The 55,964-nt window shown below is 74.1% G+C and carries 50 protein-coding genes (1 of these 50 only partly in view); 25 read left to right on the top strand and 25 right to left on the bottom strand.

Annotated features, from left to right (window positions below):
* Window positions 1-103, top strand: partial view of an ATP-binding SpoIIE family protein phosphatase gene (locus ACZ3IL_RS10640; protein WP_467388690.1) — the 3' portion only. It extends 2,018 nt beyond the left edge of the window; 103 of the gene's 2,121 nt are visible here — the last part of the coding sequence; its start codon lies beyond the left edge, outside the window; the stop codon is at window positions 101-103.
* A gap of 52 nt (window positions 104-155) precedes the next feature.
* Here ACZ3IL_RS10640 and ACZ3IL_RS10635 read toward each other — a convergent pair whose 3' ends face one another.
* The 3 genes from ACZ3IL_RS10635 to ACZ3IL_RS10625 form a co-directional block, all read right to left on the bottom strand.
* Window positions 156-1,286 (bottom strand): AI-2E family transporter, encoded by a 1,131-nt coding sequence (locus ACZ3IL_RS10635; RefSeq protein WP_467388688.1) that lies wholly within the window; start codon window positions 1,284-1,286, stop codon window positions 156-158.
* A gap of 238 nt (window positions 1,287-1,524) precedes the next feature.
* The gene (locus tag ACZ3IL_RS10630) at window positions 1,525-2,487 is read right to left on the bottom strand and encodes a pirin family protein (RefSeq protein WP_467388686.1); all 963 of its coding nucleotides are present in this window, start codon (window positions 2,485-2,487) and stop codon (window positions 1,525-1,527) included.
* Between the two features lie 199 nt (window positions 2,488-2,686).
* Window positions 2,687-3,172, bottom strand: coding sequence for an SseB family protein (locus tag ACZ3IL_RS10625; protein WP_388694965.1), 486 nt, complete (start codon window positions 3,170-3,172; stop codon window positions 2,687-2,689).
* Window positions 3,173-3,422: 250 nt separating this feature from the next.
* Between ACZ3IL_RS10625 and ACZ3IL_RS10620 the strand changes: the two genes are divergently transcribed.
* The 3 genes from ACZ3IL_RS10620 to ACZ3IL_RS10610 all read left to right on the top strand — a co-directional run bounded on the left by ACZ3IL_RS10620 (window position 3,423) and on the right by ACZ3IL_RS10610 (window position 7,140).
* A complete protein-coding gene (locus tag ACZ3IL_RS10620; RefSeq protein ID WP_467388683.1) occupies window positions 3,423-5,252 on the top strand; it encodes an acyl-CoA dehydrogenase in 1,830 nt (609 codons plus the stop codon).
* 165 nt (window positions 5,253-5,417) lie between these two features.
* On the top strand, window positions 5,418-6,725 hold the full coding sequence (locus ACZ3IL_RS10615; RefSeq protein ID WP_467388681.1) for a M18 family aminopeptidase: 1,308 nt from the start codon (window positions 5,418-5,420) through the stop codon (window positions 6,723-6,725).
* 70 nt (window positions 6,726-6,795) lie between these two features.
* Complete coding sequence (locus ACZ3IL_RS10610) at window positions 6,796-7,140, top strand: hypothetical protein (RefSeq protein ID WP_467388679.1); 345 nt, start codon at window positions 6,796-6,798, stop codon at window positions 7,138-7,140.
* Between the two features lie 15 nt (window positions 7,141-7,155).
* Here ACZ3IL_RS10610 and ACZ3IL_RS10605 read toward each other — a convergent pair whose 3' ends face one another.
* Entirely contained in the window at window positions 7,156-8,955 is a 1,800-nt protein-coding gene (locus tag ACZ3IL_RS10605; RefSeq protein WP_467388677.1) for an NHL domain-containing thioredoxin family protein, read from the bottom strand.
* Window positions 8,956-9,099: 144 nt separating this feature from the next.
* Between ACZ3IL_RS10605 and ACZ3IL_RS10600 the strand changes: the two genes are divergently transcribed.
* From ACZ3IL_RS10600 to ACZ3IL_RS10590, 3 genes are read left to right on the top strand one after another with little or no spacing between them, the layout of a single operon-like run.
* Window positions 9,100-10,563, top strand: coding sequence for a hypothetical protein (locus ACZ3IL_RS10600; protein ID WP_467388675.1), 1,464 nt, complete (start codon window positions 9,100-9,102; stop codon window positions 10,561-10,563).
* Window positions 10,560-11,312, top strand: a complete 753-nt coding sequence (locus ACZ3IL_RS10595) for a bestrophin-like domain (protein WP_467388673.1) — start codon at window positions 10,560-10,562, stop codon at window positions 11,310-11,312. The genes ACZ3IL_RS10600 and ACZ3IL_RS10595 overlap by 4 nt, the downstream gene beginning before the upstream one ends.
* A 41-nt stretch (window positions 11,313-11,353) precedes the next feature.
* Window positions 11,354-11,845 (top strand): LURP-one-related/scramblase family protein, encoded by a 492-nt coding sequence (locus ACZ3IL_RS10590; RefSeq protein WP_467388671.1) that lies wholly within the window; start codon window positions 11,354-11,356, stop codon window positions 11,843-11,845.
* A gap of 7 nt (window positions 11,846-11,852) precedes the next feature.
* On the opposite strand, the gene ACZ3IL_RS10585 is transcribed toward ACZ3IL_RS10590, so the two are convergent.
* Window positions 11,853-13,232: a trans-sulfuration enzyme family protein gene (locus tag ACZ3IL_RS10585; protein ID WP_467388670.1), complete on the bottom strand. Its 1,380-nt coding sequence runs from the start codon at window positions 13,230-13,232 to the stop codon at window positions 11,853-11,855.
* 63 nt (window positions 13,233-13,295) lie between these two features.
* Between ACZ3IL_RS10585 and ACZ3IL_RS10580 the strand changes: the two genes are divergently transcribed.
* Together ACZ3IL_RS10580 and ACZ3IL_RS10575 are read left to right on the top strand one after the other, a co-directional pair.
* On the top strand, window positions 13,296-14,870 hold the full coding sequence (locus ACZ3IL_RS10580; protein ID WP_467388668.1) for an aminotransferase-like domain-containing protein: 1,575 nt from the start codon (window positions 13,296-13,298) through the stop codon (window positions 14,868-14,870).
* A gap of 59 nt (window positions 14,871-14,929) precedes the next feature.
* Window positions 14,930-15,526, top strand: a complete 597-nt coding sequence (locus tag ACZ3IL_RS10575) for a hypothetical protein (RefSeq protein ID WP_467388666.1) — start codon at window positions 14,930-14,932, stop codon at window positions 15,524-15,526.
* A 92-nt stretch (window positions 15,527-15,618) separates the two neighbouring features.
* On the opposite strand, the gene ACZ3IL_RS10570 is transcribed toward ACZ3IL_RS10575, so the two are convergent.
* Entirely contained in the window at window positions 15,619-16,416 is a 798-nt protein-coding gene (locus tag ACZ3IL_RS10570) for a carbon-nitrogen family hydrolase (RefSeq protein WP_467388665.1), read from the bottom strand.
* Between the two features lie 156 nt (window positions 16,417-16,572).
* Here ACZ3IL_RS10570 and ACZ3IL_RS10565 point away from each other — a divergent pair, with 156 nt between their 5' ends.
* Window positions 16,573-17,400, top strand: coding sequence for a maleylpyruvate isomerase family mycothiol-dependent enzyme (locus tag ACZ3IL_RS10565; protein WP_467388663.1), 828 nt, complete (start codon window positions 16,573-16,575; stop codon window positions 17,398-17,400).
* A gap of 75 nt (window positions 17,401-17,475) precedes the next feature.
* Here ACZ3IL_RS10565 and ACZ3IL_RS10560 read toward each other — a convergent pair whose 3' ends face one another.
* From ACZ3IL_RS10560 to pdhA (ACZ3IL_RS10540), 5 genes are all read right to left on the bottom strand, one after another.
* Entirely contained in the window at window positions 17,476-18,831 is a 1,356-nt protein-coding gene (locus tag ACZ3IL_RS10560) for an MFS transporter (RefSeq protein WP_467388661.1), read from the bottom strand.
* Entirely contained in the window at window positions 18,828-19,469 is a 642-nt protein-coding gene (locus tag ACZ3IL_RS10555; protein ID WP_467388659.1) for a GntR family transcriptional regulator, read from the bottom strand. The genes ACZ3IL_RS10560 and ACZ3IL_RS10555 overlap by 4 nt, the downstream gene beginning before the upstream one ends.
* A gap of 177 nt (window positions 19,470-19,646) precedes the next feature.
* Window positions 19,647-21,041 carry a dihydrolipoamide acetyltransferase family protein gene (locus ACZ3IL_RS10550; RefSeq protein ID WP_467389286.1) on the bottom strand — a complete coding sequence of 465 codons (1,395 nt, stop codon included), beginning with the start codon at window positions 21,039-21,041 and terminating at the stop codon, window positions 19,647-19,649.
* Window positions 21,042-21,072: 31 nt separating this feature from the next.
* The gene (locus tag ACZ3IL_RS10545) at window positions 21,073-22,053 is read right to left on the bottom strand and encodes an alpha-ketoacid dehydrogenase subunit beta (protein WP_467388657.1); all 981 of its coding nucleotides are present in this window, start codon (window positions 22,051-22,053) and stop codon (window positions 21,073-21,075) included.
* A gap of 2 nt (window positions 22,054-22,055) precedes the next feature.
* Window positions 22,056-23,249, bottom strand: coding sequence for a pyruvate dehydrogenase (acetyl-transferring) E1 component subunit alpha (gene pdhA / locus ACZ3IL_RS10540; protein WP_467388655.1), 1,194 nt, complete (start codon window positions 23,247-23,249; stop codon window positions 22,056-22,058).
* A 341-nt stretch (window positions 23,250-23,590) separates the two neighbouring features.
* Between pdhA (ACZ3IL_RS10540) and ACZ3IL_RS10535 the strand changes: the two genes are divergently transcribed.
* Both ACZ3IL_RS10535 and ACZ3IL_RS10530 read left to right on the top strand, forming a co-directional pair.
* Window positions 23,591-24,250: a response regulator gene (locus ACZ3IL_RS10535; RefSeq protein WP_467388653.1), complete on the top strand. Its 660-nt coding sequence runs from the start codon at window positions 23,591-23,593 to the stop codon at window positions 24,248-24,250.
* A 195-nt stretch (window positions 24,251-24,445) separates the two neighbouring features.
* The gene (locus tag ACZ3IL_RS10530) at window positions 24,446-25,642 is read left to right on the top strand and encodes a phosphotransferase (RefSeq protein WP_467388651.1); all 1,197 of its coding nucleotides are present in this window, start codon (window positions 24,446-24,448) and stop codon (window positions 25,640-25,642) included.
* 139 nt (window positions 25,643-25,781) lie between these two features.
* Here ACZ3IL_RS10530 and ACZ3IL_RS10525 read toward each other — a convergent pair whose 3' ends face one another.
* On the bottom strand, window positions 25,782-27,401 hold the full coding sequence (locus ACZ3IL_RS10525; RefSeq protein WP_467388649.1) for a protein kinase domain-containing protein: 1,620 nt from the start codon (window positions 27,399-27,401) through the stop codon (window positions 25,782-25,784).
* A gap of 262 nt (window positions 27,402-27,663) precedes the next feature.
* On the opposite strand from ACZ3IL_RS10525, the gene ACZ3IL_RS10520 reads away from it, so the two are divergent.
* The 6 genes from ACZ3IL_RS10520 to ACZ3IL_RS10495 all read left to right on the top strand — a co-directional run bounded on the left by ACZ3IL_RS10520 (window position 27,664) and on the right by ACZ3IL_RS10495 (window position 35,377).
* Window positions 27,664-29,286 carry a protein kinase domain-containing protein gene (locus ACZ3IL_RS10520; protein ID WP_467388647.1) on the top strand — a complete coding sequence of 541 codons (1,623 nt, stop codon included), beginning with the start codon at window positions 27,664-27,666 and terminating at the stop codon, window positions 29,284-29,286.
* 180 nt (window positions 29,287-29,466) lie between these two features.
* Complete coding sequence (locus ACZ3IL_RS10515; protein WP_467388646.1) at window positions 29,467-30,189, top strand: hypothetical protein; 723 nt, start codon at window positions 29,467-29,469, stop codon at window positions 30,187-30,189.
* A gap of 95 nt (window positions 30,190-30,284) precedes the next feature.
* On the top strand, window positions 30,285-30,983 hold the full coding sequence (locus ACZ3IL_RS10510; protein ID WP_467388644.1) for a PadR family transcriptional regulator: 699 nt from the start codon (window positions 30,285-30,287) through the stop codon (window positions 30,981-30,983).
* 158 nt (window positions 30,984-31,141) lie between these two features.
* A complete protein-coding gene (locus tag ACZ3IL_RS10505; RefSeq protein WP_467388642.1) occupies window positions 31,142-31,876 on the top strand; it encodes an ABC transporter ATP-binding protein in 735 nt (244 codons plus the stop codon).
* Window positions 31,873-34,734: an FtsX-like permease family protein gene (locus ACZ3IL_RS10500; RefSeq protein WP_467388640.1), complete on the top strand. Its 2,862-nt coding sequence runs from the start codon at window positions 31,873-31,875 to the stop codon at window positions 34,732-34,734. Before ACZ3IL_RS10505 ends, ACZ3IL_RS10500 begins: the two co-directional genes overlap by 4 nt.
* Window positions 34,735-34,831: 97 nt before the next feature.
* Complete coding sequence (locus ACZ3IL_RS10495) at window positions 34,832-35,377, top strand: bacterial proteasome activator family protein (protein WP_467388638.1); 546 nt, start codon at window positions 34,832-34,834, stop codon at window positions 35,375-35,377.
* 70 nt (window positions 35,378-35,447) lie between these two features.
* Here ACZ3IL_RS10495 and ACZ3IL_RS10490 read toward each other — a convergent pair whose 3' ends face one another.
* The 7 genes from ACZ3IL_RS10490 to pdhA (ACZ3IL_RS10460) form a co-directional block, all read right to left on the bottom strand.
* Entirely contained in the window at window positions 35,448-36,434 is a 987-nt protein-coding gene (locus ACZ3IL_RS10490; RefSeq protein WP_467388636.1) for an NAD(P)H-quinone oxidoreductase, read from the bottom strand.
* An 86-nt stretch (window positions 36,435-36,520) separates the two neighbouring features.
* Window positions 36,521-37,582 carry a potassium channel family protein gene (locus ACZ3IL_RS10485; RefSeq protein ID WP_467389284.1) on the bottom strand — a complete coding sequence of 354 codons (1,062 nt, stop codon included), beginning with the start codon at window positions 37,580-37,582 and terminating at the stop codon, window positions 36,521-36,523.
* Between the two features lie 20 nt (window positions 37,583-37,602).
* A complete protein-coding gene (locus ACZ3IL_RS10480; RefSeq protein ID WP_467388634.1) occupies window positions 37,603-39,156 on the bottom strand; it encodes a molybdopterin molybdotransferase MoeA in 1,554 nt (517 codons plus the stop codon).
* Window positions 39,153-40,004 (bottom strand): NTP transferase domain-containing protein, encoded by an 852-nt coding sequence (locus ACZ3IL_RS10475; protein WP_467388632.1) that lies wholly within the window; start codon window positions 40,002-40,004, stop codon window positions 39,153-39,155. The genes ACZ3IL_RS10480 and ACZ3IL_RS10475 overlap by 4 nt, the downstream gene beginning before the upstream one ends.
* A gap of 225 nt (window positions 40,005-40,229) precedes the next feature.
* Entirely contained in the window at window positions 40,230-41,639 is a 1,410-nt protein-coding gene (locus ACZ3IL_RS10470; protein WP_467388630.1) for a dihydrolipoamide acetyltransferase family protein, read from the bottom strand.
* Entirely contained in the window at window positions 41,639-42,685 is a 1,047-nt protein-coding gene (locus ACZ3IL_RS10465) for an alpha-ketoacid dehydrogenase subunit beta (RefSeq protein WP_467388628.1), read from the bottom strand. Before ACZ3IL_RS10465 ends, ACZ3IL_RS10470 begins: the two co-directional genes overlap by 1 nt.
* On the bottom strand, window positions 42,685-43,842 hold the full coding sequence (gene pdhA, locus ACZ3IL_RS10460; RefSeq protein ID WP_467389282.1) for a pyruvate dehydrogenase (acetyl-transferring) E1 component subunit alpha: 1,158 nt from the start codon (window positions 43,840-43,842) through the stop codon (window positions 42,685-42,687). The genes ACZ3IL_RS10465 and pdhA (ACZ3IL_RS10460) overlap by 1 nt, the downstream gene beginning before the upstream one ends.
* A 177-nt stretch (window positions 43,843-44,019) precedes the next feature.
* Here pdhA (ACZ3IL_RS10460) and ACZ3IL_RS10455 point away from each other — a divergent pair, with 177 nt between their 5' ends.
* Entirely contained in the window at window positions 44,020-44,583 is a 564-nt protein-coding gene (locus ACZ3IL_RS10455) for an Lrp/AsnC family transcriptional regulator (protein ID WP_467388626.1), read from the top strand.
* Window positions 44,584-44,825: 242 nt separating this feature from the next.
* Here the strand turns inward: ACZ3IL_RS10455 and ACZ3IL_RS10450 are convergent, their stop codons facing one another.
* Together ACZ3IL_RS10450 and ACZ3IL_RS10445 are read right to left on the bottom strand one after the other, a co-directional pair.
* Window positions 44,826-45,428, bottom strand: a complete 603-nt coding sequence (locus tag ACZ3IL_RS10450; RefSeq protein ID WP_467388624.1) for a TetR/AcrR family transcriptional regulator — start codon at window positions 45,426-45,428, stop codon at window positions 44,826-44,828.
* The gene (locus ACZ3IL_RS10445) at window positions 45,428-47,050 is read right to left on the bottom strand and encodes a 3-hydroxyacyl-CoA dehydrogenase (RefSeq protein WP_467388622.1); all 1,623 of its coding nucleotides are present in this window, start codon (window positions 47,048-47,050) and stop codon (window positions 45,428-45,430) included. Before ACZ3IL_RS10445 ends, ACZ3IL_RS10450 begins: the two co-directional genes overlap by 1 nt.
* Window positions 47,051-47,174: 124 nt before the next feature.
* Between ACZ3IL_RS10445 and paaN the strand changes: the two genes are divergently transcribed.
* Window positions 47,175-48,872, top strand: a complete 1,698-nt coding sequence (gene paaN / locus ACZ3IL_RS10440) for a phenylacetic acid degradation protein PaaN (RefSeq protein WP_467388621.1) — start codon at window positions 47,175-47,177, stop codon at window positions 48,870-48,872.
* Window positions 48,873-48,909: 37 nt separating this feature from the next.
* Here the strand turns inward: paaN and ACZ3IL_RS10435 are convergent, their stop codons facing one another.
* Genes ACZ3IL_RS10435 through ACZ3IL_RS10425 form a run of 3 tightly spaced genes read right to left on the bottom strand, consistent with a single transcriptional unit; the run spans window position 48,910 to window position 51,712 of the window.
* Complete coding sequence (locus tag ACZ3IL_RS10435) at window positions 48,910-49,611, bottom strand: TrmH family RNA methyltransferase (protein WP_467388619.1); 702 nt, start codon at window positions 49,609-49,611, stop codon at window positions 48,910-48,912.
* On the bottom strand, window positions 49,608-50,879 hold the full coding sequence (locus ACZ3IL_RS10430) for an HTTM domain-containing protein (RefSeq protein WP_467388617.1): 1,272 nt from the start codon (window positions 50,877-50,879) through the stop codon (window positions 49,608-49,610). Before ACZ3IL_RS10430 ends, ACZ3IL_RS10435 begins: the two co-directional genes overlap by 4 nt.
* Entirely contained in the window at window positions 50,876-51,712 is an 837-nt protein-coding gene (locus tag ACZ3IL_RS10425) for a DUF5819 family protein (protein ID WP_467388615.1), read from the bottom strand. The genes ACZ3IL_RS10430 and ACZ3IL_RS10425 overlap by 4 nt, the downstream gene beginning before the upstream one ends.
* Before the next feature lie 122 nt (window positions 51,713-51,834).
* On the opposite strand from ACZ3IL_RS10425, the gene paaA reads away from it, so the two are divergent.
* From paaA to ACZ3IL_RS10400, 5 genes are all read left to right on the top strand, one after another.
* Entirely contained in the window at window positions 51,835-52,842 is a 1,008-nt protein-coding gene (gene paaA / locus ACZ3IL_RS10420; RefSeq protein ID WP_467388613.1) for a 1,2-phenylacetyl-CoA epoxidase subunit PaaA, read from the top strand.
* Complete coding sequence (gene paaB / locus ACZ3IL_RS10415; protein ID WP_467388611.1) at window positions 52,839-53,126, top strand: 1,2-phenylacetyl-CoA epoxidase subunit PaaB; 288 nt, start codon at window positions 52,839-52,841, stop codon at window positions 53,124-53,126. Before paaA ends, paaB begins: the two co-directional genes overlap by 4 nt.
* A 101-nt stretch (window positions 53,127-53,227) precedes the next feature.
* Window positions 53,228-53,911 carry a 1,2-phenylacetyl-CoA epoxidase subunit PaaC gene (gene paaC, locus ACZ3IL_RS10410; protein ID WP_467389280.1) on the top strand — a complete coding sequence of 228 codons (684 nt, stop codon included), beginning with the start codon at window positions 53,228-53,230 and terminating at the stop codon, window positions 53,909-53,911.
* On the top strand, window positions 53,905-54,402 hold the full coding sequence (gene paaD, locus ACZ3IL_RS10405) for a 1,2-phenylacetyl-CoA epoxidase subunit PaaD (protein ID WP_467388609.1): 498 nt from the start codon (window positions 53,905-53,907) through the stop codon (window positions 54,400-54,402). Before paaC ends, paaD begins: the two co-directional genes overlap by 7 nt.
* Entirely contained in the window at window positions 54,403-55,491 is a 1,089-nt protein-coding gene (locus ACZ3IL_RS10400; protein ID WP_467388607.1) for a 2Fe-2S iron-sulfur cluster-binding protein, read from the top strand.
* Between the two features lie 105 nt (window positions 55,492-55,596).
* On the opposite strand, the gene ACZ3IL_RS10395 is transcribed toward ACZ3IL_RS10400, so the two are convergent.
* Entirely contained in the window at window positions 55,597-55,941 is a 345-nt protein-coding gene (locus ACZ3IL_RS10395) for a rhodanese-like domain-containing protein (RefSeq protein WP_467388605.1), read from the bottom strand.
* Window positions 55,942-55,964 lie beyond the last annotated feature (23 nt).

Raw genomic sequence — 55,964 nt, 5'->3', positions numbered from 1 at the left:
CCTGCTCCTGATGGAGATGCTGGCGCACGCGTGGGGCGTCGACCCGCGGGGCGAGGGCAAGACGATCTGGTTCGAGCTGAACGAGACGGTGGCGGAGGAGTAGGGGCGGGCTCCCGGAGCGGGGCAGCGCGCCGAAGCAGGCCCGGCCCCGGTTCTCAGGCGCCGTCCGCGCGGTGCGCCCCGCCGTCGCCCTCCCCCGGCTTCCCCGGCCTTTCCGGCTTCCCCTGCTTTTCCGGTCCCTCCCGTTCCCCGTACCGGTCGCGCAGCTCCCCCAGGATGCCCGTCGCGGCGGCGGTCAGGGGGACGGCGAGCAGCATGCCCAGGATGCCCGCGACGGACGCGCCCGCCGTGATCGCCAGCATCACGGCGGCCGGGTGCATGTGCACGGTGCGGCTCTGCACCAGGGGCTGGAGCAGGTGTCCCTCGACGGCCTGGACGGCCAGGACGACGCCGAGCGCCCACAGGGCGATGACGAAGCCCCGGTCGGCGAGGGCGACGAGGACGGCGACCGCCCCGGAGAGGAAGGCGCCGAGGTAGGGGATGTAGGCGGTGACGAAGACGAGCGCCGCCAGCCCGACCGCGCCGGGCACGCGCAGGACGAGCAGCCCGACGCCGATGAGGGTCGCGTCGACCAGGGCGATGAAGGTCGTGCCCCGCATGAACCCCTCGACGGCCTCGAAGGCCCGGCGCGCCATGGCCTCCACGACGTCGCCGGTGTCCCCGGGGACGACGGAGCGCAGGGCTCCGGCGGCCCGGTCGGAGTCGCGGAGGAAGAAGAAGACGAGGAACAGGGCGAGGACGGCGGTGGCCAGCAGGTGGCCGACGACGCCGATCCCGGAGAGCACCCCGGAGGCGGCGGTCCCGCCGAACTTCTTGAGGAGGTTCCCGGCGTTCCCGCTGAGGTCGTCCAGGGAGGTGCCGACCGCGCCGAAGTGCCGGGCGACGTCCTGGGCGGCCCGCCGCAGCGAGGCGACGATCTGGTCTCCGGTGTCGACGAGGGCGGCGACGACGATGTACGCGGCGCCGCCGACGACCGCGAGGACGGCGAGGACGGTGAGCGCGGCGGCGAGGGACTTCTGCACCCTCATCCGCAGCAGGCGCCGGTGGAGCGGGCCGAGGAGGGCGGTGCCGAGGATCGCGAGCAGGACGGGCGTGACGGCCGTCCTGAAGGTGACGCACAGCCAGACCCCGACGGCGGTGACCCCGGCGACGAGCAGCAGGACGGCGCACCAGGCGGCGGTCCGGCGGGCGGATTCGGGAAGGAGCGGTCCGGTGGTCGTCTGCACCCGACCACCGGACCACGCCGTCCGGCGCGCCGTCGCGCGCTGACGGTCCGTACGGGGGACGGGGCGTCAGCGCGGGCGCGGGCGCCGGGCGGGCCCCACGGGTGCCGGCGGCTCCGCGCGGAGGGGCACCGCCGGGCGCGGACGGCGGGACGGCGGGGATAGCCGTACGACGGGGCGGCGGGGCGGCGGACAGCCGTACGGGCCGGAGCGCGCGCCCCGGCCCGTACGGTCCTCGTCCCTACTCTCCCATTCCGTGCACCGCCGGGATGGTGCCGAGGCGGCCCGCCTGGAAGTCCTCGAAGGCCTGGCGCAGTTCGGCCTGGGTGTTCATGACGAACGGGCCGTAGTGGGCCATCGGCTCGCGGATCGGGCGGCCGCCGAGGAGGACGACCTCCAGGTCCGGGGTGTTGCCGTCCTGCTTCTCGTCGGCGCGGACGGTGAGGGAGCCGCCCTTGCCGAAGACGGCGGTCTGGCCGGTGTGGACCGGGCGCCGTTCGGCGCCGACGGAGCCGCGTCCGGCGAGCACGTACGCGAGGCCGTTGAAGTCCTCGCGCCAGGGGAGGGTGATCTCGGCGCCGGGGCGCAGGGTGGCGTGGATCATCCGGATCGGGGTGTGGGTGACGCCGGGGCCCTCGTGGCCGTCCAGCTCGCCCGCGATGACGCGGAGCAGGGCGCCGCCGTCGGGGGAGGTGAGCAGCTGGACCTGGCCGCCGCGGATGTCCTGGTAGCGGGGGGCCATCATCTTGTCCCTGGCCGGCAGGTTCACCCAGAGCTGGAGGCCGTGGAAGAGGCCGCCGCTGACGACCAGGGACTCCGGCGGGGCCTCGATGTGGAGGAGGCCGGCGCCGGCGGTCATCCACTGGGTGTCGCCGTTGGTGATGGTGCCGCCGCCGCCCTGGGAGTCCTGGTGGTCGAAGGTCCCGTCGATGATGTAGGTGACGGTCTCGAAGCCGCGGTGGGGGTGCCAGGGGGTGCCCTTGGGCTCTCCGGGCGCGTACTCCACCTCACCCATCTGGTCCATCATGATGAACGGGTCGAGGTACTGGTGGTTGATCCCCGCGAAGGCCCTGCGGACCGGGAAGCCCTCTCCCTCGAATCCGGAGGGGGCCGTGGTCACGGCGAGCACGGGGCGGGCCGGGGCGTCGGCGGGGGCGGCGACGCGCGGCAGGGTGAGCGGGTTCTCGACAGTCACGGCGGGCATGGCGGGACCTCCTTGGGGGACCTTGCGCGTCCACTTTAGTTGAACAGTGAACTTCTTGCCACCGGGAACGCGGAACGCCCGGAGGGAATTCCCCCCGGGCGCTCTCCGCACGGACCGTCCGCGCCGGCCGCGCGGCTCCACGACCCGCCCGCGACTCCACGGCCGCTCAGCCGTTCGCGGCCGTTCGCGGCCGTCCGCGTCAGCCGTACATCCGCCGCATCGCGAAGTCGACCATCTGCTCCACGGCCTTCGCGTCGAAGACCATGCGGTGGTCGCCCTCCATGTCGAGGACGAAGCCGTACCCCGTCGGCAGCAGGTCGATCACCTCGGCCCCGGTGATCACGAAGTACTTCGACTCCTTGCCCGCGTACCGCCGCAGCTCCTTGAGGGACGTGAACATGGGGATGACCGGGTGCTGGGTGTTGTGCAGGGCCAGGAAGCCGGGGTTGTCGCCGCGCGGGCAGTAGACCTTGGACGTCGCGAAGATCTGCTGGAAGTCCTCGGCGGCCAGCGTGCCGGTGGTGAAGGCGCGCACCGCGTCCGCGAGGGAGGGCGGGGAGGGTTCGGGGTAGAGCGGGGCCTGGTGTCCGTACCCCTGCGCGCCGCCCTCCATACCGCCCTGCTGCGGCGGGATGTACTGCTGCTGGGCGGTACCACCGTCTGCGTGCTGGCCGTATCCGTACATGGCCCCCAGACTAGCGAGCGGCGGGGCCGCGCCGGGGCCCCGCGCCCCTTACCCGCCGGTACGTCCGGCGGGGCGGGACCCGTGGGGCGCCAGGGGCCCCCGGGACGGGCGGGGCGGGCGAGGCGCGTCACAGATGCCCGCCAGGGGTTGCCCTTATTACCGACGGGTAGCATCATCGGAGAGAGCGTTTTGCTACTCGCTGGTACGTGTACGAGGAACCTCCCTCCCCGAGCCTTACGGAGCCGTCGCCATGGGGCACTACAAGTCGAATCTCCGCGACATCGAGTTCAACCTCTTCGAGGTCCTCGGGCGCGACAAGGTGTACGGCACCGGTCCGTTCGAGGAGATGGACGTCGAGACCGCCAAGAGCATCCTCGACGAGATCCGCCGCCTCGCCGAGAACGAGCTCGCGGAGTCCTTCGCCGACGCCGACCGCAACCCGCCCGTCTTCGACCCGGAGACCAACACCGCCCCGGTCCCCGCCTCCTTCAAGAAGTCGTACGACGCCTTCATGGAGTCCGAGTACTGGCGCCTGGGCATCCCCGAGGAGATCGGCGGCACCGTCTCCCCCCGCTCCCTGATCTGGGCCTACGCGGAGCTGCTGCTCGGCTCGAACCCGGCCATCTGGATGTACTCCTCCGGCCCGGCGTTCGCCGGCATCCTCTACACCGAGGGCAACGAGGCGCAGAAGAAGGTCGCGCGCATCGCCGTCGAGAAGCGCTGGGGCTCCACCATGGTGCTCACCGAGCCCGACGCGGGCTCGGACGTCGGCGCCGGCCGCACCAAGGCGGTCCAGCAGGAGGACGGCTCCTGGCACATCGAGGGCGTCAAGCGCTTCATCACCTCCGGCGAGCACGACATGGAGGAGAACATCCTCCACTACGTCCTCGCCCGCCCCGAGGGCGCCGGCCCCGGCACCAAGGGCCTCTCCCTCTTCCTCGTCCCGAAGTACGAGTTCGACTGGGAGACCGGTGAGCTGGGCGCCCGCAACGGCGTGTACGCCACCAACGTCGAGCACAAGATGGGCCTCAAGGCCTCCAACACGTGCGAGATGACCTTCGGCGACAAGCACCCCGCCAAGGGCTGGCTGGTCGGCGACAAGCACGACGGCATCCGCCAGATGTTCCTCATCATCGAGTTCGCCCGCATGATGGTCGGCACGAAGGCGATCTCCACCCTCTCCACGGGCTACCTCAACGCCCTGGAGTACGCCAAGGAGCGCGTCCAGGGCACCGACCTGGCCAACTTCATGGACAAGGCCGCGCCCAAGGTCACCATCACGCACCACCCCGACGTCCGCCGCTCGCTCATGACGCAGAAGGCGTACGCCGAGGGCATGCGCTCCCTCGTCCTCTACACGGCCTCCGTGCAGGACGAGATCGCGATCAAGGAAGCGGCCGGCGAGGACGCCAAGGCGCTGCACGGCCTCAACGACCTGCTGCTCCCGATCGTGAAGGGCTACGGCTCCGAGAAGGGCTACGAGCAGCTCGCGCAGTCGCTCCAGACCTTCGGCGGCTCCGGCTTCCTGCAGGAGTACCCGGTCGAGCAGTACATCCGGGACGCCAAGATCGACACCCTCTACGAGGGCACCACGGCCATCCAGGGCCAGGACTTCTTCTTCCGCAAGATCGTCCGCGACCAGGGCGCCTCCCTGAACGCGCTCGCCGAGGAGATCAAGAAGTTCCTCGCGGTCGGCACCGGCGGCGAGGAGCTGGCCGGCGCCCGCGACGCGCTCGCCAAGGCCGCCGTGGACCTGGAGGGCATCGTCGGCGCGATGCTCACCGACCTCACCGCCACCGGCGAGGACGTCAAGAACATCTACAAGGTCGGCCTGAACACCACCCGCCTGCTGATGGCCTCCGGCGACGTGGTCGTCGGCTACCTGCTCCTCAAGGGCGCGGCCGTGGCCGCCGAGAAGCTGGCCGCCGGCGCCTCCGGCAAGGACGCCGCCTTCTACCGGGGCAAGATCGCGGCCGCGAAGTTCTTCGCCGCCAACGTCCTGCCCGGCGTCTCCACCGAGCGCGCGCTCGCCGAGGCCATCGACGGCTCGCTGATGGACCTGGACGAGGCCGCGTTCTAGGACCCGCTCCGCGCGGCGACCGGAACACCCTCCCGTCCAGCGCGGGAACGGCCCGTCCCCGGGGAGGGGGGCGGGCCGTTCCCGCTGTCCGCGGGCGTCCCCGCGGGGCCCCGCGCCACCCCGGGGCCCCGTCCCCGCCCGCCGGGCCCTGCGTAAGGTGAACCCATGAGCAGCGCAGCTTCCCGCACCACCGCCGGCCCCTTCGACCGCGGACACACCGACGACCTGACGGCCTTCCTCTCGGCCTCCCCCTCGCCGTACCACGCGGTGGCGAACGCCGCGGAACGGCTGGAGAAGGCCGGATTCCGCCGGATCGAGGAGACCGCGGCCTGGGACGCGACGAGCGGCGGGAAGTACGTGGTCCGCGGCGGCGCGATCATCGCCTGGTACGTGCCGGAGGGCGCCGCCGCCCACACCCCGTACCGGATCGTCGGCGCCCACACCGACTCGCCCAACCTGCGCGTGAAGCCGCTGCCCGACATGGGCTCCCAGGGCTGGCGGCAGGTCGCCGTCGAGATCTACGGCGGCACCCTCCTCAACACCTGGCTCGACCGCGACCTCGGCCTCGCCGGGCGGCTCACCCTCCGCGACGGCACCCACCGCCTGGTGAACGTGGACCGGCCCCTGCTGCGCGTCCCGCAGCTCGCCATCCACCTCGACCGGGGGGCCAACGACGGCCTCAAGCTGGACCGCCAGCGCCACATGCAGCCCGTCTGGGGCACCGGGGACGTCCACGAGGGCGACCTGATCTCCTTCGTCGCCGCCGAGGCCGGCGCCGACGCCGACGACGTCGCCGGCTGGGACCTCATGGTCCACGCCGTGGAGGCCCCCGCCTACCTGGGCCGCGACCGCGAACTCCTCGCCGGGCCGCGCATGGACAACCTGCTCTCCGTCCACGCCGCCACCGCCGCCCTCGCCTCCCTCGCGGGCCGCGACGACCTCCCGTACATCCCCGTCCTCGCCGCCTTCGACCACGAGGAGAACGGCTCCGAGTCCGACACCGGCGCGCAGGGCCCCCTCCTGGGCAACGTCCTGGAGCGCTCGGTGCACGCGCGCGGCGGCTCCTACGAGGACCGGGCGCGCGCCTTCGCGGGCACCGTCTGCCTCTCCTCCGACACCGGCCACGCCGTGCACCCCAACTACGCGGAGCGGCACGACCCGACGCACCACCCGCGCGTCAACGGCGGCCCGATCCTCAAGGTGAACGTCAACCAGCGCTACGCCACCGACGGCAGCGGCCGGGCCGTCTTCGCCGCCGCCTGCGAGAAGGCGGGCGTGCCCTGGCAGACCTTCGTCTCCAACAACGACATGCCCTGCGGCACCACGATCGGCCCGATCACGGCCGCCCGCCACGGCATCAGCACCGTGGACATCGGCGTCGCGATCCTCTCCATGCACAGCGCCCGCGAACTGTGCGGCGCGGAGGACCCGTACCTCCTCGCGAACGCGCTGGTGGCCTTCCTGGAGGGCTGAGCCGCCCCGCTCCCGGGCGGGACCCTGCGCGAAACATCCGCGAAAGGTCCCGCCCGGCAGGCTCGTCCCCATGCACCGACATGAGGGTCCGCCGCCGCGGAAGTTCGTCCCGTTCGCCGTCGTCGCCGTGCTCCTGGCCCTGACCGGGGCGGGGCTGCTCGTCGCGAAGTACGACGAGCGGCCCCCGTGGGGCACGGACATCGCGTACGAGGGGGGTTACGTCCAGGCCTCCCGCATCCGCGGGTACGACGTGGACGGGACGCGGACGAAGGCGCTGCTGGACGGGGAGTGCGCGCGCATGGAGCGGGACGGCGCGGGCGGCGACCGGGCCGTCCACGACCCGGCCGCCTGGGTGGAGGGGTGCCTGGACGCGGCCGCCGGACGCCCCTCCAAAAACCAGGGGATCGTCCGCTGATCCCCCGGCGGCCCCTCAGGCCCGCTCGTCCATGCCCGCGAGGATCAGCGGGAGCCGGGAGACGCCCGCGTCGGTGACCTTCACCGGGACGCCCCAGTCCTGCTGGTGGACGTGGCAGGCCGGGTACTCGTTCGCGGGGTCGTCGTCGCAGGAGGCGGCCATCGCGGAGACGTGCAGGACGCCCTCGGTGACCTCCGGGTTCAGGTCCAGCTCGCGGAAGAGGTCCGTGCCCGTGCCCTCGCCGCCGAGCAGCAGCTCCGGCGGGGTCGAGGAGACCAGGAGCCGGGTCGAGGGGCCGTACCGGTCGTCCAGCTTCTGTCCGGTCGGCGCCCGGAAGACGACGTCGAGGCGGAGGCGGCCGGGGGCCACCCCGGTGGCCTCGCGCCGGGTGCGGTGGGCGACGGCCTCGACCCGGACGGCCTCCTCGGGCAGCCGCAGCCGGGTCAGCCGGTGCCGGGCGGACTCGACCACCACGATGTCGCCGTCCACGAGGACCGCGCCGCTCGGCTCGCGCAGGTCGGTGGCGAGGGTGGTGACCTCGCCGGTGGCGGGGTCGTAGCGGCGCAGGGCGTGGTTGTACGTGTCGCTGACGGCGACCGAGCCGTCGGGCAGTGCGGTCACGCCCAGCGGGTGCTGGAACAGCGCCTGGCCGGCGTCGCCGTCGCGGTGGCCGAAGTCGAAGAGGCCGGTGCCGACGGCGGTGCGGACGTTCCCGTCCGTGCCGATCCAGCGCAGGGAGCTGGTCTCGGAGTCCGCGATCCACAGCCGGTCGCCGGCGGCCGCGAGCCCGGAGGGCTGCGCGAACCAGGCCTCGGCGGCGGGCCCGTCGACCAGGCCCTCGTTGGTCGTCCCGGCCGCGACCCCGACGGTCCCGGTCTCCGGGTCGTACGTCCACAGCTGGTGGACGCCGGCCATCGCGATCCACACCTTGCCCTGCCACCAGGCCACGTCCCACGGTGAGGAGAGGTCGACCTCCAGGGCGGGGCCGGAGGTCGGGGACCCCTGCCACCACTGCTTCCCGGTGCCGGCGAGCAGCTCGATCGCGCCGCTCTCCGGGTCGTACGCGCGCAGGGCGTGGTTCACCGTGTCGGCGACGACCACCGTGCCGCCGGGCAGCAGGGCGAGTCCCTGCGGCTCGCGGAAGACGCCCTCGCCGACGCGGCGCACGACGGTCTCGCCGTCCGCAGCCAGCTCGACGAGCCGGTGCCGGGTGGTGTCGGAGACCAGGAGGTTCCCGGACGGGAGGACGACCGCCTTGCCCGGGAAGCGCAGGTCGGTGGCGACGGGTTCCGGCGCCACGTAGGGTCCGTCGCCGCGCCGCAGCGTCCCCTTGGCCCCGTGCTCGGCCTCCAGCTCCTCGACCAGGGTCCGGATCGCGTTGGCGTGGCCCTCGCCGGCGTGCTGGGCGACGACGTACCCCTCGGGGTCGATCACGACGAGCGTCGGCCAGGCGCGCACGGCGTACTGCTTCCAGGTCGCCAGCTCCGGGTCGTCCAGTACGGGGTGGTGCACCTCGTACCGCTCGACGGCGTCCACCACCGCCCGGTGCTCGGCCTCGTGCACGAACTTCGGCGAGTGCACCCCGATGATCACCAGGGTGTCGCGGTGCTTCTCCTCCAGGTCGCGCAGCTCGTCGAGGACGTGCAGGCAGTTCACGCAGCAGAAGGTCCAGAAGTCGAGGAGGACGATCTTTCCCCGCAGGCCGGCGAGGGTCAGCTCTTCTCCGCCCGTGTTCAGCCAGCCGCCCTTGCCGATCAGTTCGGGGGCGCGGACACGGGCACGTCGGGGCGCGGGGGTGGGCGCGGGAGCGTTCATGGGTCAAGGGTGCCGTACGGGTGGAAAGTGGGGGGCGGGTGGGGTGAGGGGCGTGTCCGGGAGCGGGTTCGGGGGCGGGGGCCGGTCAGCATGGCGGGCATGGCGGAACGTGCGGTCGGATCGTCGGACTATTACCGCTGTCGGGTGAGCGGCGGGTTCCTCGTGGCGGTGCCCCTCGTCCTGGTGCTGCTCGTCCTGACGGAGGTCGTCCCGTTCCTCTTCCCCGCCCCCTCCGCCTGGGCCGGCGGGGTCGGGGACGAGGCCCTGCGGCTGACCGTGACCGTGAACGGCCGCGCCGACAGCGGGCGCCACCCCCCGGAGGTCCGCGCCGGGACGGAGGTCGTGAAGCGGTACCACCTGGTCAACCGGGGCGAGGCGGACCTGTACGGGGTGCGGGTCCTGGACCCCGGGGTCCCGGGAGGGGCCGCGCGGTGCCCGGAGCGCCCCCTCCCGGCGCTCGGGGAGACGGAGTGCGTCGCCCGCTTCCCCGCCCTGCCCGGCACGCGCCGGGACGCCGTACGGGTCGAGGGCGACGTCCCCTCCCTGTCGCGGCGCCTCACCGCGACCGTCCCCTCCGGGTACACCGGGGTCGCCGGGGCCCTCCAACTCACCGTGCGGGCGGCGGTCGGGGTCCCGGAACCGGGCGCGGCCACCGTGACGTACACCGTCACCAACCGGGGGAACCTCCCCCTCCGGGCCGTACGGGTCGAGGACCCCGGCCTCGGCCTCACCTCCGGCACCCCGGACTGCGGAGGCCCGGACGGAACCGTGGCCGCCCTCGCCCCGGACACCTCGGCCCTCTGCGCGGCCACCGTACGGCTCGCCCCGGGGACCTACCGGAGCACGGGCCTCGCCTCCGGGAGCGACGGGACGGCCACGTACGGGGCGGGAGGCGAGCGGGTCTCGGCACCGGTGCTCACGGCGGGGGCCACGGCCGTCTTCGTGGTGGGGGAGGGCGGCACGGGCGGAGGGACCGGGGGGAGCGCCCCGGGGACGGGGGGAACGGGGACCGGGACGGGCGGCACCCCGGGATCGGGCGCGGCCCCGGGAGCCGCCGGGCCCCCCGGAGCGCGGGCGAACCCCGGGGCTCCGGGAGCGGCCGGGACTCCGGGGGCGGCCGGGCCGGAGCCGGGAGAGGTCGTGATCGAGGCCGGTGAGGCCGGAACGGGGAGCGGCGGGGCGGGGAGCGGCGGGACTCCGGGGGGTCCGGGTGCCCCGGGGGTGCTCGCGGCAGGGGGAGCCACCGGGCTCCTCGGCATTCCCGGAGTGCTCCTGCCTCCCGGGACCCCCGGAGTCCCCGGGACCGGGACCGGCGCGGCCCCCGGGGCCGTACCGCCGGGAGCCGCCGTACCGGCGCCCCCGGCTTCCCCCGTGTCCCCGGCTTCCCCCGCCTCCCCGGCGCCCCCGCGGGGCCTTCCCCCGGTCCGGGACGCCGCCTCCGAACCCCCCGCGCTCCGCCGCGCCACCGGAACCGACGACGAGGGGTTCCTCGGGCGGCTGCGGCGCCGGGGGCGGGAGGCGCGGGAGTTCGGGGTCGTGACGATGCTGCTGCTGCTCCTGATCCCGGCGGCCGTCGCCGCCGCCCTGCTCGGAAACAGGAAGGGATGACCGCCGTGCTCGAAACCCTCGCCGTCGTCCTCGGGGTCGCGCTCGTCGCCGCCCTCTCCGTCTTCGCCAAGACCAGGCTCTTCCCGGTCGGCGAGGACGAGGAGCCGCGCGAGGACGTGGCCGAGTACATCGCCATGATGGTGTCGGTCCTCTACGCCGTCGTCCTCGGCCTCTGCCTGGTCTCCGTCTGGGAGACCCGCTCCGCCGCCGCCGACCACGTCCAGGCCGAGGCGAGCGCACTGCACCAGACGTACCTCCTCGCGGACTCGCTCCCCACCGCCCAGCGGCAGCCGGTGCGCGACGCGGCCCGGGCGTACGCGCACCACGTCGTGGGCGTCGAGTGGCCCGCGATGGCCGCCCGCGAACCGCTGGACTCCTCCGGCTGGACGCTGCTCGACCAGCTGCGGCGGGCGGGCGAGGTGACCCGCGCCGACCGGATGTCCGAGCAGATCGCGGCCCAGGAGGTGCTCGCCCAGCTCGGTTACGTGGACGACGCGCGGCGCGGCCGGGAGGCGGCGGCGCAGGAGAGCCTGTCCCCCGTGCTGTGGACGGGGCTGCTGATCGGCGGCCTCCTGACGCTCGCGTTCATGTTCATCTTCGGCATCAAGAGGAGCACGACCCACGTGGTGATGGTGATGGGCCTGTCCGGGTTCATCGCCTTCACGGTGCTGCTGATCCACCAGCTCGACTCGCCGTACGGGGGGCTGCTGGGGGCGACCCCGGACGTGTTCACCCGTTACTTCGGGTGAGATCCGGGTGAGAAACGGGGCCGGCGGGCAGACATGGCGGGGTGAAATACCTCGTACGGGACAAGATCTTCGCGATCGGTGACGACTACTGGATCGAGGACGAGGAGGGCCGCCACGCCTTCCTCGCCGACGGCAAGGCCATGCGGCTGCGCGACACCCTGGAGCTGAAGGACCCCGAGGGGCGGGTCCTGATCACGCTGCGGCAGAAGCTGTTCGGCCTGCGGGACGCGATGACGATCGAGCGGGACGGCCAGCCACTCGCCACCGTCCGCCGCAAACGGCTCTCCCTGCTGCGCAACCACTACCGGGTGACGCTCGCCGAAGGCACCGAACTGGACGTCAGCGGCCGGATTCTGGACCGGGAGTTCGTCGTCGAGTACGAGGGCGAACTCCTGGTGCACGTTTCCCGGCAGTGGTTCCGCGTCCGCGACACCTACGCGGTGAACGTGGTCCGGGAGGACGCGGACGCCGCCCTCCTCGTCGCGGTCGCGGTGTGCGTGATCAGGATGGCCGAGCGGGAACGGGAGGACTGAGCCCCGGTCAGGACGCCTTCCCCCCGGTCTCCTCCAGGGCCCGGTCCAGCGCCTGGTCCAGATCCGCCCACAGGTCCTCGACGTGCTCGATGCCGACCGAGATCCGGACCGTCCCGGCGCCGATGCCGGCCGCCGCCAGGGCCGCCGCGTCGAGCTGGTGGTGGGAGGTGGAGGCCGGGTGCATCACCAGGGTCTTCACGTCTCCCAGCGAGACGCTGAGCGAGGCCAGCCGGACCGCCTCCACGAAGACGCGGCCCGCGTCCCGGCCGCCCGCCAGGTCGGCCGAGATCACCCCGCCGCCCCCGCCGGACAGCAGACGGGCGGCGACCTCCCGGTCCGGGTGGTCCGCGAGGGCCGGGTGCCGGACGGCCGCGACCGCCGGGTGCGCGGCGAGCCGGGCCGCCAGCTCGGCGGCGTTCGCGCACTGCCGCTCCACGCGCAGGGAGAGCGTCTGCAGACCGCGCAGGGTGAGCCAGGCGGCGAACGGGTCGGTGGACGCCCCCTGTTCGACGGCGTGGCGGCGGACCCTGCCGTACAGCCCGGGGTCCTTGAAGACGGCGACCCCGCCGAGGACGTCCGCGTGCCCGGCGAGGTACTTGGTGGCGGAGTGGAGCACGATGTCGGCGCCGTGGTCGAGGGGGCGGCAGAGGAGCGGGGAGGCGAAGGTGTTGTCCACGGCGACCGGGACCCCGGCCCCGGCGGCGACGGCGGCGAGCGCGGGGAGGTCGGAGACGCGGGTGGTCGGGTTGGCGATGGTCTCCAGGTAGAGGAGACGGGTCGAGGGACGCAGGGCGGCCCGGACCTCCTCCGGGTCCGTCCCGGAGACGTACGTGACCTCGACGCCCCAGCGGGCGGCGAGGTCCTCGAGGACCGCGTACGTACCGCCGTACAGGCACGACTGGGCGACGACGTGGGCACCGCCGCCGAGGAGCGCGAGGAGGACGGCGTTGACGGCGCCCATGCCGGAGGCGAAGGAGAGGCCGGAGGTGCCGCCTTCGAGACGGGCGACGGCGTCCTCCAGGGTGCGGACGGTGGGGTTGCCGAGGCGGGCGTAGAGGAAGGCGTCCGGGGAGGTGAAGCCCTCGGCCAGGGCGTCGGCGGAGTCGAACGCGAAGACGTGTCCCTGGTGGAGGGGAACGCCGAGGGGCCTGCTGCCGGTGACCTCGACGCGGGGCGGGTGCACGGCGAGGGTCCCGGGACGGAGCGAGGGGCCGGGGAGGCCGGGGGCGCCGGACGCGTCGGGGAGGCCGGGGGCGCCGGACGCGTCGGGGAGGCCGGACGCATCGGGGAGGCCGAGGGCGTCGGAGGTGCCGGGAGTGCCGGAGGTCTCGGGAACGCCGGAGGTCTCGGGGGCGGCAGGGGTTTCGGGGGCGTCGGCGTGGCTCATGCGGCCAGTCTGGGGAGCGGACGCTTGCCTTCCCAGGTCCAATCCCGGCAGATTGGTCCGGCGATGGAGCCAATCCTTTCCTCCCCCTCCCCCTCCCCTTCCCCGTCCCCCTCCCCCGACGTGCTGGTCGCCCGGCTCGGGCGCTGGGCGGCCGGGCGCGGACCGCTGTACCTCCTGCTCGCCGCCCGGCTGCGCCGGCTGATCGACGAGGGGGTGCTGCCGCCCGGGTCCCTCCTGCCGCCGGACCGGCGCTTCGCCGCGGCCCTGGCCGTGGGCCGTACGACGGTGGTCGCCGCCTACGACACGCTGCGGCAGGAGGGACGGCTCGTCCGCCGGCAGGGCAGCGGTACGCGGGTGGCGCCGGCCGTGCTCGTGCCGGCCCCGGCCGGGGCGGAAGGCATGCCGGCCGGAACACCGGGCAGGGTGGCGGGGGCCCCGGGCAGGGTGGCGGGGCCGCCGGGCCGGGTGGCCGGGGCGCCGGGCCGGGTGCGCGAGACCTCGAACCCCCTCTTCCTGCACCTCCTGGAGGCGCCGGACGACGTGATCCTGCTGAGCTGCGCCGCCCCGGACCGGCCGCCGGCCGAGCTGGTGGAGGCGTACCGCTCGCTCGACCTGCCCGACGGGGACCTCGGCTACCACCCGGCCGGCCTCGGAGCGCTGCGGGCGGCGGTCGCCGCGCGGTACGCGTCCCGGGGCGTGCCGACGGAACCGGAGCAGATCCTGGTCACGACCGGCGCCCAGCAGGGGCTCTCGCTGCTCGTGCGGCTGCTGCTCGCGCCCGGGGACGGGGTCCTGGTGGAGGCGCCGACGTATCCGGGGGCGCTCGACCTGTTCCGGGAGGCGGCGGCCGTGCCGCTGCCGGTGGCGGTGGGGCCCGACGGCGTCGACGTGGCGGAGGCGGTGCGGCTGATGGAGCGGCACCGCCCGGCCCTGGCGTACGTGGTGGCCCGGTTCCAGAACCCGACCGGGACGGTCCTCCCGCCGCTCGCCGGACGGCGGCTCGTCGAGGCGGCGAACGCGCTCGGGGTGCCGCTCGTCGACGACGAGGTCCTGGCCGACCTGGCCTTCGACGACGGGCCGTGGACACCGCTGTCGGCGTACGGGGAGGTGATCGCGGCCGGTTCGCTGAGCAAGGTGGTGTGGGGCGGGCTGCGCGTCGGCTGGGTGCGCGGCCCGGCACCGCTGATCGCCCGGCTCGCCCGGCTGAAGGCCCTGCACGACCTGGGCAGCGACGTGCCGGCCCAGTGGGTGGCGGCCCGCCTCCTGGACGGCTTCGCACCGGTCCTGGAGGCCCGGGTCCGGACGAGCCGGGCGGGCCACGACCACCTGCGGGCCGAACTGTCCCGGCTGCTGCCCTCCTGGTCCTGCGCCCCGGCGGCCGGCGGCCAGACCCTGTGGGTGCGGCTTCCGCACGGCGACGGCGTCTCCTTCGCCCAGCTCGCCCTCCGCCACGGGGTCGCCGTCCTGCCCGGCGCCACCACCGACGCCCTCGGCGGCAGCCTCCGGCACCTGCGGCTGCACTTCCTGGCGCCCCCGGAGGTCCTGACGGAGGCGGTGCGGAGGCTGGCGGCGGCCTGGGCCGAGTACGTCCCGGGGCCGCGGCCGGGGCGGGCCGCCCTGCATGGGATCGTCGTCTGACGCGGCGCGGCCCGGGACGCGGGACCGCGACACGACGACCGAGATCCGTGGGGGAGACCGTGCACACCACCGTCACACCGTTCGCGCTGCACCCGTGGCGAGAGGGAAAGGGGTACGAGCGGCGGTCCGGATGGCGGGGGGAGTCCGCCGAGTTCGGCGCGATCACCGTGGAGGCCCCGCTGCGGCGGACCGTGCCGGAACTGGTGGCGTCCGAACTGCGGGGCGGGCTGTTGCCGACCGCCTCGTACGAGGCCCGGGGGATCCACACGGACGTGCTCCGGCTGCCGACGCTGAACCGGGCGTTCCTCCGCGTCGGCGACGCCCCGGTCTCCCTGAGCCGCAACCGCTTCGGCGCGACGGCCCGGCAGCGGGCCCTGCGCCTGCGGTACGGCGGCGACCGCTACCGGCTGTGGGCGCGGGACCGGCGCTCCTGGGTCCTGGTCCGGGAGCCGGACGCCGAGGACCCGGGCGTCGCCGTGACCGTCCGGGGGAGGCGGCGACGGCTCGACGTCACCGTGTCGGGCCGGGCGGGCGCGGCGGACCTGTCCCTGGCCCTGGTCTTCGCCGGGGTGGACCGGGCGGCCCTCACCCGCGGCGGCTCGCTGCGCGCCGGCCTCTCCCGGATCACCCAACTGTGGGCGGAGACGCAGTACTAGGGCGTCTTCCGGGAGCCCACCCGGCCCGCGACGCCGCTCCCGGAACACGCCCGGGAACGGGTCCGGAAAGGTCCCTCGCCGGGTCCGCCGCCTCAGGTCCGTGTCGGCGCCGCGACGCCCAGCACCCGGTCCTTGAGGGCGGGGAACCGCTCGCGGGTCGTGGTCACCGTGTCCGGGTCGAGGACGGCCCGCAGGACCTCCTCGCCGGCCCCGGCCTCCGCCAGGACCTCTCCCCACGGGTCCACGACGACCGAGTGGCCGGCCTGCTCGACGCCGGCGTGGGTGCCCGCGGTGCCGCAGGCCAGGACGTACGCCTGGTTCTCGACCGCCCGCGCGCGGGCGAGGAGGGTCCAGTGGGCGCGGCGGGCGGCGGGCCAGCCGGCCGGGACGACGAAGGCCTGGGCGCCCGCGTCGACCAGGCCCCGGAAGAGTTCGGGGAAGCGCAGGTCGTAGCAGGTGCCGACGCCGACGGTGAGGTGCGGCAGGTCGACGGTGACCAGGTCCTCCCCGGCGGCCATCAGCACCGCCTCGCCCTCGTCGAAGCCGAAGCGGTGGATCTTCCGGTAGGAGGCGGCGAGTTCCCCGTCGGGGGAGAGGACGAGCGACGTGTTGTAGAGGGAGCCGGCCTCCGCCTCGACGAACGATCCGGCGTGCAGCCAGACCCCGGCGTCCCGGGCGGCCTCCGCCATCACCCGGTGCGTCGGGCCGTTCAGCGGCTCGGACCCGGCGGCGAACAGACCGGACGCGAAGGCCCCCACGGTCCACAGTTCCGGCAGGACGACGAGGTCGGCCCGGCCGCGCTCCTCCCGGACGAGGCGCGCCGCGCGGGCGCGACGGGCTTCGACCGGTTCGTCCGGGTCTACCGCGATCTGGATCAGCGAGGCGCGCACACTACCACCGTCCTGGCATTCGAGCCGTCAACACCGGCCTACGATCGTCACACGAAAGCACTGCCGGGGTGCCTTCGGGCAGCGTAACTTAGCGTCCGAGCCTCCCATTCAGCCGTGTTATTCAGCCCGCGCACCGAAGAACCGCCGAGGGGTCCCGTGACCGTCCATCCCAGCCTCCAGAACTACGCCGACGCCTGGACCCATTCCATCGAGGCGATAGCCGAGCTGGTGCAGCCGCTCGTGGAGGGCGAGTGGAACCGCAGGACCCCCTGCCCCGGCTGGTCGGTCCGGGACATCGTGTCCCATGTCATCGGCATGGAGACGGAGATGCTCGGCGACCCCCGGCCGATCCACTCGCTGCCGCGCGACCTCTACCACGTGCGCAGTGACTTCGCGCGCTACATGGAGGTCCAGGTCGATGTGCGCCGGCACCACACGGCGCCGGAGATGACGTCGGAGCTGGAGTACGTCCTCATCCGCAGGGCCCGGCAGCTCCGCAACGAGAGCCGCTCCCCCGACCGCCTGATCCGGGCCCCGCTGGGCGCCGAGCAGACCCTGGAGGCGGCCTACCGGGAGCGGGCCTTCGACGTGTGGGTGCACGAGCAGGACCTGCGCGCGGCGCTCGGGGTGCCGGGGAACCTGGACTCGCCGGGGGCGTACGTGACCCGGGACGTGCTCCTGGAGGCGCTGCCGGAGGTGGTCGCCAAGGAGGCCGGGGCGCCCGCCCCTTCGGCGGTGGTCCTCGACGTGACCGGCCCGGTGGAGTTCTTGCGGACGGTGCGGGTGGACGCGGAGGGACGCGGTTCGGTCGACGGGGCGCCCTCGCTGGGCCCGGCGGTGACGCTGACGACGGACTGGGAGACGTACGTGCGGCTGGCCTGCGGCCGGGTCCGGCCGGCCGACGTGGCCGACCGGGTCAAGACGGAGGGCGACGAGCGGCTGGCCCGCGCGATCCTCGACCACTTCGCGGTGACGCCCCGCTGAGACCCGGCCCGCCGGGCCGCGCGGTGCCCGGCCGCCCCCGGTCCGCCGGGCCGCGCGGTGCCGCCCGGCCGTCCGTCACACCGGGACGTGCACGGCCTCCACGCGGCTGGCGACGAGCCGTTCCCGTTCCCTGCGGTGGGTGCGGGCCTTGAGCCGCAGGATCTGCACGACGCCCAGGGCCTCCAGGAGGAAGACCGAGGAGAACGCGATCCGGTAGTTGTCGCCGGTCGCGTCGAGCAGCACGCCGACGGCGAGCAGCGTCGTCATCGAGGCGACGAAACCACCCATGTTGACGATTCCCGAGGCGGTTCCCTGACGCTCCGGCGGGTTGGCCGGGCGGGCGAAGTCGAAGCCGATCATCGAGGCCGGTCCGCAGGCGCCGAGGACCAGGCAGAGGGTGACGAGCAGCCACATCGGGGCGCGGTCGCCGGGATACGCCAGGGTGGCCCCCCACAGCAGGGCGGTGGCCGCGACCGTGCCGAGGGCGAGGGGGGCGCGGGCCGCGTGGTGGCGGGCGATGATCTGCCCGTACGCGAGGCCGACGGCCATGTTCGAGAGCACCACCAGGGTGAGCAGCGTCCCGGCGGCGGACCGCGACAGGCCCTGCGCCTCGACGAGGTACGGCATCCCCCAGAGCAGCAGGAACACCATGGCCGGGAACTGGGTGGTGAAGTGCACCCACATGCCGAGGCGGGTGCCCGGTTCGCGCCAGGACTCGGCGATCTGGCGGCGGACGTAGGCGGCGCCCGCGCGGCGGGGGGCCGCCCCCCGTTCGAGCGGGGCCGGGAGCCCGGAGGAGGGCCGGGGCCCGTACCCCTCGGGGTGGTCCTTGAGGAAGAGCAGCAGCAGGACGAGGACCAGGACGCCGGCGAGGGAGCTGCCCACGAAGGTGGCCGTCCAGCCGAGGCCGTGCAGGGCACGGGCGATGAAGACGGTGGAGACGAGGTTCCCGGCCATGCCGAAGAGGGCGGCGACCTGGCCGATGAGCGGGCCGCGCCGGGCGGGGAACCAGCGGCTGCCGAGCCGCAGGACGCTGATGAAGGTCATGGCGTCGCCGCAGCCGAGGAGGGCGCGGGAGGCGAGCGCCGTGCCGTAGGAGGGGGACAGCGCGAAGCCGAGCTGCCCGGCGGTGAAGAGCACGACGCCGAGGACCAGGACCTTCCTGGTGCCGAGCCGGTCGACCAGGAGGCCGACGGGTATCTGCATGCCGGCGTAGACGAGCAGCTGGAGGATGGAGAAGGCGGAGAGCGCGGAGGCGTTGACGCCGAAGCGTTCGGCGGCGTCGAGTCCGGCGACCCCGAGCGAGGTGCGGAAGATGACGGCGACGAAGTAGACGGCGACGCCGACGCCCCAGACGAGGGCGGCGCGGCGGCCGCCGGGCGGATCTCCGGGCAGGGTGACGGCGGAGCCGTGTCCGTCGTGGCCGCTCACCGCTCCTCACCCCGGACCAGGACCTTGACCCGGCCGAGGTGCCGGCGGACGCAGCGCGCGGCGCCCTCGGCGTCGCCCGCCTTGATGCGGTCGAGGATCTCGGCGTGCTCGGTGATGTTCTTGGCGACGCGGTCGGGCCGGGCCTGCATCATGGCGACGCCCATGCGCAACTGGCGGTCGCGGAGCTGGTCGTAGAGGCGGGCGAGGATCTGGTTGCCCGCGTGCCGGACGATCTCGGCGTGGAAGCAGCGGTCGGTGACGGCGACCTCGGCGAGGTCCCCGGCTCCGGCGCGCCGCTTCTGCTCCTCCAGGAGTTCTTCGAGGCGCGCGACCAGGGCGGCGGGCGCGGGCACGGCCCGGCGGACGGCGAACTCCTCGACCAGGAGCCGGGTCTCGACCACGTCCGCGATCTCCTGGGCGGAGACGGCGAGGACGAGGGCGCCCTTCTTGGGGTAGAGCTTCAGCAGCCCTTCCATCTCCAGCTTGAGCAGCGCCTCGCGGACGGGAGTCCGGGACACCCCCACGGCCGTGGCGAGCTCCCCCTCGGTGAGGAGGGTGCCCCCTTCGTAACGCCGGTCGAGTACGGCCTGCTTGACGTGCGTGTAGACGCGGTCCGCCGCCGGTGGTGCTGATGCCATGAACACAGCATAGATACAACAGGGGTACGAAGGTCGGTCGCGTCCGCGATGCGGGACGGGGGACAGGGAAGCGGGCGGAAGCAGAGCCGGGCGCATGAGAACGCCCGGCCGGGAGGGTCCCGGGCCGGGCGTTTCACGTGAAACGGTCAGAGCCGCCGTAACGGGCTCACACCCCTGTCACGTCCAGGTGATCAGCCGCTTCGGCCGCTCCAGGATCGCGGCGACGTCCGCCAGGAACTTGGAGCCGAGTTCACCGTCGACCAGGCGGTGGTCGAACGACAGCGCCAGCGTGGTGACCTGACGCGGCTTCACCTTGCCCCGGTGGACCCACGGCTGGAGCTTGATCGCACCGACCGCGAGGATCGCGGACTCGCCGGGGTTGAGGATGGGCGTACCGGTGTCGACGCCGAAGACGCCGACGTTGGTGATGGTGAAGGTGCCGCCCTGCATCGCCGCCGGAGTGGTCCTCCCTTCGCGGGCCGTGGAGACCAGCTCGCTCAGCGACGCGGAGAGTTCGGGCAGCGTCTGGTCGTGCGCGTCCTTGATGTTCGGCACGATCAGGCCGCGCGGAGTGGCCGCGGCGATGCCCAGGTTCACGTAGTGCTTGAGGACGATCTCCTGCGCCGCCTCGTCCCAGGCCGCGTTGATCCCGGGGTTGCGCCTGATCGCGACCAGGACCGCCCGGGCGATGAGGAGCAGCGGGTTGACCCGCAGGCCCGCCATGTCCTTGTCGGCCTTGAGCTCCTCGACCAGCTTCATCGTGCGGGTGATGTCGAAGGTCACGAACTCGGTGACGTGCGGCGCGGTGAAGGCCGAGCCGACCATCGCCGCCGCCGTGGCCTTCCGCACGCCCTTGATGGGCACGCGGGTCTCCCGGGCACCGGACGCGGCGACCGGGGCGGGGGCCGGAACCTCGGCGGGCACCGGGGCCGGGGCGGGGGCCGGGGTCTCGACGGCCGGAGCGGGGGCCGGAACCGCCGCCGCGTGGACGTCCTCACGGGTGATGATGCCGTCCGGGCCGGTCGGGACGACCGTCGTCAGGTCGACCCCGAGGTCCTTGGCGAGCTTGCGGACCGGCGGCTTGGCCAGCGGACGGCCGGCGGCCGGCGCGTGCCCGTTGAGCTGCTCCGGCACGGGAACGGCGACGGGCGCCGGTGGTGCGGGCGCGGCGGCGGCCGGCGTGCCGGGCTCGGAAGCCTTGCGCGGGCGGCGCTTGGTGGAGCCGGCGGCCACGCCGTAACCGACGAGGACCGGCTGGCGGCCCTGGGGCTCGTCCGCCTCCTCCGGCGCGGCCGGGGTCGCGGCGGACCCGGTCACCGGGGCTTCGGCCACCGGCGCGGACCCGGCCGCGCCGCCGACGTTCACCGAGATGATGACCTGGCCGACGTCGACCGTCGTCCCCTCGGGGAAGTGCAGCTCGTGGACCGTGCCGTCGAAGGGGCTCGGCAGCTCGACGGCGGCCTTGGCCGTCTCGACCTCGCACACGACCTGCCCGTCGGTGACGGTGTCACCCGGCTGGACGTACCACTTGAGGATCTCGGCCTCGGTGAGGCCCTCGCCCACGTCGGGCATCTTGAATTCGCGGATCGTCACGGTGCTCTCCTCAGTACGCCAGCGAGCGGTCGACGGCGTCGAGCACACGGTCGAGACCCGGCAGGTATTCCTCCTCCAGGCGCGCCGGCGGGTACGGCGCGTGGTAGCCGCCGACCCGCAGGACGGGGGCCTCCAGGTGGTAGAAGCAGCGCTCCGTGATCCGGGCCGCGATCTCCGCGCCGGAACCGAAGAAGACCGGGGCTTCGTGGACGACGACCAGGCGGCGGGTCTTCTCGACCGAGGCCTGGAGGGTGTCGAAGTCGATCGGCGAGATCGAGCGCAGGTCCACGACCTCGATCGACCGTCCCTCCTCGGCGGCGACCGCGGCCGCCTCCAGGCAGGTCTTCACCATCGGGCCGTAGGCGGCGAGGGTGAGGTCCGTGCCCTCGCGGGCGACCCGGGCCTTGTGCAGCGCGCCGGGGATGGACTCGGTGTCGACCTCGCCCTTGTCCCAGTAGCGGCGCTTGGGCTCGAAGAAGATGACCGGGTCGTCGCTCTGGATCGCCTGCTGGAGCATCCAGTAGGCGTCGGAGGAGTTCGCCGGGGTGACCACCTTGAGGCCCGCGATGTGCGCGAAGAGCGACTCGGGGGACTCGGAGTGGTGCTCGACCGCGCCGATGCCACCGCCGTACGGGATGCGGATGACGACCGGCATCTTCACCGTGCCGAGCGACCGCGCCCGCATCTTCGCGAGCTGGGTGACGATCTGGTCGTACGCCGGGAAGACGAAGCCGTCGAACTGGATCTCGACCACCGGCCGGTATCCGCGCAGCGCGAGGCCGATCGCGGTGCCGACGATGCCGGACTCGGCGAGCGGGGTGTCGACGACCCGGTCCTCGCCGAAGTCCTTCTGGAGGCCGTCGGTGATGCGGAAGACACCGCCGAGCTTGCCGACGTCCAGGCCCATGACGACGACCTTGGGATCGGTCTCCAGGGCCTTGCGCAGCGACTCGTTGAGCGCCTTCGCGAGGGGAAGCTGCTGTACAGCCATGATTACTCGGCCTCTCCGTGCGCGAAGGACGCCTGGTAGGCGGTGAACTGCGCGCGCTCCTCGTCGACGAGCGCGTGCCCGTCCGCGTACACGTTGTCGAAGATGGCCGTGTGCTCCGGGACGGGCATGGCGCGCACGACCTCGCGGACGTGCTTGCCGAGCGCCTCGCTCTCCGTCTCCAGCTCCTCGAAGAAGGCCGCGTCGGCGTGGCCCTCGTTCTCCATGTAGGTCCTGAGGCGCTGGATCGGGTCCTTCGCCTCCCACGCCTCGCGCTCCGCGTCGCGGCGGTAGCGGGTCGGGTCGTCGGAGGTGGTGTGGGCGGCCATGCGGTAGGTGAACGCCTCGACGAGCGTCGGTCCCTCGCCGCGGCGGGCGCGCTCCAGGGCCGACCGGGTCACGGCCAGGCAGGCGAGGACGTCGTTGCCGTCGACCCGGACGCCGGGGAAGCCGAAGCCGCGCGCACGCTGGTAGAGCGGCACGCGGGTCTGCTTCTCGATGGGTTCGGAGATCGCCCACTGGTTGTTCTGGCAGAAGAACACCACCGGGGCGTTGTAGACCGCGGAGAAGACGAACGACTCGTTGACGTCGCCCTGGCTGGAGGCGCCGTCTCCGAAGTAGGCGAGCACGGCGGAGTCCGCGCCGTCCTTGGTGATGCCCATGGCGTAGCCGGTGGCGTGCAGGGTCTGCGAGCCGAGGACGATCGTGTACAGGTGGAAATTGTTGCTGGTGGGGTCCCAGCCGCCGTTGTTCACGCCGCGGAACATTCCCAGCAGGTTCGTCGGGTCGACGCCCCGGACCCAGGCGACGCCGTGCTCGCGGTAGGTCGGGAAGACGTAGTCGTCGTCCCGCAGGGCGCGGGCGGAGCCGATCTGGGCGGCCTCCTGGCCGAGCAGCGAGGCCCACAGGCCCAGCTCGCCCTGGCGCTGGAGGGCGGTCGCCTCGGCGTCGAAGCGGCGGGTGAGGACCATGTCGCGGTACAGACCGCGCAGTTCCCCGGCGCTCAGGTCGATGTCGTAGTCGGGGTGCTGGACGCGTTCCCCTTCGGGCGTCAGCAGCTGGACGAGCTCGGGCTCGGCCGTCCCCGCCTCGGCACGCGTGCTCGTCTTCTTGGTGGTGCTCGTGCTCGCGCTTGCGGTGCGCTTGGTGCCGCTGCCGCGTCGCGTCGTCTTGCGCGCTGCAGTGCTCTCCACGGTCACGTGCGTGCTCCTCCGTCGGTCCGGCCCCCGGGTTCGCCGGTGAGGCCAGTGCGGCTCTCCGCCTTGTCCGTACCCTTCGCACGGGGTGGGTGCGACGCGGCCGGGGTCGGGCGTGACAGGTGCCCCGGCGAGCGCCCTGTCATAGGCACGTTACCCACAGCGTGGCATTCCCGCGAAACCCCTCTTGACCTGCGATTTTGCTTGGATTTCCAAGTAAATCGAGAAAAGCGGGAACAGCGGCTGGTCAGCGCGTCGGCAACGGCCTGGGGGCCACCGGAACAAGCGGCACGTTATCCCGCGCACCCCGGGCGCGGGAAGAGCCAATATGTGAGACTGCCCGCGTGCGCGAAAAAGGAAAAATCCGGGTATTCCTGCTGGACGACCACGAAGTCGTCCGGCGCGGCGTCCACGAGTTGCTCTCCGTGGAGGACGACATCGAGGTGATCGGCGAGGCCGGCACGGTGGCGGACGCGCTGGTCAGGATTCCCGCGGCCCGTCCGGACGTCGCGGTGCTCGACGTGCGGCTGCCGGACGGCAGCGGGGTGGAGGTCTGCCGGGAGGTCCGCTCCCGGGACGAGGGGATCAAGTGCCTGATGCTGACCTCGTACGCGGACGACGAGGCCCTCTTCGACGCGATCATGGCCGGGGCCTCGGGGTACGTCCTGAAGGCCATCCGGGGGAACGAACTGCTGAACGCGGTGCGGGACGTGGCCGCCGGCAGGTCGCTGCTCGATCCGGTGGCGACCGCACGGGTCCTGGAGCGGCTGCGCGACGGCAACGGCCCGAAGGGCGACGACAGGCTCGCCCACCTGACCGAGCAGGAGCGGAAGATCCTGGACCTGATCGGCGAGGGCCTGACCAACCGGGTCATCGGCGAACGGCTCCACCTCGCGGAGAAGACCATCAAGAACTACGTCTCCAGCCTGCTGTCGAAGCTGGGCATGGAACGGCGCTCGCAGGCGGCGGCGTACGTGGCACGCCTCCAGGCGGAGCGGCACTGACGGAAGGCGTCTTCCCGCGCGGAACGGCACCGGCGGAGGGCCCCTTTCCACGCGGAACGGCACCGGCGGAGGGCGTCGCGCCCGGTGGGGCGGCAGCGGCGGGGCACCCCGTCCCGGACGGGGCGGTCGTTCGCCGGCCCACCCCTTTCCACAGAGCGACGATCCGTACACCCAGAGTGATCTAACATTTGTCGGGTGCCGCGCTCATCTGAAACACTCACCCCGCCGACCGGCTCCCTCCCGGCCCCCGCACGGCCCGTGAGCGCCCCGCCCGTCGGGGCCCTGCTGCGGCGCCACCGGCACGCCGGCGAGCCCCTGACCTGCGTTCCGGTCACCGAGGGCCTGCTCAACCGGGGCTTCCGCCTCACCACCACCCGCGGCACCTACTTCCTCAAACAGCACCTGGACGCCCCCACCGCCGACCGCGCCACCATCACCCGCCAGCACCGCGCCACCCAGCGGCTGCACGCCCTCGGCCTGCCCGTCGCCCCGCCGCTCGCCGACGCCGAGGGCCGTACGGTCGCCGTCGTCGACGGCCACTGCTACGCCCTGCACCCCTGGGTCGACGGGCGGCACCGCGACGGCGGCCAGCTCTCCGCCGGCGGCTCCCGCCGCCTGGGCACCCTCCTCGGGCAGGTCCACACGGCGCTCGACCGGGTGATGGAGCCCCCGGCGTCCGGAAGGGCCCCCGGGAGCCGGGCTCCCGGCGGGTTGCACGGGAGGCCGCCCGGCGGGGCGGACACGGGCGGGGAGACGGACGCGTCCGGCGGAACGGACACGGAGGGCGGGGCGGACCCGGAGGGCGGGGCGGACCCGGACGGGTGCGCGAGCGCGGACCCCCGGGACACCTTCCGGACCATCGAGGAGCTGATCCGCCTCGTCCGCGCCCACCGCCCCCGCGACGCCTTCGACGCGCTGGCCGAGCACCGGCTGGAGGAGCGCCGCCGTCTGCTCGTCCAGCACGCCCACCGCCGCCCGCCGCCCGCCGCGGGGGCCGGCTGGGTGCACGGCGACTTCCATCCGCTGAACCTGCTCTACCGGGGCGCCGAGCCCGCCGCGATCGTCGACTGGGACCGGCTCGGGCTCCGTCCCCGGGCCGAGGAGGCGGTCAGGGCCGCCGCCATCTTCTTCGTACGGCCGGGGGGCGAGCTGGCCCTGGAGAAGGTGCGGGCGTACGCGCGCGCGTACCGGCGGGAGACGGGGGCCGACGGCACCGAGCTGGCGACCGCGGCGCACCGCGTCTGGTGGGAGCGGCTCAACGACTTCTGGCCCCTGCGCTGGCGCTACCAGCTGCACGACCGGAGGGCCGACCCGCTGTTCCCCGCGGTGTCCGCCCTGGCGGTCTGGTGGACCCGCGAGTACGAGGCCGTGCGGGAGGCCTTCGCGGAGTGAGGGGCGAGGGGGCGGTGCCCCGGCGGCGGGCCCCGTAGGGCCGGAAGCCGGGACCGCCGGGGTCCGGCTCCGGCCCGGCCGGCGCGTCACCGGCCGACGACGACGAAGGGCCCCGGTGAAGGGGCCCCGTCGTGCCGTGTCAGCCCGCCTCGTTGCCGGGTGCCGGCGGGGTGCCGCCCGTGTTGCCGCCGCCGCCGTTCCCGCCGCCGCCTTCGCCGCCACCCGCACCGCCGCCGGGCTCGCCGGTCGGGTCGGGCGGGGGCGTGGTCGTCGGTTCGGCCGTGGGCTCGTCCGTCTTCGTGGGCGTGCCCGTGGGCTCCACCGGAGGCGTGGTCGTCGGCTCCGTCGGCAGCTCGGACGACGGCGCGCCCGTGGGCCTGGTCGGCCGGTAGGTCGGGCGCTGGGTCCACGGCTGCTGCGTCGAGCCGCCGTTCGACGTGCCCGGGTCCTGCGTCTGCTCCTGGGAGGGCTCCTCCGAGGGCGTGGGCTTCTCCGGGGCCGTCGACGGCGAGGTGGTGGCGGACGGCGTGTTGCCGTTCTTCGTGCCGCCGCCGTCCCCGCCCGTCTTGCTGAGGGCGAACGCGACTCCGGCGACCACCGCGACGAGGGCGAGCGCGGCGAACAGCCACAGCCTGCCCCGGCCGCCGCCCGGCCCGCCGTGACCGCCCGTACCGCCGTCGTAGCCGCCGTACGCGCCGTCATCGGGATTCATCGGCGGCAGGATCGGGCCCTGCGAGGTCTCCCCGTGCGCCGGGTGGCCCATCGCGGTCGTCGCGGCCACGCCGCCGACCGGGGTGTGCCCGCCCTCGTGCGCCCCGACCGGCCCGGTGTTCCACGTGCCGGTGTGGCCGCCCTGCTGCTGGAGCATCTGGAGGCTGTACTGGATGAGGCCGCGCATCTCCTCGGCGCTCTGGAACCGGTCGTCCGGGTCCTTCGCGAGCGAGCGCATCACCAGGCCGTCGAGCTCCGGCGGCACGGAACCCGTCACGTCGGACGGCGGGACCGGCGCGTCCTGGACGTGCTGGTACACCACGGAGAGCGGGGTCTCCCCGGTGAAGGGGGGCCGCAGGGCGAGGAGTTCGTAGAGGAGGCAGCCCGTCGCGTACAGGTCGGAGCGGTGGTCGACGGTCTTGCCGAGCGCCTGCTCGGGGGAGAGGTACTGCGGCGTGCCCATGACCATGCCGGTCTGGGTCATCGTCGACTGCGCGCCGTGCAGGGCGCGGGCGATGCCGAAGTCCATGACCTTCACCGCGCCGGAGTGGGTGATGATCACGTTCGCCGGCTTGATGTCGCGGTGCACGATGCCGTGCTGGTGCGAGTAGGCCAGCGCCTCCAGGACCCCGGAGACGATGATGAGGGCCTGCTCGGGGCCGGGCGCCTCGGCGCTCAGCAGCAGGTCGCGGATGGTGCGGCCCTCGACCAGCTCCATCACGATGTACGGTACGGGCCGGCCGCCGACGAGGTCCTCGCCCGAGTCGTACACCGCGACGATGGCGTGGTGGTTGAGACCGGCGACGGACTGCGCCTCGCGCGTGAAGCGGGCCTTGGAGACCGGGTCCTCGGCGAGGTCGGCGCGCAGCAGCTTGACGGCCACGGTGCGGCCGAGCCGTACGTCCTCGGCGGCGAAGACCTCCGCCATGCCGCCGCGGCCCAGACGGTGCGTCAGGCGGTACCGTCCGTCGCCGACGACCCCGCCGACGCCCCAGGACTCCGCGGACGCGTCCGGCGCACCGCCGCCTGCTCCGGATTCGGGTGCCATCAGTCCTCGCCGTCGTCTGTCGTGCCGTGTCCAGTCGTCACGCTACAGGCTCCGTGCGACATCACGGTCCGGGATGGACCGGCCTCCCCACCCCGTTCACGTACACCTGTGCAAATTCGAACCGATACCACCCCGGTTCGGAAACGCTTCCTGTGCGGAGGGTCACGGAACGGGCACCTGGCTTGACGTGTCACTGCCCTCGGGCAGACTTGGCCAGGAAATTCGGATCGACGCCGCCACGCGCGCGTAGGGGGAAGCACGGATGAGCCAGGACGGCGCACAGGGCCGCTATGCGGGCGGTTCGGTCGCGGGCGGCCGGTACCAGCTGCGCGATCTTCTCGGCGAGGGCGGCATGGCGTCGGTGTACCTGGCGTACGACACCGCCCTCGACCGGCAGGTCGCCATCAAAACGCTGCACACGGAACTCGGCCGGGAACAGTCCTTCCGCGAGCGGTTCCGGCGCGAGGCCCAGGCCGTCGCGAAGCTGTCGCACACCAACATCGTCTCGGTCTTCGACACCGGCGAGGACACCCTCGACGGCGCCGTCATGCCGTACATCGTCATGGAGTACGTGGAGGGGCAGCCGCTCGGCTCGGTCCTCGCGTCGGACGTGCGGCAGTACGGCGCGATGCCGGCCGACAAGGCGCTGAAGGTCACGGCCGACGTCCTCGCCGCCCTGGAGGTCAGCCACGAGATGGGGCTGGTCCACCGCGACATCAAGCCGGGCAACGTGATGACGACCAAGCGCGGCGTGGTCAAGGTCATGGACTTCGGCATCGCGCGGGCCATGCAGTCGGGGGTCACCTCGATGACGCAGACCGGCATGGTCGTCGGCACCCCCCAGTACCTCTCCCCCGAGCAGGCCCTCGGTCGCGCGGTGGACGCCCGTTCCGACCTCTACTCGGTCGGCATCATGCTCTTCCAGCTCCTGACGGGCCGGCTGCCCTTCGACGCCGACTCCCCCCTCGCCATCGCGTACGCGCACGTGCAGGAGGAGCCGGTCCCGCCGTCCTCCGTCAACCGCTCGGTGACCCCGGCGATGGACGCGCTGGTCGCCCGCGCCCTGCGGAAGAACCCGAACGAGCGGTTCCCCAGCGCGGCGGCCATGCGCGACGAGTGCCTGCGGGTCCTGGCGGCCGGGCAGACCGGGGCGCCCGTGATCGTCCCGGGCTCCCCGCTCAGCAGCGGTTCGGGCGTCGGCTCCGCGGTCTTCCCGCCCGTCGGGCAGGCCCCGGCCCCCCAGCCCGGCCCGCACGGCGTGCAGCAGCCGTACATGACGCCGACCCCCCAGCCGGGGCCGTACGGCCACGCGACCCCCGCCCCCACCCCCTCGTACGGCTACCCGCAGCAGGCCCCGACCCCGGCGCCGGTCTACCAGCAGGCCCCGACCCCGGCGCCGTACTCCTCCGGCTCCGCCCCGGCGGGCGGCGGCTCCCGGCGGAACACCCCGGTGATCGTGGGCGCGATCGTCGTCGCCCTGCTCGCGATCGGCGGCCTGGCCGTGGCGTTCAACCAGAAGGACGACCCGGACCCCGGGGCGAACGGCACCGGCGGCACCGCGTCCCAGCAGCCCCCGACGGCGGTCCCCGGGCACAAGGGCCCCGACCTGACCAAGACCATCGACGTGAAGAAGTGCACCCAGCCGAGGGAGTCGAGCGACGACCCCGAGAAGTTCGAGGTGCCCAACCTGACCTTCAAGAACATCCAGTCGGTGAAGGACTGCATCCAGCAGGCCGGATGGAAGATCAAGGTCCAGACCCCGGTGGACGAGGTGACCTACGGCGAGGGAACGGTGATGGAGCAGTACCCGCCGGCCGGTGAGGACATCGCCGCCAAGGACGCCGAGTTCACCCTCAAGGTCTCGACGGGCAACCCGCCGCAGTAGGCGCGGGCGTCCCCCGCCCGCCGTCGCCGGACGGCCGGCGGACGGCCGCCGGGCGGGGGACGCGGGGCGGAGACCGGAGGCCCGGGTCCCCCGGGGGGCTCCTCCCCGGATGCCGGAGGCGTCCCGGCGTGTGACGCTGAGCCGGACACCTCGGCAGCTCGTACGGGAAGGGGTCACCCGGTGGCTCCAGCATTCCGCGGGGCTCGGGCCCGGGCTCCGCGCCCGGCGCTCACCTGCGTCCTCATCTGCGCGTGCGCCCTGTACGCGGCGCCCGTCGCCCACGCGGTGGAGCCCCCCGGCGCCACGGCCACGGCCCCGGTCCCGGCGCCCCCCAGCACCACCCCGGCGGCGCCCCCGACCACCCTCGTGCCCTCCGCGCCCCCCGGGACCCCTCCGGGCACGCCCCCCGCGACCGATCCGCCGTCCGCCCCGCCCCTCCCGGGCGGCACCGGGGAGGCCCCGCCCCCCGGCACCGCCCCGCCGCCCCCGGGCGTCGCGCACCACGGGGCCGGAGGCGCCCCCGGCCCCCGTCTTCCCGTCCCCCACGTCCCCGCCCCCGGCGTCTCGGCCTCCCTCGCGGGCCGGCCCGCCGCGGAGGGGAGGCCCCGGCCCGGTCGCACCGAGACCGCCCCCACCCCGTCCCCCGACGCCTCCCGTACCGGAACCGCCGCGGAACCGCAGCCGTGGGAGGACGGGGAGGAGGAGGTCGAGGCGGTACGCGAGGAGGAGCCGGCGCGGCCCGGGACGGTGCCCGCCCGTCGCCCCGCCGCCGAGGCCCCGGCGGCCACCGAGGCCGTCTCCCCCCTCTCCCACCAGCGGATTCCCGTGCTCACCCTGGGGGTGGGAATGGCGCTGATGGGTCTCGGCATCGGTTTCCTGGGGCTCCGGATGCGCCGCCGCTGAGCCGTCCGGACGGCCCGGGTCCCCCTTGAGACGGACCCCCGGCTTCCGTCCCGGGTCGGTTGTCCGCGTGAACATACTCGGTATACATACTGAGTATGTCGATCCGCCACGGGCTCCTCGCCCTCCTCGAACGCGGCCCGCGTTACGGCTCCCAGCTCCGTACGGAGTTCGAGTCCCGTACCGGTTCCACCTGGCCGCTCAACGTCGGCCAGGTCTACACGACCCTCGGCCGGCTGGAGCGCGACGGCATGGTCTCCCAGGACGGCGAGGACGAAGGCGGGCACGCGCTCTACGCGATCACCGACGCCGGCCGCGCCGAACTGAGGACCTGGTTCGAGAGGCCGGTGGACCGCACCAGCCCCGCCCGCGACGAGCTGGCCATCAAGCTCGCCATGGCGGTGGGCGCCCCCGGCGTCGACGTCCGCGACGTCATCCAGTCCCAGCGCCGGCACACCGTGAAGGCGATGCAGGACTACACCCGGCTCAAGGCCCGGGCGCTGCTCGCGGTCGAGGACGGCGGGGCGCGGGAGCGGGACGACGTGGCCTGGCTGCTCGTCCTGGAGCAGATGATCTTCCAGACGGAGGCCGAGGCGCGCTGGCTGGACCACTGCGAGTCCCGGCTGATCCGCCTCTCCGCGACCGCGTGGGCGCCCCGGGACGCGCCGTCCGACGGCTCCGCGGCCCCCGCCGGCCGGGCACGGCCTCCGGCCTCCGCCACGGGCGCGACCGCCGCCGCGGCTCCGGTCTCCGCCTCTGCCTCTGACGAGCGGGCCGGGGAGGCCGCACGCCCCTGAACTCCGGGACACGGCGTCCACGCGTCCGCCGCGCGCCCATGACACCGGGGCGCACCGCCCGCGCGCCCGCGCGCCTCCCGCACCTCTGACGCACCACCTTCCACCACACGCTCCGTACCCGGTCGACCACCCGGTACGACCAAGGGGGGACCCTTCCCATGTCCACACAGCAGCCCGTGCTGCACTTGCAGAACCTGACCCGCGTCCACGGCGCGGGCGCCACCGAGGTGCACGCCCTGCGCGGCATCGACCTCTCCGTGTACCCCGGCGAACTCGTCGCCGTCATGGGCCCGTCCGGCTCCGGCAAGTCCACCCTGCTCACCATCGCGGGCGGCCTGGACGCCCCCAGCGGGGGCCGGGTGGTCGTCGAGGGGACCGACATCACCACCGCCGGCGCCAAGCAGCTCGCGGCCCTCCGCCGCCGCAGCATCGGTTACGTCTTCCAGGACTACAACCTCATCCCGGCCCTCACGGCCGCCGAGAACGTCGCCCTGCCCCGCGAACTGGACGGCACCTCCGCCCGCAAGGCGCGCGTCGAGGCCCTGGCCGCCCTGGAGGAGATGTCGCTCGGCCACCTCGCCGACCGCTTCCCCGACGAGATGTCCGGTGGGCAGCAGCAGCGCGTGGCCATCGCCCGCGCCCTGGTCGGCGACCGCCGCCTGGTCCTCGCCGACGAGCCGACCGGCGCCCTCGACTCCGAGACCGGCGAATCCGTCCTCGCCCTGCTCCGTTCCCGCTGCGACGCGGGCGCCGCGGGCGTCCTCGTCACCCACGAACCCCGGTTCGCCGCCTGGGCCGACCGCGTCGTGTTCCTTCGGGACGGCGCCATCGTCGACCAGACGGTGCGCAGCGAGGCCGACTCCCTCCTCTCGGGCCGGGTGGCGGAGGCGTGAAGACCTGGTTCCACTCCTGGCGGGCCGCGATCCGCATCGCCCGCCGCGACGCCTGGCGCGCCAAGGGCCGCAGCGCCCTCGTCCTCGCGATGATCGCCCTGCCCATCCTGGGCGTCAGCGCCCTCGACCTGACCTACCGCAGCTCGGAGCTCTCCCCCGCCGAGCGGATGGACCGGATGATCGGCGCGGCCGACGCGCGCTTCTTGGACGCCCAGATGGGCGGCGTGCCGATCCTCCAGGACCCGGACGGCGAGATGCGCGCCCCGGTCGAGGACGGTCCCGGCCGGCCCTGGCCGTCCGGGAGCACCGACGTCACCAAGGTCATTCCCGCGGGCTCCACCGTGCTCACGGACCGCGTCGGATCGGCCAAGCTGACCACGGCCCACGGCCTGCTGGTGACCGAGGTCCGTGAGCTGAAGGCGTCCGACCCGGTCACCCGCGGCATCATGCCGCTCCTGGAGGGGCGCTTCCCGGAGAAGAGCGACGAGGCCATGGCGACCTCGCACTTCCTGGAGACCAGCGGACTGACGGTCGGATCGACCCTTTCCGCTCGCAATTTCGACCGCCCGTACCGGATCGTCGGCTCCTACGAACTTCCCGGTTCGCTCAAGACCGATCAGATCAACGTCCTGCCCGGCGCCTTCTTCGAGCCGTACACGAGGGCCGTCGTGAAGAGCGGTCTGCCGACCCCGGAGAGCTCCGTCTCGTACCTGGTGCGGAAGCCCGGTGGTTTCACGTGGAACGCCGTCCAGGAGATCAACACCAAGGGCGTCTCCGTCACCTCGCGCGCCGTGCTGCTCGACCCGCCCGCCGATGCCGACGTGCCGCTCTACAAGAAGGAGGGCTGGGGCAACTACGACTTCCAGCCGGGACTCCGCCCCGCCGAACTCGCCTCGCTCGCGACCGTCGTGGGCCTGGCGATGCTGGAGATCTGCCTCCTCGCCGGACCCGCGTTCGCGGTCGGCGCCCGGCGCTCGCGCCGCCAGCTCGGTCTGGTGGGGGCAAACGGCGGTGCCCGCAGCCACATCCGGGCGATCGTGCTGAGCGGCGGCCTGGTCATCGGCGTCGTGGCCGCCGTCGTCGGCACCGTGCTCGCCGTGGCCCTGACCCTGCTGCTGCAGCCCTTCCTCGAAGAGACGATGGGCCAGCGGTTCGGCGCCTTCGACGTCCGGCCGCTGGAAATCCTCGGCATCGCCCTGCTGGCGGTCCTGACCGGCCTGCTCGCCGCGATCGTCCCGGCCTTCACCGCCTCCCGGCAGAGCGTCCTCGCCTCGCTCACCGGCCGGCGCGGTGTCCGCCGCAGCAGCCGGGTGCTCCCCGTCATCGGTCTCGTGGCCTTCCTCCTCGGCGCGGCCATCGCCCTCTTCGGCTCCCTCGTCAGCCAGCAGGCCGCCCTGGTGGCGGCCGGTTCCGCCCTCGCCGAGCTGGGCGTCGTCGCCCTGACCCCGGCCCTGGTGGGCCTGTTCGGGCGCACCGGGCGCTGGCTGCCGCTCTCCCCGCGCCTCGCGCTGCGGGACGCCGTCCGCAACCGGGGCCGTACGGCGCCGGCCGTCGCCGCCGTCCTCGCCGCCGTCGCGGGAACGGTCGCGGTCTCCACGTACATGGCCAGCAGGGAGGCACAGAACAGGGCCGAGTACGAGCCCGTGCTGCCGCACGGCGTCGTCGCCGCCTTCGTCCCCGAGGAGGGCGGCCGGGACGTCCCGGCGGTCCGCGAGGCCGTCCAGCGGTACCTGCCCGTCGACGCCCGCGCCGACGTCGACCGCGTCTCGGTCGGCAATCCCGGCTGTGCCCCGTGGAGCAGCGAGGCGGGCTGCGGCCGCTACGAGATCGTCGTTCCCCCGGCGAACGTGTGCCCGATGAACGCGACGGTCCCGGGCGGCGGTACCGCCTCGGACAGGTTCACCCCCGAACAGCGGCGGAAGATGCTCACCGAGGACTGGCGCTGCGAGGAGCCCTCCGGCGACGGCCTCTACATCGACGGCGGCCTGCTCGTGGGCGACGCCAAGGTCCTCCGGATCCTGGGGATCGACGACCCCGGTGCCGCGAAGGCCCTCGCCGACGGCAAGGTCGTCAGCTTCTCCCGGGCCCAGGTCGACAAGGACGGCACCGTCGGGATCAAGCAGATCACCGACCTCGCCGCCGCCGACAAGGCCTCCGAGGAAGGCCGTCCCGCGCCCGGCAAGGTCAGCTCCGTCCCCGCCTACCTCGTGCCCGGCGACGAGGAGTCCTACGGACTCCAGGCCCTGATGACCCCGGCCACGGCCAGGGCCGCCGGCCTCTCCACCGTCCCGATGGGCCTGTACGCCAGCACCGACCGCCTTCCGGACGAAGAGCAGCGGCAGAGGCTCGACGGCGAGATCACCAAGCTCGGCAGCAACATCGTGCTGCGCCTGGAGGAGGGCTTCGTCAACGAGAACGGGATCGTCCTGCTCTCGCTGGCCATCTTCGCCGGTCTCGTCACCATCGGCGCCGCCGGCATCGCCACCGGGCTCGCCCAGGCGGACGCCGAGGCCGACCTGAAGACGCTCGCCGCCGTGGGCGCCCCGCCCCGGGTCCGCCGCACGCTCAGCGGTTTCCAGTGCGGAGTCGTCGCCGCGATGGGCGTGGTCCTCGGATCGGCCGCCGGACTGCTGCCCGCCGTGGGCCTCCGGCTCACCGAGGAACGCGACCAGCTCCGCGCCTACGAGCAGAGCGTCGCCGAGGGCTGGAGCGCCGGGGGGACCCCGCCCGACCTGCCGGTCGTCGTCCCGTGGGAGACGCTCGCCGGCCTGATCGTCGTCGTCCCGCTGGGCGCCGCGCTGCTCGCCGCCCTCGTGACCCGCTCGCGCGGCGCGCTGGCCCGGCGCGAGGCGACCTGACGGACCCCGTCGCCCTTCTGTGCCCCCGTACGAGGGTGGATCACCCTCGTACGGGGGCACACCCCGTGGTGAAGCAGGTGTGCGAGAGAATGGCGGCATGGAGAAGCCGAGGAATGACAGGTCGCAGGAGAGCCCCCAGGTCCTCATCGTGGGACAGGACGGGATGGCGCTCGGCGGCACTCAGGGTGACGACGAATCCCGCGAGGTCCCGGTGACGGAAATGGTGGAGCAGCCCGCGAAGGTCATGCGGATCGGCAGCATGATCAAGCAGCTTCTGGAGGAAGTGCGCGCGGCCCCTCTCGACGAGGCCAGCCGCGTCAGGCTCAAGGACATCCACGCCGGTTCCGTGAAGGAGCTGGAGGACGGGCTCGCGCCCGAGCTGGTCGAGGAGCTGGAGCGGCTCTCCCTGCCGTTCACGGACGACGCGATCCCCTCCGAGGCGGAGCTGCGCATCGCGCAGGCGCAGCTCGTGGGCTGGCTGGAGGGCCTCTTCCACGGCATCCAGACCGCGCTGTTCGCCCAGCAGATGGCGGCCCGCGCCCAGCTGGAGCAGATGCGCCGGGCGCTGCCGCCGGGCGCGGGCCACGACGATGACGACGACCACGGCCCGGGCCACGCGGTGCGTTCGGGCCCGTACCTGTAGGACCGGGACGGCGCGCGGACGCGGGAGGGCCCGGCACCCCGGGGTGCCGGGCCCTCCCGCGTCCGGCCGGTCAGGCCCGGGGCGCGAGCAGCAGGACCTTGCCCACGTTCCCGCCGGACTCCAGCACCCGGTGCCCCTCGGCGGCCTCCGGCAGCGGCACCGTACGGTCGACGACCGGCCTGACCGTGCCCGCCTCGACCAGCGGCCAGACGTGCTCCCGGACGGCGGCGACGATCTCCGCCTTCTCCCGCACCGGGCGGGACCGCAGCGTGGTCGCCATGAGGGTGCCGCGCTTCGCGAGCAGCGCTCCGAGGTTCAGTTCGCCCTTCGTCCCGCCCTGGAGGCCGATGACCACGAGCCGGCCGTTCACGGCCAGCGCCTTCACGTTCCGCTCCAGGTACTTGGCGCCGACGATGTCCAGGACGACGTCCGCCCCGGCTCCGCCCGTCGCCCCGCGCAGCTCCTCCACGAAGTCCTGCGCGCGGTAGTCGATGAGGACGTCCGCGCCCAGCTCGGCGCAGCGCGCCAGCTTCTCGGGGCCGCCCGCGGTGACCGCGACCCGCGCGCCGACCGCCTTCGCGAGCTGGATCGCCATCGTGCCGATCCCGCTGGCCCCGCCGTGCACGAGCAGCGTCTCGCCGGGGACGAGGCGCGCGCCCATGAAGACGTTGGACCAGACGGTGCACGCGACCTCGGGGAGCGCGGCGGCCGTGACCGGATCGACGCCCTTCGGCACCGGCAGGAGCTGGCCGGCCGGGACCGCGACCTTCTCCGCGTAGCCGCCGCCCGCGAGCAGCGCGCACACCTCGTCGCCGACGGCCCAGCCGGACACCCCGGGGCCGAGTGCGGCGATCCGGCCCGCGCACTCCAGCCCGGGGTACGGGGAGCTGCCCGGCGGCGGATCGTAGAAGCCCTGGCGCTGGAGCAGGTCGGCGCGGTTGACCGCGCTCGCCACCACCTCGACGAGGACCTCGCCCTCGCCGGGCACGGGGTCGGGCACCTCGGACCAGATCAGGGCCTCGGGTCCACCGGGTTCCGGAATCGTGATCGCATACATGTCGGCGAGGCTACTCCCGGGACCGCGACCGGGGCCGGGACCGGGACCGCGATCGGAACCGCGACCGGGGGCGGTCCCCGGACGCCTCAGTCCTCCGGCGGCGGGGAGAGGCGGGTGACCGGTACGGCGCGCACGATGGTGATCAGGCGGTCGGTGAGCTGGAGCGGGCTGGCCGCGGGGTCGTCGTAGCCGAGCAGCCGGTGTCCCCGGAGCACGCTGACCACGAGGTCCCCGGTCTCCCGCACGTTCTTGCCGACCTCGCTCTTGGTCACCGGGCGCTCGACCAGGTCGAGGCCGGAGCCCTGCTGGATCAGGTCCTCCATCACCGTGCCGGCGCTGGGGCTCAGTACGGAGAGGCCGAGCAGGCGGCCGGCGGCGCTGGCGCTGGTGATGACCGCGTCCGCGCCGGACTGGCGCAGCAGCGGCGCGTTCTCCTCCTCGCGGACGGCGGCGACGATCTTGGCGCCCCGGTTGAGCTGGCGTGCCGTGAGCGTGACCAGGACGGCCGTGTCGTCGCGCTGGGTGGCGATGACGATCTGCCGCGCCCGCTGCACCTCGGCGCGGAGCAGCACGGCGCTGCGGGTCGCGTCTCCGATGACCCCGACGAAACCGTCCGCGTTCGCCGTCTCGATGACCTTGCTGGAGGGATCGACGATGACGATCTGCTCCTTGCTGAGTCCCGTGGCGCAGAGGGTCTGGATCGCGGACCGCCCCTTCGTGCCGAAGCCGACGATGACGGTGTGGTCGCGCAAGGTGGACCTCCAGCGGTTCAGCCGGAACTCCTCCCGGGTCCGCTCGGTGAGGACCTCCAGGGTGGTGCCGACCAGGATGATCAGGAACAGCACGCGCAGGGGCGTGACCAGCAGGATGTTGGCGAGCCGCGCCGTGTCGCTGTACGGGACGACGTCACCGTAGCCGGTGGTGGAGAGCGTCACGGTCGCGTAGTAGACGCAGTCGAGGAAGTCCAGCTTCTCGTCGGCGTTGTCGTGGTAGCCGTCACGGTCGAAGTAGACGATGAGGACCGTCGCGGCCAGCACGGCGAGCGCCATCAGCAGGCGCCTGCCGACCTGGCGCAGCGGCCGCTCGATCACCCGGCGGGGCAGGGTGACCCGGGGCCCGGCGAGTTTCTCGTCGACGTGACGGGCCATCACGTCACGGTTGGGAAGTTTCACGTGAAACACGCTCCTTGGCCCGGTACGGCCCCCGCCGTCGCCGGCCAGGGAAGATCGAGGACGTCCAGCTCCCGGCCGGGGCGGGCCCCGCCGGGCGGGACGACGGCCAGCGCGTCCGCGGCGGCGATGCCCCGGAGCATGGCCGGTCCGTTGTAACGCAGCGGGACGACCTGTCCGCCGTGGTGGACGACCGGAACGAGACGCGTGTCGTGGGGGTGCCCCTGCACCTCGTCCCGAACGGGCACACGGTACGGCACGGCGGCCCGGGGCCCGGCCCCGGCCCCGCCCCCGTCTCTGTCTCCGTCCCCGTCTCCGTCTCCGTCGTCACCGTCCCCGTCCCCGTCCGCCGTCAGGGCGGCGAGCAGAGGCGCGGCGAGGGTGAGGAGTCCGGAGACGGCCGCGAGCGGGTTGCCGGGCAGCCCGACGAGATGGCGCACGTGCCGGGGGTCCTCCGGGCGGGCCCCGAGGCGGGCGAGGAGCATCGGGTGTCCCGGCCGGACCTTCACCCCGTCGACCAGGAGCGCGGCACCGGCCCTGTCGAGCACGCGGTGGACGTGGTCGACGGGCCCGGCGGCGGTGCCCCCGGTGGTGACGACCAGATCGGCCGCCGAACCGGAGACGGCCGCGTACAGCTCCTCGGCGTCGTCACCGATCCGGCGGGTGGCGAGGACGTCCGCGCCGAGCGCCGTCAGCCAGGGGCCGAGCATCGGTCCGAGGGCGTCCCGGATGAGTCCTCCGTGGGGGAGGCCGGACGCGAGGAGTTCGTCGCCGAGGACCAGGATCTCCACGTGGGGCCGGGGCGGCACGGGGAGATCGTCGTACCCGGCGGCGGCGGCGAGGCCGAGCACGGCGGGCGTCACGACGGTGCCGGCGGGCAGCAGCTCGTCGCCGGAGCGGCACTCCTGCCCCCGGGGCCGGATGTCCTGCCCGGCGACGACCTCGCGCAGGGCGTGCAGCGGGAGGACGCCCGTACCGTCGGCGGGTCCCGTCCGGGAGTGCTCGGTACGGAGGACGGCCGTGGTCCCGGGCGGAACGGGGGCGCCGGTGGCGATCCGTACCGCCTCCCCGGTGGACAGGGCGGTGGCCGGCGCGTGACCGGCGAGGACGGCGGCCTCCTCGCGGACGCGCCAGGGACCGGGGCCCGCGACGGCCCAGCCGTCCATGGCGGAAGTGTCGAAGGAGGGGAGGTCGACGAGGGCGAGGAGCGGTGCCGCCAGGACCCGGCCGAGCGCCCGGCCGAGCGGGAGCCCCGGCGGCCTCCGGCCGCTGCGCGCGACCGCCCCGGCGCGGCTCGCGGCGGCCCGCGCCCCGGGCCAGGACACCGCGCCGTGCGGCCGCGCGCCCTTCGTGTCGGCGGCGGGTCCGGGAAGTGCGGGGGATGCGGGGGTGGCGGGAGCTGTGGAGGGAGCGGGGGCCGCGGAGGAACCGGGGGCCGCAGGACCTCCGGGGGCCGTGGGGGTGCCGGAGGACTCCCGGGTTCCGGGGGTCGCCGGGGTGCCGGAAGGCACCGGGGCTCCGGGAGCCGCGGTCACGGGCTCCTTCGGGCTCATCCGGTCCCGTCCTGTTCGGACTCCCAGCGCAGGGCGAGCGCCACGGCCTTGCGGGCGGCCTCGGCGACCGCCTCGGGGCCGCCCTCGCCCGCGCGCGCCGCCGCGTACCCCACCAGGAAGGTGGTCAGGGGCGCGGCGGGTCGGGCCACGTTGTGGGCGGCGTCGCGGGCCAGGTCGAGCAGCACGCCGGTGTCGACGTCCAGGTCGATGCCCAGTTCTTCCTTGACCGCGGTGATCCATTCATCCAGCACGGTCCCATGCTCCCTGATGCGGGCCCGGGCCGTGGCGATGTCCTCCCAGGTGTCGCAGTCGAACGAGGCGAGGGGGCCCGCGGGGACCCGGACGACACGGAGCGCCCGCGTGAGGTGGCGCAGCGGCAGGTGGGCGAGGCCGTGCCGCTCGTCCGCGAGCCGGAACAGCTCGCGGCGCAGCGGTTCCGCCCGGTAGGCGGCGACGAGCGGCTGGTCCCGTCCCCCGTCGTCGGTGAGGAGCGCCGCCTCGGCGCCGGGCTCCTCCTCCAGGGCGTCGAGGAGGCCCCGCACCGTGGCCCCGTCCAGGAAGGGCAGGTCGGCGGAGAGGACGAGCAGCACGGCGGCCTCCGTCTCCCGCACCCCCGCGTCGAGGGCGGCCACCGGGCCGCCGCCGGGGGGCTCCTCCCTGGTCCAGAGGACGGGCCGGCCGGTCGGACGGGGGTCTCCGACGACCACGGTCCGGCGGGCACCGGGGCAGGCCGCGAGCACGCGGTCCAGGAGGGTGCGCCCTCCGACCCGCACGGCGGGCTTGTCGGCGCCGCCGAGCCGTTCGGCGGCGCCCCCGGCGAGCACGACGGCGTCGTATGCGGTGGTCATCCCTGCAGTATGGGCCGCCTGCCCCCGCGCACGTCCGGCCCGTCCCACAGGGAGAGACGCACCGGCCTGATCCGGGCCGGACCTCGCCCCGTCGGACCTGGCCGGGCCGGACTTCGCCAGGCCGGGCCTCGCAGAGCCCGCCCAGTGGGCCGGAGCGGACGGGACCGGGGCGGACGGCCCGGGCCCGGCGGGCCCGGCGAGCCCGGTGACCGGTTCCGCGTGCCGTCAGACCGTGCGGAGCAGGACGGCGGGCTGTTCGACGCAGTCCGCCACGTACCTCAGGAAACCGCCGGCCGTACCGCCGTCGCAGACGCGGTGGTCGAAGGTGAGCGAGAGCTGCACCACCTGGCGGACGGCGAGCTCGCCCCGGTGCACCCAGGGCTTGGGGACGATCCGGCCGACACCGAGCATGGCGGCCTCGGGGTGGTTGACGATCGGTGTGGAACCGTCCACCCCGAACACCCCGTAGTTGTTGAGCGTGAACGTGCCGCCCGTCAGGTCGGCCGGGGTGAGCGCGGACTGCCGGGCGGCCTCGGTCAGGCGCCCGAACTCCTCCGTCAGCGACTCCGCCGTCCGCCGCCCCGCGTCCTTGACCACGGGGACGACCAGGCCGCGCGGGGTCTGGGCGGCGAAACCGAGGTGCACGTCCGGCAGGCGGACGATCTCCCGGGCGGCGGTGTCGACCGTGGAGTTCAGCTCGGGGAAGCGGGCCAGGGCATGGACGCAGATCCGGGCGAGGAGCGCGAGCAGCGAGATCTTCGGTCCGCCCGCCGCGTTCATCGCCGCCCGCGCCGCCATCAGCTCGGTGGCGTCGGCGTCGACCCAGCACGTCGCGTCCGGGATCTCCGTACGGCTGCGGGACAGCTTGTCCGCCACCGCGCCCCGGAGCCCGCGCAGCGGAATCCGCTCCACGCCCGGAGCGGCGCCGGAAGGGACCGGGGCGGAAGGAGCGGGGGAGGAAAGGACGGGGGTGGAGGGGGCGGTCTCGTCGCCGGTGGGCGCCGCCGGGGCCGCGAGGGCCAGCTCGACGTCGGCCCGCAGGATCAGCCCCTCGGGCCCCGAGCCGCGCACCTGCCGCAGGTCGAGCCCCCCGTCCCTGGCCAGCTTCCGCACGAGCGGCGAGATGACGGGCACGGGCCCCCGGTGTCCGTCGGCGGTCCCGGCCACCGGCGCGGGCACGGGAGCGACCGCCGGCGCGGGAGCCACCGGCGCGGGTGCGGGTGCCACCGCCGTCCGGACGGGGTCCGGGGACGCCGGCCGGACCCGGCGGCGCCGGGCGGCGGGCCCGGCGGTGCCGTAGCCGACCAGCACGTTGCCCGAGTACTCCGAGGAGACGGCGGAGTCGGCGGCGGTCTCCGGGGCGGGGGCCGCGGGCTCCGGCTCCCCGGCACCCCCCACGGCGACCGTCAGGAGCGGCGCCCCGACCGGCAGTTCGGTGCCCTCCTCGCCGTACCGGGCGGTGACGACACCGCCGTACGGGCAGGGCACCTCGACCACGGCCTTGGCCGTCTCGACCTCGACGACCGGCTGGTCCACGGCGACCACGTCGCCGACGGCCACCAGCCAGCGCACGATCTCGGCCTCGGTCAGCCCCTCACCGAGGTCGGGCAGCTTGAATTCGAGAACCCGGGCCATCAGTTGTCCGCCTCCCACTGGAGTCGCGCCACCGCGTCCAGGACCCGGTCCACGCCGGGCAGATGGTGCCGCTCCAGCATCGGCGGCGGGTACGGGATGTCGAAGCCCGCGACCCGCAGCACCGGCGCCTCCAGGTGGTGGAAGCAGCGTTCGGTCACCCGGGCGGCGATCTCCGCGCCGGGACCGCCGAAACCGGTCGACTCGTGGACCACGACCGCGCGTCCGGTGCGCCGCACCGAGGCGCAGACGGTCTCCTCGTCGAACGGCACGAGCGAGCGCAGGTCGACGACCTCCAGGTCCCAGCCCTCTGCCTGCGCGGCCTCCGCCGCCTCCAGGCAGACCGGCAGGGAGGGGCCGTAGGTGATCAGGGTGGCCCCGGTCCCCCGCCGCCGTACGACGGCCCGGCCGATCGGCTCGACGGCGGCGGGCGCCTCCGGGGACCAGTCGGACTTGGACCAGTAGAGCCGCTTGGGCTCCAGGAAGACCACGGGGTCGTCGGAGGCGATGGCCGCGCGCAGCAGGCCGTAGGCGTCCTCGACGGTGGCCGGGGTGACGACGTGGAGGCCCGGGGTGGCCGTGTAGTAGGCCTCGGAGGAGTCGCTGTGGTGCTCGACGCCGCCGATGCCGCCGCCGTACGGGACGCGGATGACGAGGGGCATCGGCATCGTGCCGCGCGTGCGGTTGCGCATGCGCGCCACGTGGGAGATCAGCTGCTCGAACGCCGGGTAGGCGAAGGCGTCGAACTGCATCTCCACGACCGGCCGCAGGCCGTACATGGCCATGCCGACGGCCGTGCCGAGGATGCCGGCCTCGGCGAGCGGGGTGTCCGTGCAGCGGTCCTCGCCGAACTCGGCGGCGAGTCCGTCGGTGACGCGGAAGACGCCGCCGAGGGTGCCGACGTCCTCGCCCATCACGTGGACGGACGGGTCCTCGGCCATGGCGTCGCGCATGGCCCGCTGGAGCGCCTGGGCCATCGTGGCGGGTTTGGCCCTCCCGGCCTTCCCGCCGGTTCCGGCCGTCCCGGGGCCGGTCGTCGCGGTCGTCATCACGCCTCACCCTCGGCTTCGAGCTCGGCGCGCAGCTGCGTCGCCTGTTCGCGCAGTTGCGCGGTCTGCTCCGCGTACACGTGGGCGAAGAGGTCCATCGGGTCGAGCACCGGGTCGGCGTTCATCCGTTCGCGCAGGTCCGCGGCCATCGTCTCGGCGGCCTCGGCCGCCGCGCGCCTGCCGTCCTCGTCCAGCAGGCCGCGCTCCGTCAGTTCCCGTTCGAGGAGGAGGACCGGGTCGTGCGCCCGCCAGGTCTCGACCTCGGCGGCCTCGCGGTAGCGGGTGGCGTCGTCGGCGTTGGTGTGGGCGTCGATCCGGTAGGTGACGGCCTCGACCAGGGTCGGCCCGCCGCCGCGCCGCGCGCGGGCCACGGCCTCGGTGAGCACCTGGTGGACGGCGACCGCGTCGTTGCCGTCCACGAGCCGGCCGGGCATGCCGTACCCGACGGCCTTGTGGGCGAGGGAGGGCGCGGCGGTCTGCTTGGCGAGCGGCACGGAGATCGCGAATCCGTTGTTCTGGACGAGGAAGACCACGGGCGCCTGCCACACGGCCGCGAAGTTCAGCGCCTCGTGGAAGTCGCCCTCGCTGGTGCCGCCGTCGCCGACCATGGCGAGGGCGACGACGTCGTCGCCCTTGAGGCGGGCGGCGTGGGCGAGGCCCACCGCGTGCGGGAGCTGGGTGGCCAGGGGCGTGCAGAGCGGCGCGATCCGGTGCTCGTGCGGGTCGTAACCGGTGTGCCAGTCGCCGCGCAGCAGGGTCAGGGCCTGGACGGGGTCGAGCCCGCGGGCGACCGCCGCCAGGGTGTCGCGGTACGAGGGGAAGAGCCAGTCCCGGTCCTCCAGGGCCATCGCGGCGGCGATCTCGCACGCCTCCTGGCCGGTGGTGGACGGGTACACGGCGAGGCGGCCCTGCTTGGTGAGCGCGGTGGCCTGCGTGTTGTAGCGGCGGCCCCGGACCAGTTCCGCGTACAGCCTCAGCAGCAGCGCGGGGTCGGAGTCGGCCACGGCGTCCGTGCCGAGCACGCGCAGCGGCTCGGCGTCGGGCAGCAGCGGGGCGGGATCGGTGCGCGGCTGCCATGCCGGCGGGGTGGTCCGGTGGGCGCGTGCGGCACCGGGCGGCTCTTGGACTGTCGAACTGCGCTGTCGCAACGAGTCCACCTCCTCGTGGGAGCGGGCATGACACCCGAAGACGGGCGGCGCGAGTGTGGTGCGCCTCACCTACCGATTGTTCGGTCGTGGAGGCATTTTGGCTACAGGCACCTCCAGCCTGTGGACAAACGGTTCTCCACAGCCTGGGATAGGGGCAGGTCGTCCACCGGGGAAAGGCGGGGGCACATGGCGGATGAACAAATGGCCGACGGGCGGGACCAGGCGGCCCGCCCGGCGCCCGCGCCGTCGGCCCCGGCCCTCCCCGCCCGCCCGCTGGACGCCGTCGACCGCGACATCCTGCGCATCCTGCAGTCGGACGGGCGCGCCTCGATCCGCTCCGTGGCCGAACGGGTGCACGTCTCCCGGGCCAACGCCTACGCGCGGATCAACCGGCTCGTCGACGACGGCGTGATCCGCGGTTTCAGCGCGCGCGTCAACCACGAGCGGGCGGGCCACGGCGCCTCCGCCTACATCACGCTCAAGATCGTCCAGAACTCCTGGCGGACCGTGCGCGAACAGCTCCAGGACCTGCCGGGGGCCGCGCACATCGCGCTGGTCAGCGGTGACTTCGACGTCCTGCTCCTGGTGCACACCCCGGACAACCGGACCCTGCGCGAGCTGGTGCTCACCAGGCTCCAGTCGATCCCGGAGGTGCTCTCCACCCGGACCCTGCTCGTCTTCGAGGAGACCGACGTCGACCCGGACCACGGAGAGGCCCGGCCGGCGCCACCCCGGACCACGGGGGCCTGACCGGCGCCGCCCCTGGCCACGGGACCCGACAGCAGGAGGACCCGGCCGCAGGAGGACCCGGCCACGGGAAGGCACGGCCACGGGAAGGCCAGGCTTCCGGACCCCGGCTGCAAGGAAACCGGGGCCCGGGGAGGGGGCCGCCAGAGGCCGGCCGGCCTGGGGGCCGTTCGGGGGACGTCAGGCCGTCCGGGGACACCGGGGTCAGGGGGACACCAGGGCCGTTCAGGGGACGCCGGGGGCGTTCAGGGGCCGTCGGGGGCCGTCCGCAGCCCGTCGAAGGCCAGCCGGGCGACGGTCTCGGCCAGCTGCTCCCGCTCCGCCGCGGAGTCCTGCTGCGGCCGGTACCACTCCACCAGCGAATTGATCATTCCGAAGAGGAGCCGGGTCGCGAGCCGGATGTCCACGTCCGCCCGCAGGTCGCCCTCGGCGGCCGCCGCCTTCAGCAGGTCGGCCACCCGGTGGTCGAACTCGCGGCGCCGCTCCATCGCCCACCGCTCGGTGCCGGTGTTGCCGCGCACCCGCAGCAGCAGCGTCACGTACGGCAGCTCCGCGATCAGCACCTCGACGGTGCGGCGCGTGACGTACTCGACCCGCTCGACGGCCCGGCCCCGCCCGGCCCCCGGCTCGTCGAGGATCGCGAACAGGCCGTCGAGCGCCCGGCTGACGGCCCGCCGCAGCAGCTCCTCCTTGCCGGTCACGTGGTGGTAGATCGACGACTTGGAGATGCCCGCCGCCTTCGACAGGTGCTCCATCGACGTGCCGTCGTAACCGCGCTCGTTGAAGATCCGCACCGCGACCGAGAGCAGCGTCTCGGGGGTGTACGTGTCGCGCTTCGCCGTGGTCATCAGGAGTCCTTCCCCGCCCGGGCTTCCTCGTCGTACGCCCGGCGCACGAGGCCGGTGCTCGGCGCGTACCGCCCCGTCGGGTACCACTCGTGCAGCGTCCCGAGCAGGTCGCGCACGCGCTGGTGGCCGATCCTCGCGGCCCACTCCAGCGGTCCGGCCGGATAGTTGACCCCGAGCCGCATCGCCGTGTCGACGTCCTCGGCGGTGGCGACCCCGCGGTCGACCGCGTCGACCGCGAGATCGGCCAGCATCGCGACCGTGCGGGCGACGATCATGCCGGGCACGTCGCCGATCACGGACACCCTCTTGCCGAGTGCCTGGAAGAGGCCCGCCGCCCCGGCCAGCCTCTCCGGCGCGATGTCCTCCCGGGCGGAGAGGACGATCCGGTCCGCGCGCGCGTAGTCGAAGGCCAGGTCGAAGAGGACGACGTTCTCACGGTCGTGCTCGAAGGCGGGCTCCCCGTCCGTGAGCGTCAGCGCGGTGCCGTCCGGCAGTTCGATGAAACCGCTGCCGATCGCGCGCCGCCGGACCGTGATCCCGGCCTCCTCGAAGAGCCCCACCAGCGGCTCGGCCGGTCCCAGGTCGCCCCGGACGGTGACCCTCGCGGGCGCCTCCGCCGGGGGCGCCGTGTGCGGCTCGGGCCGCTCGGCGCCCTCCGCGTAGGAGAACCAGCCGTGCCCGGTCTTGCGGCCGAGGCGCCCCGACTCGACGAGCCGGCGCTGCGCGAGCGACGGGGTGAACTTGGGGTCGTGGTGGAAGGACTCCCACACCGACCGGGTGACGGCCTCGTTCACGTCCTGGCCGATCAGGTCGGTCAGCTCGAACGGGCCCATGCGGAAGCCGCCGCTCTCGCGCAGGGCCGCGTCGAGGGTGGCCGGATCGGCCCCGCCCTCCTCGTGGACCCGCAGCGCCTCGGCGTAGAAGGGGCGGGCGATCCGGTTCACGAGGAAGCCGGGGGTGTCCGCGCAGCGCACCGGGGTCTTGCCCCAGCCCTTCACCGTCGCGTACGCGCGCGTGGCGGTGTCCGGGTCGGTGGCGAAGCCGCTGACGACCTCGACGAGGGGGAGCAGCGGCGCCGGGTTGAAGAAGTGCAGGCCGACGAAGCGGCCGGGGAGGCGGAGGGCTCCCGCGACGGCGGTGACGGAGAGGGAGGAGGTGTTCGTGGCCAGGACGGCGTCGTCCCCGACGACCTCCTCCAGGTCCGCGAAGAGCCGCCGCTTGACCTGGAGGTCCTCGACGACCGCCTCGATCACGAGGGCGGCGTCCGCCAGTTCGGCGAGTTCCGCCGCCGCGTGCAGCCGCCCGGCGGCCTCCTCGCGCGCGCCGGCGTCCAGGCGCCCCTTCTCCACGAGGCGGTCCAGGCGGGCGGTGAGGGCGGCCACGGCCTCTCCGGCCCGGCCGGGGGCGCTGTCGTAGAGGCGCACGGGGTGGCCGGCGACCAGCGCGACCTGGGCGATCCCCTGTCCCATGGTCCCGGTGCCGACGACGGCGACGGTGCGGTGCCGCTCCACGGCGGACTCCCGCTCCGGGGCTTCCGCGCGGTCCTGTTCCCCGGCCCGCTCGGCGGCGGTCTCACTGGCGGTCACGTCGTCGTTCCCCCTGACGGTCACGTTGGCGCTCATGGGGGTGATCCTCCCCGATGGGTTTTCCACAGGTTCGACGGGCCCCCTTGTCCCGACCGATCGTTCGGTTACTCTAACTCCGTACGCGTCTCCCTGCCCAGCTCGACGAGGAGTTGGTCCATCCATGGCCACCGTCCAGCCGACCACCGACCGTCTGGCCGAGAAGCACCGGCCCACGCTCGACCAGGCACTCGACACCATCCGCACCCGTGCCTACTGGTCGCCGCATCCCGAACACCCGAAGGCGTACGGGTCGGACGGCTCGCTCGACGCGGCGGCGGGCCTCGCCGCGTACCGGGCCCTGCTGCACACCCGTTTCGAGCTGGACCAGCCCGGTACGGACGGCTGGACCGGCGGTGAGGTCTCGCCGTACGGCCCGGAGCTGGGCGTCGAGTACCCGCACGCCGACCTCGACGTCCTGCTCCCCGCCATGCGCGCGGGGACGGGCGCCTGGCGGGACGCCGGGGCCGAGGCCCGTGCCCTGGTCTGCCTGGAGATCCTGGCCAGGATCTCCGCCCGCACCCACGAGTTCGCCCACGCCGTCATGCACACCAGCGGGCAGGCGTTCATGATGGCGTTCCAGGCCGGCGGCCCGCACGCCCAGGACCGGGGCCTGGAGGCCGTGGCGTACGCGTACGCGGAACAGACCCGCACCCCCGCCGGGCGGGCCGGCTGGTCCAAGCCGCAGGGCAAGCGCGACCCCCTGGAGCTGAGCAAGGAGTTCACCCCGGTCGGCCGGGGCGTCGCCCTGGTGATCGGCTGCAACACCTTCCCCACGTGGAACGGCTACCCGGGCCTGTTCGCCTCCCTCGCCACCGGCAACCCGGTCCTGGTCAAGCCCCACCCCCGCGCGGTCCTGCCGCTCGCGCTCACCGTCCGGATCGCCCGCGAGGTCCTGGCCGAGACGGGCTTCGACCCGAACCTGGTGGCGCTCGCCGCCGAGCGCCCCGGCGAGGGGATCGCCAAGACGCTGGCCGTGCGCCCGGAGATCCGGATCATCGACTACACCGGCTCGACCGCCTTCGGCGACTGGCTGGAGGCCAATGCCCGCCAGGCCCAGGTCTACACCGAGAAGGCCGGTGTCAACTCGGTCGTGGTGGACTCCACCGACGACTACAGGGGCATGCTGTCCAACCTGGCCTTCTCGCTGTCCCTCTACAGCGGTCAGATGTGCACCACCCCGCAGAACCTGCTGATCCCCCGCGACGGCATCGCCACCGACCAGGGGCCCAAGTCGTACGACGAGGTGGTGGCCGACCTCGCGGCGGCGATCGACGGTCTGCTCGGGGACGACGCCCGCGCCAACGGCCTGCTCGGCGCCCTGGTCAACCCGGACGTGAAGGCGCGCCTGGAGGCCGCAGCCGGGCTCGGGGAGGTGGCGCTCGCCTCCCGCGAGGTGGCCAACCCGGAGTTCCCGGACGCCGTGGTCCGCACCCCGCTCGTCGTGAAGCTGGACGGGTCCAAGCCGGAGGCCCAGGACGCGTACTTCTCGGAGTGCTTCGGCCCCGTCTCCTTCGCCGTCGCGGTGGACTCCACCGCCGACGCCCTGGAGCTGCTGCGGCGCACGGTCCGCGAGAAGGGCGCGATGACGGTCGGCGCGTACACGACCTCGACGGAGACCGAGCGGGCGGTGGAGGAGGTGTGCCTGGAGGAGGCGGCCCAGCTCTCGCTGAACCTGACGGGCGGGGTGTACGTGAACCAGACGGCCGCGTTCTCCGACTTCCACGGCTCCGGCGGGAACCCGGCAGCGAACGCGGCCCTGTGCGACGGCGCCTTCGTCGCCAACCGCTTCCGGGTGGTGGAGGTCCGCCGCCAGGCCTGAGTCCGCGGGCGGCGGGGCCCGGTGGGGCCCCGCCGCCTCAGGGAGTACCGATCTCGGCGTACCGCTGGATCCACGCGTGCATGGCGATGGCGGCGGCCGCCCCCGCGTTGATCGAGCGGGTCGATCCGAACTGGGCGATCGAGCAGACCATCTCCACGTGGGCGCGGGCCTCCTCGGTGAGCCCGGGGCCCTCCTGGCCGAAGAGCAGCACGCAGCGGCGCGGGAGGACGGTCCGTTCCAGCGGTACGGCTCCGGGCAGGTTGTCGATGCCGATGACGGGCAGGCCCTCGGCCGCCGCCCACGAGGTCAGCGACCCGGTGTCCGGATGATGGCGGACGTGCTGGTAGCGGTCGGTCACCATGGCGCCCCGCCGGTTCCAGCGGCGCCGGCCCACGATGTGGACCTCCTTCGCCAGGAAGGCGTTGGCGGTCCGTACCACCGAGCCGATGTTGAAGTCGTGGCCCCAGTTCTCCACCGCCACGTGGAAGTCGTGGCGGCGGGTGTCCAGGTCGGCGACGACCGCCTCGCGGGTCCAGTAGCGGTAGCGGTCGACGACGTTGCGCCGGTCGCCGCCGGCCAGCAGCTCGGGGTCGTACTGCTCGCCCCGGGGCCACGGCTCCGGGTGCGGCCCGACGCCGACCTCGGGACCGAACCCCTCGTCGTACTGGACCGGCTCCCCGGCCGTCCCGGACCCGGCCGTCCCCGGCCCGTTCCCGGGCTTCTCTTCGGTGGTGCTCACCCGACGAGGGTACGGGGGTCCCGCTCCTCACCCGTACGGCGCTGCCCGGGCAGCTTCCCGCCCGGCGACCGCCGCGACAGCCGGTCCCGGCCCCCGGCCGCCCGGGAGCCCAGGGCCACCAGGAAGGCCGTCGGGAGGAAGACGGCGTCGGCGGAGATCATCGCGAGCGAGAAGGCCGGCAGTCCGAGGAGCAGGGCGATCCCGGCGTGCTCCAGCATCATCACCACGAGGAGGGCGTTCTTGACCTTGCGGTTGAAGAGCGTGAAGGGGAAGGCGACCTGGACGATCACCGTCCCGTAGGACAGCACCATCACCATGATCCCGCTGGAGGCGAGCAGTTCGGAGAGGGCGGGCCAGGGGGTGAAGTAGTCGAGGTGGAGGGGGTAGAACAGCGCGGTGCCGTCCTGCCAGCGCGACCCCTGGACCTTGTACCAGCCGGCCGTGGCGTAGATCAGGCAGACCTCCGCCATGAGCACGAGGAGGGCGGCGTTGTGGGCGAGGTTCGCGAAGGCGTCGAGCAGGACGCGCGGCTCCCCGGGGGCGCGCCGGCACACCAGCCACCACAGCGCGTTCCCCAGCCAGAGCACCCACAGCAGCACCGTGACCCACCATTCGCCGGTGACGTCGCCGAACCGGGTGACGGCCATGAGGAAGCCGCCGAGCACGGTCCACAGCAGCGGGCCCGTGAGGTCGCGGCGCGGGGGATCTCCGGCACGGGCGGCGCGGTCCTCGCGGGCCGCCCGGCGGGCGTCGAGGGACCAGACCCGGCCGCACCGGACGAGGACGAGGTAGATCGAGGCGAGGTGGAGGACGTTGTCGCCGCCGTCGCCCACGAACACCGAGCGGTTCTGGAGCGACAGGACCCCGACCATGAAGACCACGGACACGGCCCGGGTGCGCCAGCCCACCAGGAGCAGCGCGGCGGAGAGCACCGCGAGCCCGTAGACGCACTCGAACCAGAGCCGGCCGTCCGTCCACAGGAGCACGGTGAAGGAGCGGTTCTCGGCGATCAGGCGGCGGGCGAGGTCCCAGGACCAGGGGCCGTCGGGGCCGTACAGCTCCCGCCGGTGCGGCAGCTCCCGCAGCAGGAAGAGCAGCCAGGTCAGCGAGAAGCCGATCCGGACGATCGCGGCCTGGTGGGGGCCGAGGGGGCGGCCGGTGACGGTCTGGACGGCGCGGGCGAGCCGGCGGTCGACGGGTTCACGGGTACGCGCGCGCGGGGGGACGGTCGCGGGGTCCGGCCGGGGTGCCGCGTCCGGGGCGGTCATCGGGTCGCCTCCGTGCGGTCCCGGCCGGACCCGGCGGGCCGGTCGGCGTCGGTGATCCGCCACCACGGGAAGGGGCGGTAGGCGGGGGAGGGCTCCGGCCGCACGGCCTCCCCCGCGCTCCCGCCGTCCCCGGTGTTCCACGGGGGCGCGGGGACGGGCCGGGTCACGGTGCGGAGCTGGACGCGCCGCACGTCGGAGCCTTCGAGGGAGGGAAGGCCGTCGAGCCGGAGCATCACGATGCGGCGCATGTACTCCTCCGAGAGCCGACCGCGCGTTCCGTGGGGCCGCAGGTCGTCGGAGTGCGAGTTGACGTAGAAGTCGACGGCCCTGCGGAGCTGGTTCTGCCGGGTGTGGCTGGGCATCGGGTTGTGGAGGACCGCCTCGACGTCCCGGGCGGTGAGGTCGATCCAGCCGGTGGTCCGGTGGCCGTCGCCGGCGGCGACCTCGGCGCGGACCTCGACCGAGACGTTCTGCTGGAGCGGGTTGGGCGCGAAGAGCTTCCAGTTCTGCTCGAACTCGGGGTAGATCCAGTCGTCCACGGCCTGGCCGTGCCGCTTGGTCAGCGTGTTGGACGGTGCCACGTGCAGGAAGACCATCGCCAGGTGGACGCAGGCGAACACCCCGGCGACGGCCAGCGCGACCGCGACGACCACCTGGTACGGCAGGGACAGGGCCGCGATGCCGGCTCCGGGGGGCAGGGCGCCGTCCCCGGGGGCCGGGGCGTCCGGCTGGGCGGCCGAAGGCTCCGGGAGGGCCGGGGGCGGATTCTCCGGCTCCGGCCGCCGGTCGTCGCCTCCCGTCCCGGCCGCGTCCTTCTCGACGTACGCGTCCATCCCGCCCCGCCCCCGCCTTCGGCTGCCTCGGTCGTCCACAGGGTTGACACCATACGGGCCGCCGACTCACCATTGGAGTCATTCAACCGAACGATCGGTCGGTAGGGGATTCGATGACCGCAATGACGGCAGGGACGGCAGGTGGTGCGGGCGCGCCCGGCACGGCGGGAGCGGCCGAGGCGGCGGAGCAGGCCGCCCGCGAGGCCGTGTTCGACGCCGCCGTCGCCGCCGACGAGCGCATCGAACCGCGCGACTGGATGCCCGAGGCCTACCGCGCCTCGCTCGTCCGCCAGATCGCCCAGCACGCCCACTCCGAGATCATCGGCATGCAGCCCGAGGCGAACTGGATCACCCGCGCGCCCTCGCTGCGGCGCAAGGCGATCCTGATGGCCAAGGTGCAGGACGAGGCCGGTCACGGCCTGTACCTGTACAGCGCGGCGGAGACGCTGGGCGCCGACCGGGACGACCTGCTCGACAAGCTCCACACCGGCCGCCAGAAGTACTCCTCGATCTTCAACTACCCCACGCTGACCTGGGCCGACGTCGGCGCGATCGGCTGGCTGGTGGACGGCGCCGCGATCACCAACCAGGTCCCCCTGTGCCGCTGCTCCTACGGCCCCTACGCCCGCGCGATGGTCCGGGTCTGCAAGGAGGAGTCCTTCCACCAGCGGCAGGGGTACGAGGCGCTGCTCGCCCTGTCGAACGGCACCGAGGCCCAGCACGCCATGGCGCAGGACGCGGTGAACCGCTGGTGGTGGCCCTCGCTGATGATGTTCGGCCCGCCGGACGACGAGTCGACCCACACCGCCCGGGCGATGGCCTGGAAGATCAAGCGCCACACCAACGACGAACTGCGGCAGCGCTTCGTGGACATCGCCGCCCCGCAGGCCGAGGCGCTCGGCCTCACCCTCCCCGACCCCGACCTGCGGTGGAACGAGGAGCGGGGGCACTACGACTTCGGCCCGATCGACTGGACCGAGTTCTGGGACGTCCTCAAGGGCAACGGCCCCTGCAACGAGCAGCGGCTGAGCAGGCGGCGCCGGGCCCACGAGGACGGCGCCTGGGTCAGGGAAGCGGCGGCGGCCCACGCGGAGAAGCACAACGGGAAGCACCGGGAGGCACAGGGATGACGAGCGACGGTTGGCCGCTGTGGGAGGTGTTCGTGCGCTCCCGCCGCGGACTGTCCCACACCCACGCGGGCAGTCTCCACGCGCCCGACGCGGAGATGGCGCTGCGCAACGCCCGCGACCTGTACACCCGCAGGAGCGAGGGCGTCTCCCTCTGGGTCGTGCCCTCCGCGGCGATCACCGCCTCCTCGCCGGACGAGAAGGACCCCTTCTTCGATCCGGCCGCGGACAAGCCCTACCGCCACCCGACCTTCTACGAGATCCCGGAGGGGGTGAAGCACCTGTGAGCACCCCCGACACGCGCGAGGACTCCGACGGGCGGGCCTCGGCCGACGCCCCGGACACCCGTGGAGGCCCCGGTCCCGCGTTCACCGGCGCGGCCCTCGCCCTGGGCGACGACGCCCTCGTCCTCTCCCACCGCCTGGGCGAGTGGGCCGGTTCCGCCCCCGTCCTGGAGGAGGAGGTCGCCCTGGCCAACATCGCCCTCGACCTGCTCGGACAGGCCCGCGTCCTGCTCTCCCTCGTCGGCGACGAGGACGAACTGGCCTACCTCCGGGAGGAGCGCGCCTTCCGGAACGTCCAGCTCGTCGAGCAGCCGAACGGGGACTTCGCCCACACCATCGCCCGGCAGCTGTACTTCTCCACCTACCAGCGGCTCCTGTACGGCCGGCTGGCCTCCGGCGACGGCCCCTTCGCCGGCCTCGCGGCCAAGGCCGTCAAGGAGGTCGCCTACCACCAGGACCACGCCGAGCAGTGGACGCTGCGCCTCGGCGACGGCACCGCCGAGAGCCACGAGCGGATGAGCCGGGCCTGCGACGCCCTGTGGCGGTACACGGGCGAACTGTTCCAGCCCGTCGAAGGGCTCGGCGCGGACCCCGCGGAGCTGGAGAGCGCCTGGCTGGAATCGGTGACGGACGTCCTCGGAAGGGCCACGCTCGCCGTGCCCTCCGGGCCGCGCACCGGCGCCTGGAGCGCGGGCGCGGGCCGGCAGGGACTGCACACCGAGTCCTTCGGGCGGATGCTCGCCGAGATGCAGCACCTGCACCGCAGCCACCCGGGGGCGTCGTGGTGACCATGACGGCCCTGGAGGAGGAGCTGAGCCGGGTCGCCGGCGCCGTCCCCGACCCGGAGCTTCCCGTCCTCACCCTGGAGGAGCTGGGGGTCGTGCGGGGCGTCCACGTGACCGGCCCCGGCCGGGTCGAGGTCACCCTCACCCCGACCTACACGGGCTGTCCGGCGATCGAGGCCATGTCCTCGGACATCGAGCGCGCGCTCCACGAGCACGGGGTCCCGGAGGTCTCCGTCGTCACGGTCCTCGCCCCCGCCTGGTCCACCGACGACATCAGCGAGGAGGGGCGGCGCAAGCTCACCGAGTTCGGCATCGCCCCGCCCCGCCCGCAGGGCCCTCCCGGCGGGCCCGTGCCGTTGACCCTGGCGATCCGCTGCCCCCACTGCGGTTCCACCGACACCGAACTGCTGAGCCGTTTCTCCTCCACCGCGTGCAAGGCACTGCGCCGCTGCACCGCCTGTCGCGAACCGTTCGACCACTTCAAGGAGTTGTAGATGGTGTCCTCAGGCGCCGGACGGGCCGGGTTCCATCCGCTCAGGGTGAGCGGGGTCGAGCGGCTCACGGACGACTCGGTGGCCGTCACCTTCGCGGTTCCGCCCGAGCTCCAGGAGGCCTACCGGCACGTGCCCGGCCAGCACCTCGCCCTGCGGCGCACCGGCGAACGGGACGAGGAGGTCCGGCGCACGTACTCGATCTGCGCTCCGGCCGCCCCGGCCGGCGAGCCCCCCGTGCTGCGCGTCGGCATCCGGCTCGTGGACGGCGGCGCGTTCTCGACGTACGCGCTCAAGGAACTGGCCGTCGGGCACCTGGTCGACGTCATGGAGCCCCGCGGCCGTTTCACGCTCGCCCCGCGCCCCGGCCGCTTCGCGGCCGTCGTCGGCGGCAGCGGCATCACTCCGGTCCTGTCGATGGCGGCCACCCTGCTCGCCCGCGAGCCGGAGGCCCGGTTCTGCCTGGTCCGGAGCGACCGCACCGCCGCGTCCACGATGTTCCTGGACGAGGTGGCCGACCTCAAGGACCGCTACCCCGACCGGTTCCAGCTGGTCACCGTGCTCTCCCGGGAGGAGCAGCAGGCCGGGCTGCCGTCCGGCAGGCTCGACCGCGACCGCCTCACCGCGCTGCTCCCCGCGCTGCTGCCGGTCGGCGACGTCGACGGCTGGTTCCTCTGCGGCCCGTTCGGGCTGGTGCAGGACGCCGAGCGGGCCCTGCGGGACCTGGGGGTCGACCGGGGCCGGATCCACCAGGAGATCTTCCACGTGGACGACGGCTCCGCGACCGTGGTGGCCCCGGCGGCCGACGCCCCCGCGCACGCCACGCTGACCGCGACCCTGCACGGCCGTTCCGGCACCTGGCCGGTGGAGCGGGGCGAGACGCTCCTCGACACCGTGCTCCGGGCCCGCGCGGACGCCCCGTACGCCTGCAAGGGCGGGGTGTGCGGCACCTGCCGCGCCTTCGTCGTCGACGGAGAGGTGCGGATGGACCGCAACTTCGCCCTGGAACCGGAGGAGACCGACGCCGGATACGTCCTGGCCTGCCAGTCCCGGCCCGTCACCGCCGGGGTGGAGCTGGACTTCGACCGCTGACGGCTCCTCCCGCCGACGGCATCCCGGCGGGCCGCCCCGGCCGCCCACACGGTGCCGGGGCCTCCGGGGGAAGAAGTTCGGGGAAGGAAGGCCGGGCGACGAAGGTCAGAGGACGAAGGCCGGGCTGCCGTTCTCCGTCACCATCGGGCGCCCTGCGCCCTCCCAGGCGAGCATCCCGCCGTCGATGTTCACCGCGTCGAAGCCCTGCTGGACCAGGTACTGCGTGACCTGGGCCGACCGGCCGCCGACCCGGCACATCACATGGGCCCGGCCGTGCTCGGCGATGGCCTCCGTGACCTCGCCGAAGCGGGCCACGAAGTCGCTCATCGGCACGTGCACGGCGCCTTCGACATGACCGGCGGCCCACTCGTTGTCCTCCCTGACGTCCAGCACCAGGGCATCGGCGGGCACGGATGCCGCGTCCACCGAGGGCAGCGGGGAGACGTTCATGGGACCGGCCTTCTCTCGTCGGA

Source organism: Streptomyces sp. NPDC014907 (assembly GCF_055562975.1).
The sequence above is the reverse complement of the archived record's forward strand: the minus strand, read 5'-3'. Positions and strand labels throughout refer to the sequence as shown.

Excerpts from the sequence above, each read along its gene's own strand:
- ACZ3IL_RS10630 (WP_467388686.1), bottom strand. The coding sequence starts at position 2,487 with ATGCCCGCCGTGACTGTCGAGAACCCGCTCACCCTGCCGCGCGTCGCC.
- ACZ3IL_RS10625 (WP_388694965.1), bottom strand. The coding sequence starts at position 3,172 with ATGTACGGATACGGCCAGCACGCAGACGGTGGTACCGCCCAGCAGCAG.
- ACZ3IL_RS10620 (WP_467388683.1), top strand. The coding sequence starts at position 3,423 with ATGGGGCACTACAAGTCGAATCTCCGCGACATCGAGTTCAACCTCTTC.
- ACZ3IL_RS10615 (WP_467388681.1), top strand. The coding sequence starts at position 5,418 with ATGAGCAGCGCAGCTTCCCGCACCACCGCCGGCCCCTTCGACCGCGGA.
- ACZ3IL_RS10610 (WP_467388679.1), top strand. The coding sequence starts at position 6,796 with ATGCACCGACATGAGGGTCCGCCGCCGCGGAAGTTCGTCCCGTTCGCC.
- ACZ3IL_RS10605 (WP_467388677.1), bottom strand. The coding sequence starts at position 8,955 with ATGAACGCTCCCGCGCCCACCCCCGCGCCCCGACGTGCCCGTGTCCGC.
- ACZ3IL_RS10595 (WP_467388673.1), top strand. The coding sequence starts at position 10,560 with ATGACCGCCGTGCTCGAAACCCTCGCCGTCGTCCTCGGGGTCGCGCTC.
- ACZ3IL_RS10585 (WP_467388670.1), bottom strand. The coding sequence starts at position 13,232 with ATGAGCCACGCCGACGCCCCCGAAACCCCTGCCGCCCCCGAGACCTCC.
- ACZ3IL_RS10580 (WP_467388668.1), top strand. The coding sequence starts at position 13,296 with ATGGAGCCAATCCTTTCCTCCCCCTCCCCCTCCCCTTCCCCGTCCCCC.
- ACZ3IL_RS10555 (WP_467388659.1), bottom strand. The coding sequence starts at position 19,469 with ATGGCATCAGCACCACCGGCGGCGGACCGCGTCTACACGCACGTCAAG.
- ACZ3IL_RS10550 (WP_467389286.1), bottom strand. The coding sequence starts at position 21,041 with ATGCCCGACGTGGGCGAGGGCCTCACCGAGGCCGAGATCCTCAAGTGG.
- ACZ3IL_RS10545 (WP_467388657.1), bottom strand. The coding sequence starts at position 22,053 with ATGGCTGTACAGCAGCTTCCCCTCGCGAAGGCGCTCAACGAGTCGCTG.
- ACZ3IL_RS10525 (WP_467388649.1), bottom strand. The coding sequence starts at position 27,401 with ATGGCACCCGAATCCGGAGCAGGCGGCGGTGCGCCGGACGCGTCCGCG.
- ACZ3IL_RS10520 (WP_467388647.1), top strand. The coding sequence starts at position 27,664 with ATGAGCCAGGACGGCGCACAGGGCCGCTATGCGGGCGGTTCGGTCGCG.
- ACZ3IL_RS10510 (WP_467388644.1), top strand. The coding sequence starts at position 30,285 with ATGTCGATCCGCCACGGGCTCCTCGCCCTCCTCGAACGCGGCCCGCGT.
- ACZ3IL_RS10505 (WP_467388642.1), top strand. The coding sequence starts at position 31,142 with ATGTCCACACAGCAGCCCGTGCTGCACTTGCAGAACCTGACCCGCGTC.
- ACZ3IL_RS10495 (WP_467388638.1), top strand. The coding sequence starts at position 34,832 with ATGGAGAAGCCGAGGAATGACAGGTCGCAGGAGAGCCCCCAGGTCCTC.
- ACZ3IL_RS10490 (WP_467388636.1), bottom strand. The coding sequence starts at position 36,434 with ATGTATGCGATCACGATTCCGGAACCCGGTGGACCCGAGGCCCTGATC.
- ACZ3IL_RS10485 (WP_467389284.1), bottom strand. The coding sequence starts at position 37,582 with ATGGCCCGTCACGTCGACGAGAAACTCGCCGGGCCCCGGGTCACCCTG.
- ACZ3IL_RS10480 (WP_467388634.1), bottom strand. The coding sequence starts at position 39,156 with ATGAGCCCGAAGGAGCCCGTGACCGCGGCTCCCGGAGCCCCGGTGCCT.
- ACZ3IL_RS10475 (WP_467388632.1), bottom strand. The coding sequence starts at position 40,004 with ATGACCACCGCATACGACGCCGTCGTGCTCGCCGGGGGCGCCGCCGAA.
- ACZ3IL_RS10470 (WP_467388630.1), bottom strand. The coding sequence starts at position 41,639 with ATGGCCCGGGTTCTCGAATTCAAGCTGCCCGACCTCGGTGAGGGGCTG.
- ACZ3IL_RS10465 (WP_467388628.1), bottom strand. The coding sequence starts at position 42,685 with ATGACGACCGCGACGACCGGCCCCGGGACGGCCGGAACCGGCGGGAAG.
- ACZ3IL_RS10455 (WP_467388626.1), top strand. The coding sequence starts at position 44,020 with ATGGCGGATGAACAAATGGCCGACGGGCGGGACCAGGCGGCCCGCCCG.
- ACZ3IL_RS10450 (WP_467388624.1), bottom strand. The coding sequence starts at position 45,428 with ATGACCACGGCGAAGCGCGACACGTACACCCCCGAGACGCTGCTCTCG.
- ACZ3IL_RS10445 (WP_467388622.1), bottom strand. The coding sequence starts at position 47,050 with ATGAGCGCCAACGTGACCGTCAGGGGGAACGACGACGTGACCGCCAGT.
- paaN (WP_467388621.1), top strand. The coding sequence starts at position 47,175 with ATGGCCACCGTCCAGCCGACCACCGACCGTCTGGCCGAGAAGCACCGG.
- ACZ3IL_RS10430 (WP_467388617.1), bottom strand. The coding sequence starts at position 50,879 with ATGACCGCCCCGGACGCGGCACCCCGGCCGGACCCCGCGACCGTCCCC.
- ACZ3IL_RS10425 (WP_467388615.1), bottom strand. The coding sequence starts at position 51,712 with ATGGACGCGTACGTCGAGAAGGACGCGGCCGGGACGGGAGGCGACGAC.
- paaA (WP_467388613.1), top strand. The coding sequence starts at position 51,835 with ATGACGGCAGGGACGGCAGGTGGTGCGGGCGCGCCCGGCACGGCGGGA.
- paaB (WP_467388611.1), top strand. The coding sequence starts at position 52,839 with ATGACGAGCGACGGTTGGCCGCTGTGGGAGGTGTTCGTGCGCTCCCGC.
- ACZ3IL_RS10400 (WP_467388607.1), top strand. The coding sequence starts at position 54,403 with ATGGTGTCCTCAGGCGCCGGACGGGCCGGGTTCCATCCGCTCAGGGTG.
- ACZ3IL_RS10395 (WP_467388605.1), bottom strand. The coding sequence starts at position 55,941 with ATGAACGTCTCCCCGCTGCCCTCGGTGGACGCGGCATCCGTGCCCGCC.